Origin of the sequence: Proteus faecis, from assembly GCF_003144395.1 — a bacterium.
Classification (GTDB): domain Bacteria; phylum Pseudomonadota; class Gammaproteobacteria; order Enterobacterales; family Enterobacteriaceae; genus Proteus; species Proteus faecis.
This window is the reverse complement of record NZ_PENZ01000028.1, coordinates 1-57,671: the sequence shown is the minus strand read 5'-3', so window position 1 is coordinate 57,671 and position 57,671 is coordinate 1. Positions and strand designations below refer to the sequence as shown.

The window sequence follows — 57,671 nt, the reverse complement described above, 5'->3', positions numbered from 1 at the left end:
CATCATTATAGCCAGCTCCGTTAGGGCCTTCTAATTTAGCAATTTCTTGGTCGAGTCGATGATGTTTATCGTAGAGAGCTTCAAAGCGGGGATCACTATTTCTTAATTGAGAAACAAGGGATTGCTGATCTGAGAACATATAACCTCCTATGAAAAGAAATTGGGTCTCTATTTCAGTATAATCATAGATAGCTTATCTGCACGGCGATGTATCACAAATTTACATTTCATGAAAAAACGTGATTTTTCTTTTTAAAACATTCAGAATTATCCGCTCATAGTACTATTTACTAAGATGTTAGCATTCAAGCACTAAAAATATTAGTATTCAGATAACGAGCAATAAAAACATCTGACTAATTTTATTAACGGCGAAGAGTTCGCTGTAAAAATGGAGAGAGTGATGAACAAAGTAATATTATCTTTAGTAGCAGCAATGTCTTTATCTGCGTGTGCACAAGCTACTGACAGTTTAGATAAAGTTGCGCCTTATCCTAAGGCTCAAGAAAATCAAGTTCGTCATGTCATTGAGTTAGAGAAAAAAGATAATGAAAGCAATTATCAGGTTGAATTAATTATCGGTAAAGAACTTAAAGTAGATTGCAATCATCAGTGGTTTGGTGCGGATTTAGATGAAAAGAATTTAGAAGGTTGGGGTTATAGCTATTATGTTGTTGGTGATTTAAATGGCCCAATGTCTACAATGATGGGATGCGCTGACAATACGAAAAAAGATGCCTTTGTACAGGCAAATATAGGATCAGATGCTTTCATCCGTTATAACAGCAAATTACCTATTGTTGTTTATGCGCCAAAAGATGTTGATGTAAAATATCGTATTTGGTCAGCAGCTGAGACTACTCAAGATTCAGTTAAAAAATAACAGTCAACCCTATTTAGGATAGATGATAGTTTACTAAAAAGCCCTTTGTTGGTGAGACAAAGGGCTTTGTTACGATTTAAACGCGAAATATTAACGTATAACTAAAACTGACATTTTGGCATGGCGTACAATTGATGATGCTGTTGAGCCTAATAGATAAGAGGAAACATTAGGTCTATGTGAGGCAATCGCAATTAAATCAGCATCAATGTGGCGAGCATATTCTAAAATTTCATCTTTTGCATTACCAACACCAACATTACATATAATCTGCTCATCAGGGATTTTTGCATCTTTGATCATTTCTTGTAGTGCAACAAAAGCAAGACGAGTACGTTCTGACGAATCTTTGAATTTTTCAGGAATAGCGGCAAATTCGATACCAAAGAAAAGTTCAGCATTAGGTATAACGGTGAGGAAGTGGATCTCAGGTTTACCCACCTTTGCTATTTGTTCAATGTGAGTGATTAGTTCCTGAGAAAGTTCATCTTCTAAAATATCAATGGGAACTAGGATTTTCTTATACATTACAAACCTCACTTAGCGTTAGTTTAAAATAATTACTATTATCTCCTAATAGTAAAAAATAGCTGTGATCTGTGTTTTAAATAAGAGTGAGAATGATTATTTACTACTTTATATTATTAAGCATTAAAAAATTAAAAACAGTCTAAAATAATATTAGAAATATAATGGAAATAAGTTATACACCTTAACTTGTTGACAGGGAAGCAATAAATAATGTTGTATTAAAAACTAAATTTTCTTTTTTTCATTAAAAATAGAAAATGCATAAAAGAATGATTATCAATTATATTATTGTTTTGTATCTATAAGATTTTATTGATAAAAATAAGAGACAGAAAGATTTAAATATGGCATATTAATAGGTAATGACATCTCAATATGATGTCTGGACAGCAATCTTAGTCCCTAAACTGGATTGTTATTCAGAGTCGTCCTTTATTCTCACCAATGAGTTATGGAACCTGAAATAACCTGTGGAACTCTATTTATCTATGGCAATAGAGTAGGCTATTTAAAACCAAATAAGATTATTATTATGACACATAATCACATTGATGATATTGAGTTGGATCGGGCTGATAATAAGCAGTCTGAAAAATTTAAGGCAGCTAAAAAAAGCACCTTAGTGAGTGTTTTTGTCAATATCATTTTATCCATTTGGCAAATTACAGTGGGCTTTTTCTCACATTCTCAAGGTTTAATTGCTGATGGTATTCACTCACTTTCTGATCTTATTGCTGACTTTGTTGTTTTAATTGCCAATAAAGGGAGTCAGAAAAAACCTGATGCAGACCACCCTTATGGGCATTTTCGTTATGAAAATGTGGCGTCACTTATTCTTGGGGTTATTTTATTAGTTGTGGGTTTAGGGATGGTGTTTTCAGCCATTCATAAAATTTTAGATCCATCTACTATTCCTGAAGTTCATAGTGTTGCTTTATATGTGGCTTTACTAGCATTAGCGGCTAAAGAAGGTTTATTCCGCTATATGCTTGCTGTCGCAAAAAAAGTCGACTCAAATATGTTAGTCGCAAATGCTTGGCATGCACGCTCTGATGCCGCTTCTTCATTAGTTGTTGCAATTGGTATTATCGGAAGTTTGGCTGGATTTAAATTTTTTGACCCATTAGCCGCATTAATTGTCGGATTATTTGTTGGGCGAATGGGATGGCGTTTTACTTATCAAGCTCTACAAGATTTAATGGACAGAGGTGCTGATGAAGAAACGCTGGAAGAGATCAAACAGGTACTGGTTTCAACACCGGGTGTACAAGGTGTTCATGATTTAAAGACGCGTCGTTCTGGTGATTATTTACTTGTAGATGTACATCTTGAAATCAAAGGTGATCTCACCGTCAATGAAAGTCACGAGATTGTTGTTAATGCACGTAATAATGTTTTGCAAAATAAACAGATCTTGAGTGTCATGGCTCACGTTGATCCTGCTTAAATTTAATTGAACAGCTAATAAAAAAGGTAATGATAGATTTTCATTACCTTTTTTATATTTTAAATTAGGGCTTTAGAAATTGACGCAGTTTTCTTTTACGTGATTACTTAGCGCCGCAATCAGATTATCTACAGCACATTCCGCCATTGCATAGCGAGTCTCTTTTGTTGCAGAGCCGATATGTGGAACAGCAACGACATTCTTCATCGTTAATAAAGGTGAAGATGAAGATAGAGGTTCTTTTTCAAAAACATCCAGTCCAGCGCCCGCGATCTCTTTTTGTTCTAATGCTCTGATTAATGCTAATTCGTCCACTACAGCTCCGCGTCCTGCATTAATTAAATAAGCATCAGGTTTCATCATTAAAAATTGTTTTTTCCCCATTAAATGATATGTTTCTGGTGTTAATGGCAACGTGATACAGACGAAATCAGATTGCTGTAATAAGGTATCTAAAGAGCAATGCTTTGCTGCAAATTTATTGTTTACTTCTGTATATTCTGTTCGTGAGTGATAAAGAATATTCATATTAAAACCAAAGTGTGCGCGCTGTGCTAAGGCTTTACCTATTCTCCCCATGCCAATAATACCCATGGTTTTATGATGAACATCAGTACCGTACCAATCAGCTGTGATACCTTTAACCCATAAACCTTGTTTAACATTATCAGCAAGTTCAGGGATACGTCTTGCTACGGCAAGGACTAATCCCATCATGGTATCGGCGACAGTATCTGTTAATACCGTTGGAGTATGCATTAGTTTAATATTACGTTTGGTGAGTGCATTAACGTCAATATTGTCATAGCCTACAGATACCGTTGAAACGGCTTTTAAATGAGGTGCTTGGTTAATAAAGTTTTCATCGATATTGCCACCAGCACCTAGTAATCCAGAGGCATTAGCAAGCGCTAAACGGAAGTCATTAGAGTCTAAAGAGAGTGTTTTAAATTGTTTGATATCAGCAAAGTCAGATAGTTTGTTGTACAGTTTTTCGGGAAGATCTTGATATAGCACGACAATCGGTTTCATTACATTTTCCTTATATATTCAACGTGCTTATTGGGTACTTATTGGTGGTGCTTATTGTATATAGTTGTTGATTGTTTTTTCCTCGAATTATTTAGAGGGGAGTGTTCTTACTCCGCTTAAACATATTAGCGGGGAAGTTAATAAGGTATGATAAAACGTATTGAATGTCAGTTTTATCATGTAATTAACGGATTAATTCAGATGTAACCGTTTACTTTAAATGGGTGTCATTTTTTATAGATAAAGAGGTGGATGTGTTACGTATTGCATTAACTTACTGTAATACAATTTTAAACTCATACTTTTATTAAATGTTATATGTGCGAAAAGTGTGTAAACGTTTACACTAAATGTCGGTTTGATCACGAAATGATTTTGTTGATCTTGTTAAACTCTGTGTCAGTGAACAGAAACCGTCTTGCGCTTTTCCTTTGAATTGAATCAAAAGAGGTGAATGTGGAAATATTAGTAACAGGTGGTATGGGATATATCGGTAGTCATACTTGCGTACAAATGATCGAAGCGGGAATGACACCGATTATTTTAGATAACCTTAGCAATGCGAATGAAGAAGTACTTAATCGTGTTGAAGCTTTAACAGGTAAACGCCCTCTGTTTTATAACGGTGATATTCGTGATGACCAGCTATTAGCATCAATTTTTGCTAAGCATTCTATTCAGTCTGTTATTCATTTCGCAGGATTGAAAGCGGTCGGTGAATCTGTTCAGAAGCCAATTGAGTATTACGATAACAATGTTAATGGCACATTGGTGCTAGTGCGTTGTATGCGTGATGCGGGTGTAAAAAGCATTATTTTTAGCTCATCTGCAACTGTTTATGGTGATCCTCAAACGGTTCCTATTACTGAAGATTCGCCAGTAGGGGGGACAACTAACCCTTATGGCACCAGTAAATATATGGTTGAGCGTATTTTATCTGACTTATTTATTGCTGATGAAAGTTGGTCTATTAGTTTGTTACGTTATTTTAATCCAGTAGGGGCGCATCCATCAGGTACGATGGGCGAAGATCCTAAAGGTATTCCAAATAACTTAACTCCTTATATTTCTCAAGTGGCAATTGGTCGTCGTGAACAAGTAGCTGTTTTTGGTAATGATTATCCAACAAAAGACGGTACAGGTGTTCGTGATTATATTCACGTTATGGATCTGGCTGATGGTCATATCGCAGCATTAAATGTACTAGGTAAAAAAGCGGGCTTACATATTTATAATTTGGGAACAGGTAATGGTACTAGCGTGATTGAAATGATTGAAGCATTTCGTAAAGCTAGCGGTAAGCCTATTCCTTATCAATTACAAGCTCGCCGACCTGGTGATATTGCAGAATGTTGGTCAAGCCCTGCAAAAGCAGAGAAAGATTTACACTGGAAAGCCATTCGTTCAATTGATGATATGGCTGCGGATGCTTGGCGTTGGCAGTTACAAAACCCAAATGGTTATCTGAAATAAGATTTAAAGTTTTTAGATAATCTTAAATAAATAAGAGAGAAGGTTATGTCGAAACTGATTTTTGATCCTGTTGAACATCCTCATCGTCGTTACAATCCGTTAACTGGTCAGTGGATTTTAGTTTCACCACATAGAGCGAAACGACCTTGGAATGGCAAAGATGAAAAGCCTCAGATTGCGACACTTCCCTCTTATGATCCCCACTGCTATTTGTGTCCCAATAATACCCGTGTTTCCGGCGATAAAAACCCCGATTACACAGGAACGTATGTCTTTAATAATGATCATTCTGCATTGTTGCAAGATGAATATCATGTTGAGCCTTCATCAAACCCGTTATTTCAGACTCAAACAGTAAGAGGAATTAGTCGAGTTGTCTGTTTCTCGCCTGATCATGGAAAAACGATCCCAGAATTGCCCGTCAGTAGCTTACGTAAAATTGTTGATACTTGGGATAACCAAATAGAATCACTCAGCAAAGAATATCTTTGGGTTCAAGTCTTCGAGAATAAAGGCGAAACGATGGGATGCTCTCAACCTCATCCTCATGGGCAAATTTGGGCAAGTGATTTCTTGCCTAATGAATTAGCGCGAAAAGATACGCAATTAAAAGCTTACTTTGAAAAATACGGGCGCAATCTATTAATCGATTATGTTGATGCTGAATGTAAAGATGCAACTCGTACTGTAGTTGAAACAGAACATTGGCTGGCAGTAGTTCCTTATTGGGCTTCTTGGCCTTATGAAACGATGTTGTTACCTAAAGTGCATATTCGAAGAATGAGTGAATTAAATAGTGCTCAGCGAGATGATCTCGCTATTGCAATGAAAAAATTAACAAGCCGTTATGATAATTTATTCCATTGTTCTTTCCCTTATTCAATGGGATGGCATTTTGCACCTTCTTTTAAAGATGAGAGAAATATCGATCACTGGCAATTACATGCACTTTACTATCCGCCATTATTACGTTCAGCCACTGTGCGTAAATTTATGGTGGGATATGAAATGTTGGCAGAATCGCAAAGAGATCTAACGCCAGAACAAGCCGCGAATAATTTACGTCAAGTAAGTGATATTCATTATAAAGAGCAACGTTAACGACCTGCGATATGGCTAGGTATTTTAATTAATCTGCTTTTTATTGAGCACGAAATAAATTAAATCAAACATCTCATTATTTACATAATGATGTGATGGGGTTTCTGTTACTTAATTTTAAGCTAAGGATTTATTATGCAGGCACTTATTAATAATGTGACTCGTTCATTTTCAACTATATTTGGTTACGCACCTACACATTTTATTCAAGCGCCAGGTAGGGTAAACCTTATTGGTGAACATACTGATTATAATGATGGTTTTGTTTTACCTTGTGCAATTAATTATCAAATGGTCGTTGCAGCAGCAAAACGAGATGATAATACTATTCGTGTCATTGCGGTTGATTACCAAAATGATGTTGATGAATTTAGCCTCGATAATACCATTGAATTTTTACCTAATAAAATGTGGGCTAATTACGTTCGTGGTGTTATTCATTTTCTACAAAAAGATAACTACTCTTTTCATGGTATGGATATTGCGATATCCGGAAATGTTCCTCAAGGTGCAGGGTTAAGTTCTTCTGCTGCGTTAGAAGTTGCCATTGGTCAAACGCTTAAAACACTTTATCAATTACCTATTAGCCAAAAAGAGATTGCATTAAATGGCCAAAAAGCAGAAAACCAATTTGTCGGTTGTAATTGTGGCATTATGGATCAACTTATTTCGGCTTGTGGTGAAGAAAATCATGCACTATTAATCGATTGTCGTTCATTAGAAACGTCGGCGGTAACCATGCCCGAAAATATGATCGTGATGATTATCAATACCAATAAAAAGCGTGGTTTAGTGGATAGTGAGTACAATACCCGTCGTCAACAGTGTGAAGAAGCTGCTCGTATTCTAAATGTGACTGCATTAAGAGATGCCACATTAGAGGATTTAGTGGCAAAAAAAGCATTAATGAGCGAAGTGGTTTATCGTCGGGCACGTCATGTTATCACTGAAAATGGTCGTACATTAGATGCAGCAGAAGCTTTACGCCATGGTGATTTAACCACATTGAGCCAGTTAATGATGCAATCACATCACTCAATGCGCGATGATTTTGAAATCACAGTCAAAGAGGTTGATTCATTGGTTGAAATCGTGAAATCGGTGATTGGTGATCGTGGTGGTGTAAGAATGACTGGTGGTGGATTTGGCGGTTGTGTCGTAGCATTAGTGACACCAGATTTAGTTGATAAAGTCGTTGACTCTGTTAAGGCGCAATACGAAGCTAAAACGGGATTAAAAGAAACTATCTATGTCTGCTCTGCAAGCCAAGGAGCGGGCTATTCGGAGGCAAAATAATGGCGACTAATGAGCTTCGCTTTCTTGAACCTGAACAAATGACAGCACAACCTGCATCAGATGGAAAACCTGCGCAAATAGTGGTGCTTAAAAATCGTTTTGGTATGTCCATTTCTTTAATGGATATTGGTGCAACTTGGTTAACCTGTATTGTACCCGTTAATGGATATCGTCGAGATGTGTTATTAGGCTCTGCGGATATGAATGCCCATAAACAACAAACAGCGTATTTAGGTGCAACGGTTGGTCGTTTTGCTAATCGTATTGCTGGGGCTAAGTTTGTATTAGCCGGGCAAGAATATAAAATTAGTGCGAATGAAGGTAAAAATACCTTACATGGTGGTAAGCAAAACTTCAGTCATCTTCGCTGGGAGATCACCGCACAATCTTCTCAATCTGTTACTTTTTCACTGATATCAAAAGATGGTGATCAAGGTTTTCCTGGTACTGTGAAAGTTAATGTGACCTATACTCTGACAGATAATAATGAAGTATGTATTGATTATCAGGCGATAAGTGATAAAGCCACACCACTAAGTTTAACTAATCATGCTTATTTCAATCTTGCAGGTGAACATACTGAGCGTACTGCACTTGAGCATGATTTAAAAATTTGTGCGTCTCATTATTTAAAAAATGGTCAAGGTAATATTCCTACGGGTGAATTTGTAAGTGTAATAGGAACGGGGTTTGATTTTCGTAAATTAAAACGTGTTGGTCTCGATTTTATGGTAGATGAATGCCAAAAAGCCGCGAATGGTTATGATCATGCGTTTATTTTAGATAAGAAAGCAAACGAGGATAAAACGCCCGTTGCGACTGTTGTTGCCCCCGAAGGTGAACTTAAAATGGATGTTTTTACAACCATGCCTTCTGTCCAGTTCTATACAGGTAACTTTCTGGCAGGAACAAAAGGAAAGAGCCGTCATTACGGCAATTACTCAGGATTGGCATTAGAAACACAATATTTTCCAGATGGCCCTAATCATCCTGAATGGCATGAAAATCAAGGTATTTTACCTGCAAATACAGCGTGGAATAGCCAAACAATCTATAAGTTTTACTCGTAATAATAAAAGGAAAGTGTAAACGCTTTCCTTTTCACTATTTATTTGATCTTTTTACTTTTTAAATTTCACTTCTTCGCTGATAATCAAGCCACTTAAATTCTATTACTCTCTTTTTTCTTTGTTTGTAGATTAACGGTTCGTTATTTCTTAACCATGAATAAAGGTGATCCATAAGGAGTGGATATGGCGACTATCAAAGATGTAGCGAAAGAAGCGGGTGTTTCTGTCGCGACTGTATCTAGAGTCATAAATAACTCGCCGAAAGCAAGTCAAACATCTATCGAAACCGTTAATGCAGCGATGCAAAAGCTGGGCTATCGACCTAATGCGGCAGCAAGGGCTTTGGTTAGTCAAAGTACGCAAACTTTGGGGGTTTTAGTGCATGATGTTTCTGATCCCTTTTTTGGCACACTCGTTAAAGCGGTTGATAACGTTGCAAGACAATCAGGGAAACACATCTTGGTCTGTAATGGTTATCATGATGCTCAAGATGAGCGACAATCTATTGAGTTATTGATTAATAGCCGCTGTGATGGCCTTGTGATCCATTCAAAAGCACTTTCTGATGAAGAGTTGCTGGCTTATGCGCATGAAGTTAAAAGCATGGTATTGATTAACCGTTTTATTCCTGAAATTGCTGAACGTTGTGTTGCTTTAGATAATTATAAAGGGGCATGGATGGCAACAGAGCATCTTATCCGCCAAGGCCATACTAAAATTGCGTATATTTCATCAACTCATCATATTGAAGATACAACTCAGCGCCTTGCTGGTTATAAAGCTGCATTAGAAGCTAATAATATCTCATTGTCCGAAAGCTATATTGAATATGGTGAGCCGGAAGGTGAAGGCGGGGAAAAAGCCATGATGCATTTGCTAACAAAATCAATTGATTTTACAGCCGTAGTGACTTACAACGACTTTATGGCCGCAGGGGCTTTATCTGTTCTTGATGAAAATGAAATCCCTGTACCTGAAAAAATCTCAGTTATTGGTTTTGATGATGTCTTAATTGCACGTTATATTCACCCTCGTTTAACTACGGTACGTTATCCTGTACAAATGATGGCAGAGCAAGCTGCAACACTTGCTATCAAGCTTTCTAAAGGTGAAATACTTGAACAGAAACAACGTATTTTCTCGCCAACATTAGTTCAACGTAATTCCGTTTTTAATCTTAGCCACCTCGCTTAATTACCTTATTTACTTTTTATTTAGCTGATCCTCTTAATGGTTTTCAACATTAAGAGGTCATATTTAATCAGTTAGTGTAATCGTTATCATTTTTAGATCTTTTTTCAACGGTTATTTAACTATCTGAGATTTTTTAAATAAAATTATTATCGTATTTTAAGCTTAGATCTTACTTTACTCATCATGCTAATCGTTTGTTTTCCTATTTTATGATCCATTTACGTAACATGAGCGATAAATTTGTGAACAGAGTAACGGAAAAAGATTGTGAAAACGTTTACATTGAAACCCTATTCTCTCTATGGGTCTGAAAGGAAAATATTATGCATACAGAAGGTGTTGGGTTAAGCACAATAGACTATGCAATTTTTGCCCTCTATGTTGTTATCATTATTAGTCTAGGATTATGGGTTTCTCGTTCAAAGGATGGTGAGAAAAAAGGAACAAAGGACTATTTTTTAGCAGGTAAAACCCTTCCTTGGTGGGCAATTGGTTCTTCGCTTATTGCTGCTAATATTTCAGCAGAACAATTTATTGGTATGTCAGGATCTGGTTTCTCCATTGGTCTTGCTATCGCCTCTTATGAATGGATGGCCGCACTGACATTAATTATTGTTGCTAAATACTTTTTACCTGTCTTTATCGAAAAAGGTATTTATACCATTCCAGAATTTGTTGAGAATCGTTTTAAAAGCCGTAATTTAAAAACCATTCTTGCCGTATTCTGGTTGGCATTATTTATCTTTGTTAACTTAACCTCGGTTCTTTATTTAGGTTCATTGGCACTAGAAACCATACTAGGTGTACCGATGATGTATGCCATCATTGGTTTAGCATTATTTGCTGTTATCTATTCACTTTATGGTGGACTTTCTGCTGTTGCATGGACAGACGTAGTACAAGTGTTCTTCCTTATCCTTGGTGGCTTATTTACCACTGTATTAGCAGTCAGCTATATCGGTGGAGATGGTGGGATCATGGAAGGTTTGAGCAAAATGACACAAGCTGCACCTGATCACTTTAAAATGATCTTAGAGAAAGATAATCCGCAATTTATGAATTTACCTGGTATAGCGGTACTGATTGGTGGTTTATGGGTTGCTAATCTCTATTATTGGGGCTTTAACCAATATATTATTCAGCGCGCTTTAGCCGCTAAATCTATTAACGAAGCACAAAAAGGGCTAGTGTTTGCTGCATTCTTGAAACTTATCGTGCCTGTCCTTGTTGTTGTGCCTGGTATTGCTGCATTTGTTATTACAACTAACCCTGAATTAATGGCGGGGTTAGGGACAATGGCACAAGCGCATATTCCAACGTTGTCACAAGCAGATAAAGCTTATCCTTGGTTAACTCAGTTCTTACCAGTAGGTGCAAAAGGCGTTGTTTTTGCTGCACTTGCCGCTGCAATAGTTTCATCCTTGGCCTCTATGCTTAACTCTATCGCGACTATTTTCACGATGGATATTTATAAAGAATATATTGGACCAAAAGCTTCTGAAACACGTTTAGTGAATGTAGGGCGTATTAGTGCCGTTGTTGCTTTAATTATTGCTTGCTTTATTGCGCCATTATTAGGTGGTATCGATCAGGCATTCCAATATATTCAGGAATATACAGGCTTAGTGAGCCCAGGAATTTTAGCAGTATTCCTATTAGGTTTATTCTGGAAAAAAACGAATGCAAAAGGTGCAATCATTGGTGTGGTTTTATCTATACCGTTTGCGTTGTTCCTAAAATTAATGCCATTAGGTATGCCATTCCTTGATCAAATGATGTACACCTTTATATTTACTACTGTTGTGATTGCTTTAGTTAGTTTAAGTTCGACTAAAACTGATGACAGCATAGGGGCGATAGCATTAACAGATAAAACCTTTAAAACACAAAGTGGATTCAATATTGCTTCTTATACCATTATGATCATCTTATGTGTGCTTTATGCCGTATTCTGGTAATAACAAGATTGTAATTTGCTAATTCTCTAAATCTAAAAATATTCTACAAAACGATACAAAGCAGATGGTTATGCCATCTGCTTTTTTTTGTTGTGTTCAAAAATCCGTTCTTTTTGTACCTAATAGGAAAGGCACTAATTTTCTTTGATATAGATTAAAAAAAAATAATAAATACGAAAAGAAAATCATTCTCATAACCATTTGGTTAAGATAATATCAATCATTCTCATTATTATAATTGTTATATATTCAGGGGATCTCTAATGAACTTTAAAATGGGCGTTTTAACAGCCTGTATTCTATCTGCCTCTTACCCGCTGTATGCACAAGAAAATAAAGAAGAAAAACTTGTTGTATCAGCATCTGGATTTGCTCAACAAATTACAAATGCACCAGCAAGTATTACTGTCATCAGCAAAGAACAACTCGCCAAGAAACCCGTTCATGATTTAGCTGACGCTGTAAAAGGCGTTGAAGGCGTTAGCATTAATGGAAATGCTAATAAACAAGAAATTACGATGCGTGGTTTACCGGGCGAATACACTCTTATTCTTGTTGATGGTCGCCGCCAAAATAGCCGTGAGTCACGTCCTAATGGAAGTGGGGGGTATGAAGGTGGTTTTATTCCACCAGCAGATGCGATTGAACGAATAGAAGTGATCCGTGGACCAATGTCATCTCTGTATGGCTCTGATGCGATGGGGGGGGTTATCAATATCATCACTAAACCAGTAACAAAAGAGTGGCATGGCTCTGTTGCACTTGGTGGTACATTGCAACATAACCGTGATGCTGGTGATTCCATTAATGGTGATTTTTATCTTTCAGGACCTCTAATTGAAGATAAATTAGGCTTACAACTTTACGGCAATACCTATTTACGTGCTGAAGATAAAATTACTTATGGTCAAGGTCGTAATGACAACAAAAATATTACGGCAAAATTGGCATTCACACCAACTGATAACCAAACTATTTTATTAGAAGCGGGTCGCAATACGTTACAGCGTACAACGACACCAGGTAAATCCATGAGTCAGTTTACCAATCGAGGTGGGCGTCTTGATGAAAATAAAATGTTAGAAACCAATAATGACCGTAACCACTGGGCATTAACCTATAAAAATCAGTTTGATATTCTGCATTCAGAATTAAGTGTGTATCAAGAACAAACTAAGCGTATTACCAAAACAGAAATGATTGATAAAACGACGAAGGAGCGTGAAGAGTATTACGAAGATCGTCGCCCTGAAATTACCAATACTGTTTTTGATGCGAAATTTACCGCATTCTTACCGGATAACGTGATGACTTTTGGTGGTCAATATCAATATTCGCGTTTAAAAGATGAATCATCCACGGGTTCTGGTATTCAGCAATCCACGATTACCGCTGATCAAAAAGCGTTATTCCTTGAAGATGAATATAGTGTAACAGACAACTTGGCGTTAACGGGTGGTGTGCGCCTTGATGATCACGAATATTACGGTAATCACTGGAGCCCAAGAGCGTATGCCGTTTATCATTTAACTGATGAATTGACTTTAAAAGGTGGTGTAGCGAAAGCCTTTAAAGCGCCAAGTTTACGTGAAATCAGTCCTCAATACGGTACTTCAACTGAAAAAGGCCGTGCGATTATGTACGGTAATCGTGATTTAAAACCTGAAACATCAGTTAGCCAAGAAATTGGTATTGGCTATGATAATGGGGATGGTATTACCGCAAGTGTGACTTTCTTTAATACTGATTTTAAAGATAAGCTAACAAACTATGATACGGGTGAAAAAGATCCCATTACAGGTTTAAAACTGTATCAATTCGATAATGTGGGTAAAGCAAATATTAAAGGGATCGAAACAGCAGTGGGATTCCCTATTGCTGAAAGTTGGCACGTGAATGCAAACTACACCTATATTGATTCAGAACGTAGAAGTGATGATGAGAAATTAGCATCTGGTGAATCTTTAAAAGGCTATCCACTTGATATGACACCAAAGCATAGCGCTAATGCACGAGTTGATTGGCAGTTTGATGAAGCAACCAGTTTTTATGCCAATACCGCCTATACAGGGAAACAAATCTGGGCTGCACAACGGAATGGTTACACTGGTGCACGTTATCGTAGTGGGTATACAACTTTTGATTTAGGGATGACCTATAACTTTAATAAAAACACAATGTTTAATTTTGCGGTATTAAATATTACAGATGAAACAGGCCCCGCTGTAAATGATAAAGGCGGTAACTGGGTTGTCGATGAAGGTCGTCGTTATTGGGCGAATATTAAATATAGCTTCTAATCTAGCCTAAATTAGAATAAACCCCGTATTAAATATGGGGTTTATTTTTTATGTCCCTTTATTATTTTAAGGTTTCATTTTTAAATTACCGACAGAGTATCTGATTTATGCGAATACTAATGTTATGTGGAATGATTATGTTATCTGCGATTGCTCAAGCTAGACCTAACCAAGAGGTTCCTGATATTGAGTCTCAGGCTCACTCTTTTTATCAAATTACAGATAAAGAAGTGGCATATGAAGGAAAACAATATCGCCTTTTTCTGGCGATCCCTAAAAACACCACAAAGACAGCATTAATTTATAGTGTTGATGGAAATGCTCAGTTCCCGTTGATGATAAACGAAGCTATAAAGCAGAAAAATAAACCGTTACCCGCAATTATCAGTGTAGGCTATGTGGGGGATAAAGCTTATTTTATTACAGAGAGAACGCATGACTATACGCCGAGTGTAAAAGGCGATGCATTTAGTCGAGGCGGAAATGCAGAGAATTTTTATCAATTCTTTTTAACGCAAGTAAGACCTTATGTGTTAGAGCAACTTGCTGAAGAAAAAATATCGATTACTCAGCAATCTCTGTTTGGTCACTCTTTTGGTGGTGTATTTACTCTCTATGTTTTATTCAATCATCCAGAAACATTTCAACATTATATTGCAGCAAGTCCATCATTATGGTGGGGGAAAGGTGAATGGGTAACAAAAGAGCAATGGCAAGCTATTCCTAATGATATTTCTATTACAATAACCTTAGGTGAAAAAGAAGAAAAACCAGACTTAAGCCGATTAAGTGAAGAGCAACAGAAAAATTATCAAGAGCGTAGTAGTTGGTTAACGCAACGTCAGTTATGTGAATATTTGTCAGAAGCAGGAAAAAAGTGTGAATTTTATCTGTTTGAAGGCAAAGGTCATGGTGGTTCAATTCCTGATGCGATTAATATTGCTTTAGAAAAGAGTGTTGAATAAACAACAGTATCTTCTTATTATTTCTATTTAATTGGGTACGTATTTACTTGCCACCATGTATGTAAAAATACTTATCTTTTAATAAAAATAAAGATCAGATTAGCGCTATTTATTTTGGCTAGAAAAGGCGATAATTACGATTGATATAAATAAAATTGTCTTCTGACATTAGATTTTATAATTTTATTTATCATCATTTAAACGTTATATTCGCGTCTCCTAATTTTAGGGACGCCATCCACTGTTTTCACCTTTGTTTCTTTTATCTTTCCTAGATAAAAGAACCGCCTCTATCTGGCATCGAGAAAACAGCGCATCATCAACCGTTTTGATTGTGGAGACGAGGGTAGTGAAACAGCACACTACTTTGGTACGCAAAGGCGACAGTACATTAGTACCTGTGGCTGGGTTAACGGTATTTGCTATTGCATCGGGCTATTTAATGAGTTTAATTCCGCTGTCTATGAGCAGTTTTGGAATGGATACACTCTATGCCAGTTGGTTAGCAAGTATTTATTTTATTGGATTGTTAATAGGTTCCGTCATGATAGAACCTATTATTGCAAGAATAGGGCATCGTCTTTCTTTCGTTGTATTTTTATTATTACTGGCAGTGACTGTCGGTGTGTTGCCTTTCATGCCTTATTTATCAGCATGGATAGTTTTCCGTTTTATTGGTGGTATGGCGGTCGCAGGTATATTTGTTGTTGTCGAGTCATGGCTATTAATTGGTGATAATCCTAAAGAGCGAGCTAAACGCTTAGGTTTTTATATGACCTCGCTTTATGGTGGCACGACATTAGGACAATTGGCAATTGGTGCAATTGGTACACAAGGCGCTATCCCGTTTATGGCGATATTAGTTTTGTTATTAATCGCCGTGTTACCGCCTCTGCTTTTTAAACAAGGGCAACCACAAGGACATGATCATAAAAGTTTGTCACTCAAGCAGATGAGTCGATTAAATAAAGCTGCTTTAGTGGGCTGTATGGTGTCTGGTGTTGTCATGGGCAGTATTTATGGCATGATGCCATTAGCTTTAAATCAAGGGCAATTTACAACAGACCAAATAGGTGTGTTGATGGCAGCAATTATTTTAGGTGGAATGGTGGTTCAGCCTATTATTAGCAAATTGTCTGTGATGATAAGCAAAACACTGTTATTAGCGATGATGTGTTTAGTGGGCGTTTTTGCCATGGGGCTGACTTATCTTTCTAGCGATTATATGGTGCTTATTATTGCACTAGCGCTATTGGGAATGTCTTCTTTTGCACTTTATCCTATCGCTATTACATTGGCGTGTGATCATGTGAATGCGAATTACATTGTCGCTATCACACAAGTGATGCTATTAAGTTATAGCATTGGCTCTGCTATTGGGCCTTTAGGGGCGGGGATGTTTATGGCTCAAGCCAATAATGGCATTATGAATTTTTTCTTTGTGGTGTTATTAGTGACGGCAATTTATATGCTTTTTGCAAGTTTACGCCGTAAAAGTCATATTGTGCTGAACTAAACTACTTTCTTTTACTTGTTCTCTTTCTTATTTTTTCTCTTATTTATCAGCCGAGCTTACCGTAAAGGTGGCTCGGCTTTTTATATCTATTATCAAAACGAATTAAGACTTCCCTTATGTTTTTATGTTGTGCTTTATCAGTATAAACAGATAACGCAACTTCTTTCTTAAATAATGGATTTAATGTTTTCATGGAGAACATACAGTGAAAATTAGCGTATTACTCTTACTCATTATTCCTCTTTCAAGTGCACAAGCGATAACTTCAGAACAAAATAAAAAGCTGGTGGAGTATGCAGCTAACTTACCAAGAGCCGTATTTTATGATTCTGATTATCGTAAAATAGATTACCCAATGGGGGACGTACCTGATTATAAAGGAGTATGTAGTGATGTGATCATTCGTAGTTATCGTGGGATTGATATTGATTTACAAAAACTATTGCATGAAGACATTAAAGCACATTTTTCGGCTTACCCAAGTAAACGAATGTGGGGATTGAATAAGCCTGATACGAACATTGATCATCGTAGAGTTCCCAATTTAGAAGTCTTTTTTACACGAAAAGGAAAAGTAAAGCCGATTACAAAAAATGCAGAAGATTATGTACCAGGCGATATTATTAGTTGGCGCCTAGATAATGTGCGGCCTCATATTGGTATTGTAGTAAATAAGAAAAGCTGGGATAACCAACGCTATCTAGTTATGCATAATATTGGATTTGGGCAAGTTGCCGAGGATGTCTTATTTTCATGGAGAATAACCGGACACTTTACCTACTAAATAGGTAAGCAAGGAAAATTTGAGATGTTTAGTTTTTTATAAAAAATAGAATAAAAATAACAACAGTAAAAACAAATATAAAAATTAAACAATAAGAAAAATAATGCCCATACTAATTTTATGTAAAGTATGGGCATTATTTCTGGGAAAGAATATTCTCATCAGAAATATTCATAATTATTCCTCTAAGCCACCGAGTAACATACTAACGACAGCAGTAGAACAGATAAAAGAAAGGAAAAGGATAAAAAAAGAGCTACTGATCATAATACCCCCCAATTTTGTTACTTTTTTTAAATAAAAAACCTCACTAAATAAGAGTTATTAGTTAATTACCTTATATACTAGGTTATTTAAAAATAAAGTCAAACTAACGTGTTATTTAATAATGCTTTTTTGTTCTATTATTTTATTTTTTATAAAAATGCATATTGGATGGTATTGAATGATCAGGAGGGGATTAACCCCTCTGATGTCTTACGCGGTGTGAGGCAATGTGATATGAGTTAATGGTGGTAAACCATAAGCAGCTCTCGCACGATCGCAAGCTTCATTATGGATGCCATTTACCCAAGATTGTTGGAACTCACGGCAAGGAGAAGGGCGTTGTTCGTAGATAGAACAGCTGACACACTCTCCCACCTCACCAATCAGTTTGTCACAGCGTGGTTTTTTAGAGTTTGTTCCTTTCATGCAAGAGAGAAAAGGTGTTAACGGCTCTGTTAATTCATCAGGAACCACACCTCCACCACTTACCATTTCAGCCCAATAGAATGAAACTCTAAAATAGGCGCAACAAGCACCACAATGCATACAGGGATTATCCTGCATATAAATAAAATCGTTAGAATGTTTGCTCATACCAGATACCATTTTATCTGACGTTAAAGTGACAAAACGCACCTTTTAAGTGTGCGGTAGTTTAAGAGAGGCAAAAAAAGACAGAGAAACGATGCTTCTCTTAGAGCAATCATTATGCGCTGAATGAAAAATATTTTTCAAGAGAAATGTTTCTATATATAGAAGATATTTATTACAAAACAGACTATTGTTTTGGAAAAACCATCTAAATAGACTATATAACTTAATGGTAAGTGATGGTGTTATTTTATCCTCCATAAAAGCCACACTATAAATAGTATTAAAAGTAATCAAAAAGTTAAGTTTCGAATAAAAAAGCCTTATCAGTTTTTGATAAGGCGATAATAAAATAAGCGTAGAAAATGTGCTGAAAAAATGAGCTAACAATATCTATTACTCGGTTTTTCTAAAAAGGTCCTTTAAAGATAAATAAAGCGCCTGCACCAATTAAAAGAAAACCAATAAAGTGATTTAATGTAAAATTTTCTCCTAAATAAGTGACAGAAAAAATAGCGAAAATAGTTAAAGTAATCACTTCTTGTATGGTTTTTAATTCTGCCGCACTGTAGTAATTATGACCAATGCGATTTGCAGGTACAGCAAAACAGTATTCAACAAAGGCAATCAACCAGCTTAAAACAATGACAACAATAAGGGGTTTATTGCCATATTTTAGGTGTCCATACCAAGCAAATGTCATAAAAACGTTGGAAATTATGAGAAGAATAATGGGGGTGAATTTATAAAGCATATTGGTGATACCACTGGTCGTTTTTAGGTAAAAATTGCCAATAAGAGTGGTATGAGATTACTGCAAAAAAAGTGGATTTTCTATTGCTATACTAAGAAAAAAATAGTGAAAATTGAAATAGCAGATTTTTTCAGTATAAGAAAATTTGTTATTTTTTCAGTGAAAAGCAAAGTTAAAGCAGTAAATGGCTATTTTTTAAATTATTGATTGGTTTTTAATCTATCAATTGTATGTTAAATAATATTTATTTAATAAAGAATAAAAAACAGGTTTAAATTTAAAAGACATTAATAATGTTTTTTTATTATTACTTGATTGGCGTTTAAAGTTATCGGGTAATATGCGATATATCTTAAAATCAAGCTGTTCGCACGAATAGATGTGATACTGGCTATTTTATACATTATGTTGAGCATAAATTTTATTATAAATATCTATAAGGAGTTCGTGTGAAGATAAGTTTATTTATGATCTTTTGTAGCTTACTGACAGTTAGTTTTTTTTCTTCGGCACAAAACAAATACGATCCTTTAGCAAAATGTTATGAAGTGACTGCGAACGAGCCGAGAACAGCAGTGCAAGCTTGTTTATTGGATGAGTTAAAACTGGCAGAACAGCAAATGAATGTCATTTATGACAAAAGTAAGAGTGATCTTGAAGATAGTGATTCTGTTGCAGCGAAAAGTGCTATCGATGCATTAGCGAGTTCTCAACAGCATTTTATTCAATTTAGAAGCGCTGAGTGCCAACGACAATCCGCATTATTAATGGGGGGAACGGGGGCAGGAGATGTTTTACTCGCATGTGAAATAAAATTGAATCAATGGAGAGCAAAAACTTTATTGAATAATTAATTGGTAAATTATAGAGAAAACCCAAAAGCCATTAACTTATCTTTTGGGTTTGATTTAGGAGTCAATGATTGACTCAGACTGTTAGTTATTTTGTTATCGTTTTAACGTTATTTTATCTTGAATTAGCAATCTTCAATAATTAAATAAGCCGCATGAACAGGGCCATGAACCCCCCACACTTTAATCAACTCAATATCAGCAGTAGAACTTGCACCACCAATTAAATTGATACAAGACGGCATTCTCACACCTTCTTGAGCCATTTTATGCAAACGCTCAGCAATTTGAGCCACACGAGGCAAAATATCGCTTTTACGTAGGATAACAATTGAGGTTTCGGGTAGTAAGCTAACGGCACGTCCTTTTTCTGGAGACGAAAATAAAACAATCCCACCAGATTCAGTTAAGCCCGCTTCAGCAAAAACAATCCCGATTTGAGAGCGTTCAGCATAAACGATATTTTCACGTCCAAGTGCAGGATCCCAAATATAAGTTTCGTATTTTTCGCTAACCGCTTTTGTGATACCAAGTGCATCTAAACGCTCATCACCACTTATTACCACTGAGCCTTTACAATCATAACTTTCACAGAGCTCAATTAGGCTATTAATAACTTCATCAGGTTTGCTAACAACACATTTCACCATTTGAGTCTGTGCAAAGTCAGTAAACTCTTTGCACAGTTCATCTTGAGTCAAATTAGTTAACCGTGTTTTCGCTAAATCGTTTACCGGTGTAGGTTGTGGCTGTGGTTTATGAGCGATAGGACGCCCTAATTTTTCAGCAATAGTTTGCAGAAATTCATTACGGTTTTGTTCGTTTAACATATTATTTTTTTCCTTCTGCTTTATGGCGTTTAAACCAACTACGGAAGCTATAACCATCCGGTTTAGGGAGATCACGCGATTCCATCCAATCGTTAAGAACACTGATTTTGATTGGTGTAGAACCATTTTTGATCATTAACCCTGCCATTTTCGCACCAACATTCATACCCACTTTCCAAAGAGCAGGGTGTGAATTGAGGTAGTTAAACATACCGGTGACTCGACGTTCAGCTTTTGGTGTAAGGCCTGTTTCTGCCATCACACGGCGATGTTTTAAAATGAGTTGTGCTAAAGGAATTTTAACTGGGCAAACCACATTACAAGCGTTACATAATGAACATGCATAAGGGAGATCGTGGAAATCTTTATAACCCCCTAATAGCGGGGAAATTACAGCACCAATTGGACCCGGATAAATTGAGCCATAGGCATGACCACCAATATTACGATAGGCTGGACATGTATTGAGACAAGCACCACAACGAATACAACGTAAAATATCTTTAAATTGTGAGCCTAAAATTTCAGAACGACCATTGTCCACAATCACTAAATGGAATTCTTCAGGACCATCAACATTGCCTGCTTCACGAGGACCTGTTACCCAAGTGTTATAACTGGTTAAACGTGAGCCAACAGCACTACGACATAACATGGTTATCAACGGATCAACTTCTTCAAAGGTGGGAGCCACACGTTCCATACCCATAACTGCTATATGGGTTTTAGGTAATGTAGTGGTCATCCTTGCATTACCTTCATTGGTGACTAAACAGACAGTACCTGTTTCAGCCACGGCAAAGTTACAGCCGGTGACACCAATATCAGCAGAAAGGAAATCTTGTCTTATACGTTGTCTAATGAAAAGCGTCATATCTTCTGGCGTTTCACTGCCTTCATAATTGAGTTTTTCATTTAAGACTTTGCGAATTTGATAGCGATCTTTGTGGATCGCTGGAACCACGATATGAGACGGTGGATCGTTATCTAATTGAAGAATATATTCACCAAGGTCAGTTTCGATGATCTCAATGCCTTCATTTTGTAAGGCTTTATTCATCCCAATTTCTTCGGTGACCATTGATTTAGATTTTACAATCTTCTTCGCGTTTTTCTTTTTGGCAACTTCACAAATATAACGAGAGGCATCTTCTGCTGTTTTAGCAAAATAAACATGGCCTCCGTTTTCAGTCACTTTTTCGGATAATTGATAGAGATAAGCATCTAAATTTTCAAGCACATGGTTACGGATTTGTTCTGCGCGATCACGCCACTCTTCCCAATTACCGAGCTCCTTCACCATGATTTGACGGTTAGCCCCAATACGTTCTTGCGCCATAACAACCGCATTACGCATGATTGTGTCTTTCATTTCATGTTCGAGGCGAGGTCTGAAATCTATATCACTGGTTTTGATAGACATAAGCAAGCTCCCTTATTGACTCATTAAAACTTGTGCAATATGCAACACTTTTACCGGACGTTTTTCACGACTTAAACGACCTTGAATGTTGATTAAGCAACTTGTATCGGCACCAATGACATAATCAGGGCTCACATCCATGATATGTTTTACTTTTTCGGTCACCATCTCACCTGAAATTTCAGACATCTTCACGGAGAATGTTCCACCAAAGCCACAGCAGGTTTCTGAGTTTGCAAATGGCAACATTTCAAGACCTTCAACATGTTTTAACAACGTTAAAGGCTCACTTACGACACCTAATTTTCGAGTTAAACTGCAAGATGGGTGATAAACCGCTTTACCTGGCAGACGAGCGCCAACATCAACAACACCAAGCGTATTAACAATAAAGCTGGTTAAATCAATCAGGCGATCGGCAACACCTTGCGCCCGTAATGCCCATTGAGGCTCATCAGCAAGATAAGTTGGATAGCCTTTAATGGCATAAGTACAGGAGCCTGCGGGTGAAATAATGGGATAGTCGTTCACTTCCAATGTTTCAATTAACGATTTCATGGCAGGTTTTGCGTTATTTACATAACCGCTATTAAGCGCTGGCTGACCACAGCAACCTTGGCGTTCTTGAAATAAGACTTCGCAGCCTAATTTTTCAAGTAACAGGACGGTGTCTCGAGCTGAATCTGCTTTCAGCACATCACCAAGACAGGTCGCATAAAAATTAACTTTCATTAATCGAACTCCAAAAACATCGCTCAGATGTTGTCATTTTTACTAAAGATAAAATTCTTTTATTGCTTCGTTATAAGAGGAGAAGGGAGCGGGGTGAACACACTCCCTTTTCCTTATTAATTAGTTCATTAGATGATAAATAATGCCGATCTTCGCCCCAAGAATAATGATATAGGCGATACAGTATTTTAAGGTTTCACGCATGATGGCACTGCTTTGACCATCCATTTTGGTCGCTGAAACAGCAATGGCGATACTTTGTGGTGAAATCATTTTACCGCCCGTTGCACCAGAGGTATTGGCTGCTGCCAGAATAAATGGATCGATATTGAGTTTGGCTGCTGCACTGGTTTGTAACTTACCAAACAGTACGTTAGAGTTGGTGTCACTACCGGTTACGAAGGTTCCCAACGCACCGATTACTGGCGCAATAAAGATAAATCCTGCACCTGTGAAATCGACTAAGGTTTCGGCGATACTGCCAATCATGCCACTGAAATCCATGACCGTTGCCATCGCTACAATTGCTGTGATGGCAATAATCGAGTTTTTCAGTTGGATCGTTGTCTTAACCAGAACAGAGATAAGTGTTGAAACACTTGCACCTTGAATGGTGCCCCCTACAAAGCTGGCGAGAATAATTAATACACCCGGAGTACTTAACCAAGCAATGGTTTGATATTCCGTTTGTGTTTCACTTAATACAAATGGGATCTTTGTGGATATTGAACCTGCCATGCTTTGAAGCGTAGGGAATAAAGGTGAGCACGCTAAAATAAAAATAAAGGTAAACAGATAAATAGAACTTGCTACTAACAACTCTTTACCCGTGTGCTTTTTGATATTTTTTTGTTTATCACCGCCGTTTTTCATGCGTTTAGCAAGGAAAATAACCACAATTAAGCTGACTAAGCTACCTGCAAACGCCGGTAATTCAGCACCTAAATTAGCAGCAACGATATATTGAGGGATCAGTGTACTGATACCACACATTAAGGTAATAAATCCGACACCTTTAATCGCTTTAATTCCGCCACCAGCAATAGCAACGATGACAAAAGGCAAGACGATATTAAATAATCCCAACTGAATAATAATTGTTTTACTCAGCACTAATACATCAAGCCCAGTGTTTTGTGCCAAAATTGAAACTGGGATACCGACCGCACCAAAAGCTGTAGGAACAGTATTAGCAACTAAAGAGGCAACAGCTGCTTTAAAAGGATCAAATCCAAGTGCAATTAAAATACCGATAGGAATGGCAACCGCAGTACCATAACCCGCAACTGCTTCAAGGAAGCCACCAAAACACCATGAGATAAGCAGAACTTGAACGCGTTTATCATCACTTATACCCGCAAGTACATCCTTAAGTACATCCATGCCACCTGTTTTTAGCATTAAGTTATAACTATAAATAGCCGCAAGAATGACTATGATAATTGGCCATAATCCTTTCACTGCACCATAAAGGACAGAGACTGACGCAAATTGAATGGTGTTGTTCCAATGGAAAATAGCCAGCGCAACAGTTATCACTAAAGACACGAGCACGGCATGGTGAACGGCTGATTTCATTTTTAAGATCATAAAAATCAAAACCGCTAAAGGCACAATGCCTAATAAGAATGATAGATAGTCGGACATGATTATTTTTATCCTTAAGTTTGCAATTTTTATCGTTTATAACTGCGTTGGCAAACCTATAAATTGGTCATCATATAATTGTGTAGGGTACTAGGTTTTATTAATGCTCTACTTTGCTGAAACGATAAATCATAAATAAAAAAAGATAGTTACTAACCTAAACAATGAAAAACATTATCACTTAGGAAATTGTTAGGTTAGATTGGTTGGCTATTGTAGGGAATATTTATTGAGATGTAATAGAATAAAATCAATTGTGTGACAAATATAAAAAAATTCCTTTTTTCTCATTATTTGCTTGTTAGTTGTCTTGTTTTTTGATGTTCATCAATGTAATTGGATTGCTAATGTTGTTATCAAATTGGTTTTTGATGAAAAAAAGAACGATATTGATGGTTTTAGCTATGTAATAAAAAGATGAATTTAAGTCTAAAATGCTCTTTTTTAGGATAGGAATGGCTATCTATGTTGCAAATAATCATAAATTAAATTAATGTATTGTTTGTGAGGACTATTTTATTAACAAATAGCTTTAATGTTATATATTTTAATTTTTTATTATTATAAGTTTTTATTTTTTTATTATTTAAATTTTCGTTAATTTTATTTTTCAATGGTTGCTTTTATTGTTGTATTTATTTTTTTTTGGGGGGGGGCTTATTTTTTTTATTTTTATTTTTATTTTTATTTTGTTTTTTTATATTGATTATTTTCTTTACATTGTTTTTATTTCTTTTTTGTTGTTTTTTGTTTTTAAATTACGATGTTTTTTTATTCTAATTATAGAAATTTTTGTTTTATTGTAAGAATATAATTTATTATGGTTTGTTTTTTCTTTTTTTTAAATTTAACAATGTTAATTATACAAAAATAATATTTTTATATTAACTGTTTAAGTCGATGTTAATATGATTTCCTCATCAATGATTGACTTCTTTTTGTCTCTTAACGCGCACAACCACTGGTTTTGATGTTGGGTTTAATTGTAATACAAATCATGAAGATAATGGAGGGTTGAAGAGTGAAATAAATATAAAATGAGAATGGTTCTTCCTAATTGTTTTCAGTTAAAGATATGTTTAAAGTGATCTTGATCGTATTGGCAAAAGTAAAAAGTTTATTTTTCTTATTTTTTATGACTGAAAAAGCATAAAAAAAATCCTATATAATAAGAGAAAAATATTTATTTAATCGTTTTTCTATACATTATTTGAAGTGTTTAAGTTAACTGTTATAGAGCAAAGATAAGATATGAAATATTTTTGATGTAATATCTCATTTTTAGATGAGATATTCATTTTACCCAGAAAATTGTCATACAAATATTGAAAGTAAAAAAATGATTGAAAAGTAAGTTTGCAGATAATTATTCTTGTTTTAACTACGTAATAATTTCTCGCGAAATGTTTTCTTTAGCGTGAGAGAGGGGGGAAAGGATATTTTTTAGCGCTATAAGCTTCTCTTACAATAAGTGACATTATCTTGAGATTATTATGGAAGTATTAATAGTGAAAAGATTATTCTCATCATTAAATAGCCCTATTTTGATAACAGAGACCAGTGATTATGTTAGCGATGTTTTAGGATTTAACATTTGACGCTATCCATCACCGTCAAAATAACTTTGCAAATACAAACAGTTTGTCTGATATTGGTAAAATTGTTTACATTTCATTGGCGATGTTGTTACACATAAAAAAAAAGAACAAAAGTGTGAACTAGGTTGTTTTTTTCATTGGGGTGAATGCGCATTAATGTATAAATCGAATGCCATTATAGAAGCTATGGCAATCACACCCGTGACAGAGTAGGGATTATTTGTTTACCACTTTGATTGAAAAATTTTACTTAGAGATAACGGTTAATCACCATTTCCTTGAGGCAAATCCAGTTGCTCCACTGCAAAATACTTTTGCTTAAATGTGAAGAATTGGAATGAAGAATGAGATAAGAATTGTGTTAGAGTAATTTGAGTTTATGAAGCAATGTACTTAACAATCTCATAGCCGAGCGATAGGATTTTTATATGAACAATATCAGATTAATAGCCACTATTGTGGCAAAAGAAAATCATGAGAGTGATGTATTGTCTGCTTGTCGGGCGATGATAAAGCCAAGTCATCAAGACGAAGGTTGTATCCAGTATGAACTTCATAAGGATACGACTCAACCAAGAACCTTTATTTTCTTTGAAATATGGGAAAACCAAAGTGCCATTGATAAACATAATGAAACGGCACATATGAAAGCATTTATCGAAAATTTAAAGGATAAAACTGATTCACTAGAGATTAAATTTATTGAGAAATTAGCTTAATGCTATTTTTTCCACAGTGAGTTAAGCAGGTATCTCATTAAGGGTTATCTGCTTATTTTTTGGGATATATACATTGCTTATAGTGGGTTATGGCTAATAACTTATTATACCTCTCTATTATTAACTTAATTGCAATAATAAAAAGATACTCGTATTCTTAAATTTCAGTACGTTACTTAATACTACCGAGGTTTATGATATGAAAGCAACATCAGAAGAAGCGAGAGTATTTGTTGAAGTTGTTGAGCATAAAAGTTTTACAAAAGCTGCAGATAAACTGAATCTCGCTAATTCAGCGGTAAGTCGTACTGTAAAAAAATTAGAAGATAAATTAGGCGTTAATTTGCTGAATAGAACAACTCGCCAAATTGATCTTACTGCAGAAGGTGAACTTTATTTTCAGCGGATGAAAGTGATATTGCAAGAGATGCAAGCTGCTGAAAATGAGTTATATGGTACACAACGTTCCCCTAAAGGCTTATTGCGTATTGACGCTGCTACACCTGTGGTATTGCATCTTTTGATCCCTTTTATTTCTGTTTTTCGCCAACAATATCCTGATATTACTTTGTCATTAGTCTCTTCTGAAACCTTTGTTAATTTAATTGAGCGTAAAGTGGATGTGGCTATACGAGTCGGTCATTTAACCGATTCAAGTTTACGTGCTCGTCCTTTATTTAATAGCCATCGTAAAATTATTGCTTCGCCAAAATATATTGAGCGAAAAGGATTTCCGACAACAGCGCAAATGTTGAGTGAGCATACTTGTTTAACATTTACTGAGCCAGTTTCATTAAATACATGGCCTTTAGAAATCGAAAAAAATGTATTCATTACGGTAACGGAAGGGATATCTGCAAACAGTGGCGAAACATTAAGGCAGCTATGTATGAGTGGTGAAGGAATTGCTTGTTTATCTGATTTTATGGTGAATAAAGATATTCAAGAAGGCAAACTAGTTGAGCTATTTAGCGATAAAATACAATCTATACCATTACCTTTTCATGCTGTTTATTATAGTGATCGCGTAGTGAGCCAGCGCATTCGCGTTTTTATTGATAGTTTAACTCAATATCTATCAGACACATTAAAGCTGTAACTTTTAGCACATTGATGTGCTTAATTTCTTACAACTTATCTTAAGGTAATAAATAGTAATACAATCCTATCTGGCTAGAAGGTCGTCCTATTAATGTTATAACAGCCAGTCATTTAAAAAAATAGTCTGAGAAACAATAGACTTTTGCCTAAAAAGCAATAATCGTTATAATTAATACACCTAATCGTAAAAGTGATTATTTGTGGTTTTTTATATTTTATATAGCTTATTTTGAGTTTAAATAAAGATTATAACTCTGCTTTTTATTTGTTTTTGGTTTTTATTGTCGTGTGCGAACTTATTTGTTTCCTGTTAGATTAACTCCATTAGACGTATCGCAAGAAAAAATTTAGGAGTTAACATGAACATTTTACTGATTAATGGTGGTCAAAACTTTGGTCATTCTGCCGGTCAATTAAACCGCACATTGCATGATGTTGCTACTGAACATTTAGTCACATTAGGTCATCGTGTTAAAGAGACTCAAATAGAAGAAGGCTATGATATTGATGATGAAATAGATAAATTTCTATGGGCTGACACTATTATTTATCAAATGCCTGGCTGGTGGATGATGATGCCATGGAAAGTAAAAAAATATATGGATGATGTGTATACATTTGGTCATGGCAAGTTATATGAGAATGATGGTCGTACTCGTCGTGATCCTAAAAAGCAATACGGCACAGGTGGGCTATTACAAGGTAAAAAATACATGCTCTCCGTAACGTGGAACGCTCCTGTTGAAGCCTTTAATGAATTTGGCAATTTCTTTGATGGTAGAGGTGTTGATGGTGTTTATTTTGCTTTTCACAAATCACAACAATTTTTAGGGTTATCTCAATTACCAACTTTTATGGTTAATGACGTTATTAAAGAGCCAAAAGTTGATAATGATATTGCTGAATATAAAGCACATTTAACTCACGTTTTTGGTTGATATAAGCGGTTATTCTTTCATCTAAATATGTTTTCAAGGTCACGACAATTTTCACTGAGTGACCTTGAACAACACTATCAAATACAATAACGAATTAGATGCACTTAATCTGAAAGTAATTAACAAGTTTAGTTAGATTTAAGGCTTGGTCGTTAAGAGAATTTGCGGCAGCGACAGATTCTTCAACTAATCCTGCATTCTGTTGCGTTGTCGAATCAAGCTGACTTATAGCATTATTGATTTGTGATATACCATCGCTTTGCTCGTTACTTGCCTGCCCAATTTCTCGTAATAATGCGCTGATTTCTTCAACATCGGTGATCATTTTTTGGATTTGTGAGTCGGCTTGCTCAACTAATTCCATTCCTTCTTGTGTTTGAGTTGATGAGTTATCAATAAGAGCACGTATATCATTAGCGGAATCTGCGCTCTTTTGTGCCAGTAGTCTGACCTCTCCAGCAACAACTGCAAAACCCTTACCATGTTCACCTGCTCTAGCAGCTTCAACAGCAGCATTTAGTGCAAGAATATTAGTTTGGAATGCAATGGCATCAATTAAGTTAATAATATCGGTCATTTGAGATGATGAGCTATTAATTGCTCTCATTTTTTCAGTTAGCTGAAGCATCATTTTGCCATTATGGTGTACAGCGACTTCAGTTTTTTCAGCAACATTAATTGCATTATGAGTATGATCTGTTGTGTTTTTAACGGTTGACGTCATTTGCTCCATTGAGCTTGCGGTTTCTTCTACTGATGTTGCTTGTTCTTCTGTCCTTGCCGCTAAATTTTGGCTACCCGCAGTAATTTGCTCTGCTGCCGAGGAAATATTTTCAGCACCGTTTTGTACATTTTGCACAACCTCTAATAGGCGCATTTTCATTTCAGCAAGGGCTTGTAATAGTATCCCTACTTCATCATGATAATCAGTATTCACTTCTTGTGTTAAATCACCATTTGCGATGGCTTTTGCAAAATTTATTGCCTTTTCTAATGGGAGAGTAATGCCTCTAGTAATAAACCATCCTAAAATGCTACCCACAATAATACTGACAAGAGTTAATAATATTAAAAATATTCTTTTCTCAATAAAATCACGTTCAACAGCGTCACCTGCCTCCTCCATTTTTTGATTTTGTAATTCGATAAACTCTAATATTTTATCGCGATATTTTAATTGGATAGCAGAGGTTTTTGTGATCAGTTCATTGACTGCAGCGTGTCTGTTATTTTCATTAAATGCCTTTACTACAAAGTTTTGAGAAGTTATATATTGCTGACGAATGTCATAAACCTCAGCTAAGATTTTTTTTGACTCAGCATCGTGTGTGGATTCGTCTAACTCTTTCAGCAATTGCGCAACTTTAGCGGTGATCTCTGCTTTCTTGCTCTCTTGTTCACTCGCTAAACTTCCTTGCTCATCAAGCATAGTGAGTTGCTGAAATATAATAAACTCATTGAAATTATTAATCAGTAAATTGGCTTTGACTGTGGTTGGATAGATATCATCAACGACATCATGAATATCTTGATTCGCACTATTTAAACCCATTAGTGCGAAACTGGAACCCAACATAATTAACATCACAAAAATTGTAAATGCGATGGTTAATTTTGTACGAATTTTAAAGTTTTTAAAGAACATGCTTAACCCTGGATAAATAATAATTAATAAGTATTGATAACTTATTGAAGAACAAACAGTATCGGTAACTAGTGGCAGAACTTTAGCCATTAAACTAAGTAAAGGGAGATAAAGAGGTTTGCATTGATTTTTAACACATTATTTTTATTGAAAAAAAGAGATTTCCTCTCTTTTTTTATCTAAGAGTGCTGAGTATTTAACTTTAATCCAACTTTATAAATCTGGACGTAACGTAATAAAAAATCAAAGATATTCTTTATTTTCCGTTAACAATTGTTTGTTCGATTTTAATATTTGTTAATTAATCTTGGGGTATTTGGAAAGTAAAATAAAGGCCAATAAATTATAAGAGTGGCTAAATGTACATTATCTAAGATGCACTCACCGCTAAAATACTTTGGTCTATGATAGACTGAGTGACACCAAACAGGCGAGTTTATGGTTAATATTAGATGTGTTTTAATTTTTATATATTTCTTATACTTAATTGACTTAAAGGCAACGCTGTATGCGCAGTGTATTTATATTTTTGGGCATATTTATTTTAGGATTCAGTCATATGGCGTATTCCAATCAAACACTTGTCTTTATAAGACATGGTGAAAAACCTGATAATGATAGTGGGCAATTGACCTGTAAGGGATTAAATAGAGCATTAGCCCTACCAGATGTACTTATAAATCAATTTGGCAAACCTGATGCATTATTTGCCGCTGCGCCCAAACAGAGTAAGTTAGGCAATTCATTGCGTTCACTCCAAACAATTTCTCCTATCGCGATTAAAACCTCATTACCTATTCATCTTCAATACCATGCTAAAGAGGTAAAAGAATTGCGAGAAGCCCTGTTAAGTAAGAAATATGAAAATGCAGTTATTTTTATTGCATGGGAGCATGACAATTTAGTTAAAGTGGCACGAGATATTATGAAGCAAGAGGGGGGAGATCCTAAATTAATCCCTAAATGGAAAAGTAGTGATTTTGATAGTATTTATATCTTAAAAATTATCCGAGATGGCGATAATAAAAGTGTCACATTTGAACAAAGACAGCAAGGATTAGATAGCGTGTCGGAAGTTTGCCCTAATTAGTGAGTATTTTATCTACTACTTAAAAAGAAGATATTTAAAGTAGAGCAATATAAGATAGATCGAGAAAACTCTATTTTTATACACAGACTTAATGCGTTTGAAGTAATGCGGAAAATATATGCAAAATGAAGCTATACACTCAGTAGAGCACGAGATCAAAGTATATCTTGTAAACTCATTTACTCGAAATAATACAGGGGGGAATCCTGCTGGTGTAGTACTAAATCCTCCTCAATTAAGTGATGAACAGAAAATAGCTATCGCTAAAGAAGTCGGCTTTTCTGAAACTGCTTTTGTTTATCAAGGTGAAGAGACTGATTTTGAAGTTGATTTTTTCACGCCTGAAGGAGAAGTCGATTTTTGTGGTCATGCTACATTAGCGGTATTTTTCACTTTATCTTCACTCAATTTATTGGCTTCTGGTCATTACACACAAAAAACCAAAGCAGGCGTTTTAAGCGTTGCTATTGATACTGAAAATGTCGTTATGGAGCAAACACTGCCTATTTCACGACAAGCTCCAAAAATAGATGCTGTGGCCGCTGCATTAGGAGTAAATTGCGAAGTTATTTCAGAAACAGGCTTACCTATTGAGATATTTTCAACAGGATTACCTGATATTTTGATCCCCGTACAATTTGGGCAATTAGATACGCTAAAACCGAATTTTGATGCGATTGCAGAGTTAAGTCGCGAATTTAATACTATTGGCTTTCATGTTTTTGAGCTTAGCCAAGATAAAGAGATTACTGCTCATTGCCGTAACTTTGCACCTTTATATGGCATCAATGAAGAGTCTGCTACAGGGAGTTCTAGTGGCGCTTTAGGCTGTTATCTTGTTAAGCATGTTTTCCCTCATAAAACGCATTTTCTATTAGAGCAGGGGCGTGCCATGCAATGTTCTTCTCTTATTCACGTTATTATTGATTCAACGGAAAATACAATTAGTCGAGTGAGAGTGGGAGGAAAAGCAACCATGATAGGCTCGAAGATTATTACTTTCTATACAACCTTTTAAATGGGTTTCTTCCTTATCTTATGATAATGCGGATAAAAAATATGGTGCAGGGATATTTATGACTTATTCAACACGAAAAGAAGGTAATCAAGCAATACGGAATGGTTGTGAATAGCCATATCTTATTGATTCTTAAACTGTATTTAATACGACAGCTTACTATAATGTAAATAAAAATATTGTATTGCGTGCTGGGGTTTTTAATTTATTTAATAGAAAATATAGTACTTGGGATGCATTAAGAAGTTTGCCAGAATTTGGTACAACAAATCAAATAGATCGTGTTCGTCTTGGTTTACAACGTTTTACTGCTCCTAGGCGTAATTTTTCTATGGATATATCATTGTATTTCTAATGCTGAATTGATAGGCAACTATTTAGTTTATTACAATTTGTTAAAGCCTCTTAAATGAGGCTTTAATAATATCATTTATATAATATTATAATTAAATTGGTGGAGAGGTTATTTTATATATTAGTTGATTTATTTTTTTTCTGTTGCCAAAATCGAAAAAGGTATGTTAATCCAATAATAATTAGATAAATAATAGGCTCTGGTGTTGGCGATTTTAATGATAAAAAATAATGAATACAGACTAATAATAAGAGTGGATAAAATAGGCTATGTATTCTTTTCCATTCTTGATTAAATTTATTTTTTAACCAATCAAATGAACTTATAGCCATCAATAATAAAATTATCCAACATAAAGCGCCTATAATAAGATAAATACGGGAAAAAACTTCGCTAAAAAAGAAAGTAATATTTTCCCAACCTATTTCAAGTAGAAGATAACTTGCTAAATGTAAGTTAGCCCAAAAAAAACACCATAATCCTAATGGTTTTCTTACTTGAAATAGTGTGTTTAATTTTAAGTAAAATGCAACCATAGGGATCAGAGCTAATATAATTAATAAACGTAAAGTTGTAATTCCAGTAAAATGCTGAATATCTTTTGAAGGATCTGAGCTGAATTTTTGCGTATAAATTGCATAAATAAGCCAAATGAAAGCCAATAAACCAATAAGATGGAATATGGTTTTTAATAACTTAACTTTTATTCCATATATCGATTGCATTAAAAATTTCTCCGTAAATCTAAATTTTTATATAAATGTGCTACTTGCTCACCATAGCCATTGAACAATAATGTTGGTTGTCTTGTTATTTGGCCTAAGCCACCCGCACCAATAAAACGTTCGGTTGCTTGTGACCAACGAGGATGGCTGACATCTGGGTTAACATTTGCATAAAAACCATATTCATGTGGTGCGGATAAATTCCATGTTGTTGGCGGAATTGACTCAGTTAAACGAATTCTTACAATGGATTTGATCCCTTTAAAGCCATATTTCCATGGAACAACAAGGCGAATTGGTGCCCCATTCTGATTAGGCAACGATTTTCCATATACCCCAGTTGCTAATAATGTGAGTGGATTTATTGCTTCATCTAGTCTTAACCCTTCGACATATGGGTATTGCAAACCTCCCCCAATAAAGCGACTATCTTGTCCGCGCATTTCCTGTGGCGAGTAAAGCGTTTCGAAGGCAACATATTTTGCACGGCTATTGGGTTCAACCAAAGAAAGTAAGCTCGCTAATGGAAAACCGACCCAAGGAATGACCATCGACCATGCTTCAACACAACGCATACGATAGATACGTTCTTCTAATTGAAATTTACGGTTAATATCGTCTAGGTTTAAGATGAGTGGACGATTAACTTCACCATCAATAGTTAATGTCCACTCATCTGTTTTCATGGAGTGTGCATATTTAGCTGGATCAGATTTATTAAGACCAAATTCATAAAAATTATTATAGCCCGTTACCTTATCTTCAGGCGTTAATTTTAATGAAGATTGGTATTCTTCAGGTTGAATAAATTGTAATTTTTTATAGGGTGATTTGGGTATTGTCGGTTTGTCATCTTCACTAAACCATGAAAATAAATCTGCTTTTACAGCAGATGAGGTGGCTATCCCAGCCGCACCAACTCCCAGTAATTTTAGTAAATTACGTCGTTTCATCATAAAAACAGATTCAGGTGTAATGTCTGATAGGCTATTTTTCCTATTTTTTTTCATGATGTTACCTCTACATAATTAAGAAACTTATAGGCTATTAATAAGTTAATTATGCCGAGATATTTTATAAAAAAGCTGACAAGATGATGACAATTTTGTCATATAGCGTAATTAGCATGGAAAGGTTAAACAAAATACATTGCGTTTTCCAATACGCTCGTAACTTACTTTACCCTCATGTAATGTCATAATAGCTTGTACAATTGATAAACCTAAACCATTTCCATCTGTTGTTCTTGCATTATCACCACGCCAAAAACGAGTAAATATTTTTTCATGTTGATCCAATTCTTCTCCAATATTACTGATACAAATCACTAACTGATTTTTTTCTTTTTTACATTGAGTGATGACTTGCGTATTAGCGGGAGAATATTTAATTGCATTTGATATGAGGTTCATTAATATGCGCGTAAAAAGTAAGTGATCTGCACTAACTGTTAATGCTGTAGGCTTTTTTAATAAGGTAATCTGTTTTTCTTCTGCATAAAATGAAAATAGATTATAAACTTCATCAATTAAATCTGATAAATTCAAGGTTTCTCTATTTAAAATAATATTTTTATTTTCAGCACGAGCGATAAATAAAACATTTTCAATTATTTTTGCAAGTTTATCCAATTCTTCAATATTACTAATAATAATTGATTCATATTCTTCTACGCTACGAGAGCGTTGTAACATAATTTCATTTTGAACTTTTACGGCGTTAATTGGTGTTCTGAGTTCATGAGCCAAGTCATCTGCTAATTGAGTTAGTTTTACAAAATCATTCTTTAATCTTTTTCTCATTATGTTTAATGAGTCACCTAAACTTTTAAGTTCACTGGGAAGTTGTGAAATATTTATTGTTTGGTTGAGAGTGTGTATGTCTGTTTTAGCAGTCATTTGGCTAAGAAAACGGATATCTCTTAGCCCATGTTTAATTAGCCAAAAGCTTAATATTCCCATAAATAAAATAGAAGCTAATGAGATAATTAGTATTTTACTTAAATATTCACTTAACATACTGATACGCACAAAAGACGCTTTGGCGATTACCACATTTAACATGCCTATTGGTGATTCAATTGTAAAGTTAATTGCCGAAACGGGTACACCCGATCTTGTTTCCCAAGAGGTTATAGTGTTTAAATCTATATTATTTGCATTAACAGTTTTTAGATGATCTGCAAATAAAATATCTGAATTAGTATCAACTAGAATTTTATTATTAATATCAGTAATATAAATAATATCTTGTTGCATATCCATCATGCGCTGGAAATAGATTGGCAATGTTTTGATATCAATTCCGCTATTAATTAACTTAGCTAATTGGTCTGCCCGGTTTACAAGTAAGGTGTTATCGCGGGATATTAATTCATTTTTAAGTGATTGATAAAGCGTTAAAGACATAAATCCTGCATTTGCAATCATCAATACGATAAATAAAGAAATAAGTTTAAATCTTAATGATTTTGTTTTCATTATTGACTCCATTTAGCCTATATCCCATTCCTCTAACCGTTTCTATTAATTTGATTTCATATCCATCATCAATTTTTTTTCGTAAACGACGGATAGCGACATCTACGATATTAGTATCACTATCAAAATTAATTCCCCATACCTCACTTGCAATCAATGCTCTAGGTAATATTTCATTAATATGCAAAGCAAAAAAGAGCAATAATGAATATTCTTGGCGTGTCATTGGGAACTGTATACCGTTACGTTCAACTTCATGACGGGATAAGTTAATTTTTAAATCAGCAATTTCAATAACGGTTGAAATATTTTGTTGAACTCTTAATTGATTTTTAACCCTTGCCAACAATTCTGAAAATGAGAAAGGTTTTACTAAATAATCATTTGCTCCTAATTCTAGTCCTTTAACGCGATCATCTACGGCATCCCTTGCTGTCAAACAAATCACAGGAACTGATTTCGATGTACGCAATATTTTTAAAACATTCCAGCCATCCATTCCAGGAAGCATAATGTCAAGAATAATTAATTTGTAGTTATTCTCTAATGCTAAATAGAGACCATCACGACCATCACCTGTAATATCAATAGTATAGCCAGCTTCCTCTAGCCCTTTTTTAACCCAATTGGCTGTTTTTTTGTGATCTTCAATTAAGAGTATTTTCATTATGATTACCTTAAACTCTTTAGATTAGAATAGGTATTTAGCGTTATTTAGACCAGTCATTTGTAGGATAAACAGAGTTAATTTAACATGACAATTTCTACTAAAATTGGTCTTGTAACAACAAGTTTTAGAGGTTTTCTATGTTGTTATTAAATAGCTTTTATGTAAAACAATAATTTATTGTTAGGATTTTTTATGATGACGTATTTGTCAGTTTTTTGTATTTTTACTTTTGAGATAAGATTGTAAGGCTATATGGATTTTTCATATGGAATATGACTAGAGTCTAGCAATGAGCAGTAGTGAACATGCTATGACATATTGGAATGGCTGAATATATTTTATTTTAATAAAAAAGGCTCACCGAAGTGAGCCTTTCTAAACTTTAAATGATCCGCGTGTCATTTGCGTGTCATTTATAGTTCTTTTGTTGTCAGTGTGTAGTCTTGCCGATTTCGCTAACTTCTTGATTTTGAAACCGTTATCCTATCACTGACCCACCAAATTTGGTGGAGCTGGCGGGAGTTGAACCCGCGTCCGAAATTTCTACATCCGCGGCACTACATGCTTAGTCTAGTCTTTGATTTCACTTACCCACTGCGGACAGACACGCCATGAATAAGCTAGCTTGATTAAATTTAACGCTTCAACCCCAAGCTAGGCATCCACGCGATCTCTTTTGGGTTTGACCTCTCTTGATCCCCGTCTTAAGAGCGGAAGCTAGGGAGAGAGGGCTCTGAGCAGGTTATTAAGCTGCTAGTGCTAGTTTGTTTTCGTCGTTTGCGACTATTTTTTTGCGGCTTTTTACGAGGCCAACCGCCCCTCGGCATGCACCTTGGGTTTCGCAAATCCCGTCGAATCCAGAATCAGCCCCAAGTTGTTAAAAGCGAGTATATCAGAAAAATACTTGTAATTGCTAGTACTTAACGCAATTTAGCGGTTAGCATTTTTCATAATACGTGCTTTGTCTAATTTCCACTCACGATCTTTAATCGTTTCACGTTTATCGTGATCTTTCTTACCCTTTGCAACGCCAATTTTAATTTTACACCAAGCGTTTTTCCAATAAAGAGAAAGAGCAACAACGGTATAACCATCGCGGTTGATTTGACCATAAAGGTTATCAAGTTCACGCTGTTTTAATAATAATTTACGGGTACGTGTCGGATCACAAACCACATGAGTTGATGCAACATTTAAAGGTGTAATGGTTGCACCAAAAAGATAAGCTTCACCGTCACGCATGACAACGTAGCTATCACTGATGTTGGCTTTTCCTGCACGCAGTGATTTAACTTCCCAGCCTTGGAGCGCCAAGCCCGCTTCTATCTCATCTTCAATGAAATATTCATGGCGAGCACGTTTGTTTAACGCAATGGTCGCAGAACCAGGTTTGTGTGATTTTTTCTTTGTCATAATTTCCACATTATACTGTATGAGCAATAGAAAGAAATCATTTAACCGACTGTTTTCTTTTCAATTGCATAAAACTTAAGCTATATTCCATTAGATTTTTAATTAGTCACTGTTCAATGATATGATCACACACAGTGTTGTCGTACAGGAATAACTATGCCTCAGATTAGTCGATCTGCTCTCGTCCCTTTTAGCACAGAGCAAATGTTTAAACTGGTTAATGATGTTCTTACTTATCCTGATTTTCTACCAGGATGCGTTGGAAGTAAACTGATCAAAAGCACTCCAGAAGAAATGATTGCATCAATAAATGTCTCTAAAGCGGGAATTAGTAAAACATTTACTACTCATAACTTTTTAAAGACTAATGAACGTGTTGATATGCGTCTTGTTGATGGTCCCTTTCGTAAATTAACTGGAGGGTGGGTGTTTACCGCACTTGATGATAATGCGTGTAAGATAGAATTTCAGCTAGACTTTGAGTTCACTAATAAATTAATTGAGTTGGCTTTTGGGCGTATTTTTAAGGATTTAACGAACAATATGGTTCAGGCATTTACTCACAGAGCGAAAGAGATCTATCGTGACTAAAATATGGGTAGAGGTAACCTATGCGTTGCCCGACAAACAGTACCTTATCCCTGTTGAACTAACATTAGGGGATACTGTTGAGCAAGCCATTATTGCTTCAAATATCTTAACGATTTGTAATGATATTGATTTAACTAAGAATAAAGTGGGTATTTATAGTCGACCAGCAAAGTTAAGCGATAATGTGCGAGACGGTGATAGAGTTGAAATTTATCGACCTTTAATTGCCGATCCTAAAGAAATGCGCCGTAAGCGTGCTGAAAAAGCACGACAAAAAGCGGATTAATATTATGCTAGCCCAATAAAAAAAGGGAGCATCATATTCTGCGTTGATAGGCCGTTTGGTTACAGTCAGATACAATAAAAAGACAACACTGTTATAAAGCAATTCCTCTTTATAAAAACACACCCCAACGTCAAATTTAACGTATGGGGTGCAATTCGTTTTTGCCAATCTTATATAAAACTAAGCTTTCTTAGTATAGCAATCGCATTACGATTTTGTTTCAGGTGATGCGAAGTTAGGCATATTGCCTTGCTTATCAATCTTAGTCAGTATGCCATTGCTATCAAAAGTCAGGGTGAGGGTCTCTTGACGTACTTTCTGATGACCAGGTTCTTCACGGAAAACATAATACCAAGTTTGGCTTCCGAAAGGATCTTTAAGCATTGGCGTACCAAGGGCAAATTGAACTTGCTGCTGTGTCATTCCTTGCTGAACTTTTGCGACTTCGGCAGGCGTTAAATAATTTCCCTGATTGATATCTGGGTGGTAAACCAGTCTCTCGAACATAGAGCAACCTGAAGTCATTACGACTAAAGATAAGGCGGCAACTTTTAACAGTTTAAAACGCATGGTTATTACATTCCTTTTAGGGTCATAGTGACGATGATAATCGACAACGCAGCAATTGAAAACCTTTCACACTCTGCCTATGACCTTAAATATCAATAAAAGTTTGTTAATCGTTATGCTGCCAACAAATCTTTCGCATTTGCTAAGGTATTTTTGGTGACTTCACTACCAGCTAATAAACGTGCGAGCTCTTGTAGGCGTTCTTTTTTCGATAACAGTTTCATGGTTGTTTCAGTTTCTTCACCATTTGTCTCTTTATTAACGAAATAGTGTTGATGACCACAACCTGCAACTTGAGGTAAGTGAGTAACACACATAACTTGAGTTGATTCGCCTAACTCTCGTAGTAATTTACCAACAATAGCCGCTGTTGAGCCACTGATACCTACATCGACTTCATCAAAAATAAGTGCTGGTGTATCCATTTTTTTGGCTGTGATCACTTGGATTGCGAGTGCAATACGTGATAATTCACCTCCTGAAGCTACTTTAGAAAGTGCTTGATGAGGTTGCCCTGGGTTTGTGGTGACATTAAATTCAACTTTTGTGGCACCATCAATTTGCAGTGAACTGTCATCAAAATAGGTATCAACAGTAAAATAACCATGTGGCATTGATAACTGATGCATACTATTAGTTATAAGTTGACTTAATTCATTTGCATATTGTTGACGAACTTGATGCAGTTGTTTTGCGACATCTAATGCAATTAAATGGTCAGCTTTGACTTGTTCTATTAAAGCGTCACAATCGTCATTTTGGCGAAGTAAGGCATTCTTCTCTTCAATTAATTGCTGATGAAGATCATAGAGTTCTTCAGGGGCAACGCGATGTTTTCGTGACAAACTAATGTACTTAGACATGCGTTTCTCTACTTCAAATAAGCGATTAGGATCCATCTCTAAGCGATCGCTATAATGACGAAGTTCATCACTCACTTCACTAATTTGAATAGTCGCTTCTTCTAGCATCTCTAATAGTGAATTGAACTGACCTTCCATAGAGGCTAGTTCAGTAATTTCATGTTTAGCCACATTGAGCATACTTAAAATATTTTGCTCTTCGTTGTCGCTTAAAATTTGTAAACTATTTTGACTTAGCGTTAAAAACTGACCGCAGTTAGAAAGACGTTTATATTCTTGATCTAATTCAGGGTATTCGCCTTGTACTGGCTGAAATTCATTGAGCTCTTTTAAGTGGTAATCAACCAGTTGTTGCCTTGCTTCTCGTTCTAATGAGAGTTGTTGAAATGCGGCTAAAGTTTGGCAACTTTGATGCCATGTTTGATAAGCCGACTTCATGCTTTTTAATAAAGCAGGTTCATGGGCATAGATATCAAGCAGTTGTTTTTGATAGCGAGGCTCTAAAAGTTGTTGGTGAGCATGTTGTCCATGAATTTGGATAAGTAAGGAACCCAGTTCTCTTAATTGTGAAAGTGGTACGGAAGTGCCATTGATAAAACCACGAGAACGCCCATCAGCAGAAACAGTTCTTCTTAATAGGCATTCGTTATGATCATCAAGATGATGTTCTTCAAGCCAACGTTGTGCTGATGGCGTATCAGAGAGTGAGAATCGTGCACATAAATCGGCTCTAGTTGCACCTGGGCGCACCATATTGGCATCACCACGGTTACCCAAGCATAAACCCAGAGCATCAATTGCAATAGATTTACCTGCGCCAGTTTCGCCTGTAATGGTGGTCATGCCACCTGAAAAATCGATTTCAAGTTCACGGACTATGGCAAAATGACTAATGGTTAATTGAGTCAGCATAGTGCCTCTCCTGTGTATAAAAACATATCTGTAATTACATACAGTATAAACTGGTTTTTTATACAGTAAAGTAGTGAGGCACAAAAATTAGAACATTTTTTTCGACCAACCCAATTTTGAGCTGAGTGTATTAAAATAATTATAATCAGTCGGGTGAACTAAATTGAGCTTTTGACGACTTCTCTTAATAATAACTTCATCACCTTCTTTAATTGGTAACACTAATTGGCTGTCGCAACTGACTTCATAATCGATATTTGTTTGTGAGAATTTTAAGCAAATTTGGCTATCACTGCTGATAACCAAAGGTCGTGCTGATAGGGTATGTGGAAACATTGGTACAAGTGCAATAGCATCAAGATTTGGGGTTAAGATAGGTCCTCCAGCAGAAAGTGAATAGGCCGTTGATCCTGTTGGTGTTGCAATAATTAAGCCATCAGAACGTTGAGAGAAAGCAAAACGATCATCAATGTAAACTTCAAACTCAATCATATGAGCAACCTTACCGGGATGAAGCACGACTTCATTGATTGCTGTACCAATGCGATTTCTTTGACCTTCTGCATAGACGCGTGCTTCAAGTAAAAAACGTTTTTCTTCACGATAGTGCCCAGCCAACACATTGGTTAATTGCTGTAAGGCATTATCAGGATCAAGGTCAGTAAGAAAGCCTAGATTCCCCCGGTTAACACCAATCACTTTGATGTTATAACGAGATAACACTCGTGCAGCCCCAAGCATATTGCCATCGCCACCAACAACAATGACTAGATCGGCAGCTTTACCAACTTGTGTTAGATCACCTGTTTGTGCATTTTCTAGCTTTAGTTCTTGAGCAACTTGTGTATCAATAATAACGTCATAGCCTTGAGCCAATAGCCAATGATAGAGCATTTCATGAGTTGAAATTGCTTCGGGGTGGCGTGGATGACCAACAATGCCAATACATTTAAAGTGTTTTTCTTCCGTTACGGTATTATCTGGCATTTTTTTACCCTCGTTTTGCGCCAATTCCTTGAAACCCGTTTATTGATCCCCATAATAAACTAAATATGAAGATGAATACTAAAACTACGCGGAGATGTTCATGAGTAGTAAAGAACAAAATGTACATGAAGAGCAAGTCTCAAAAGAAAAAGAAGGAATGGGATCTGTAATGGATGAGTCTCAAGAGCAAGTAACAACTGAAGAAGCACAAGCGGACTTTAATGCTCAAGCTGAGTTAGTGGAAGCACTAGCGCGTATTGATTCTCTTGAAAAACAACTGGAACAATCACAAAAAACAGAGCGTGAAGCTATGGCTCGTGCTTTGGCCGAAGTTGAAAATGTGCGTCGCCGTACTCAACAAGATATTGAGAAAGCACATAAATTTGCACTTGAAAAATTTTCTAATGAGTTATTGCCTGTACTTGATAATTTAGAGCGTGCTTTATCTGCGGCTGATCATGAAAATGAATCATTAAAGCCAATGATTGAAGGTTTAGAATTAACACTGAAATCATTTTTAGATGCTGTTCGTAAATTTGGTATCGAAGTGGTTGAAGAAAAAAATGTAGTATTTAACCCTGACGTTCACCAAGCGATGACTTTAATTGATAGCCCAGAGCATGAATCTAACCATGTGGTCGATGTTATGCAAAAAGGATACACCTTAAATGGTCGCTTATTGCGCCCAGCTATGGTTATTGTTTCTAAATAATATCGATAAAATATTCGTTATCACATGAGTTATTACATGTAGATAAAGTAAACCGCACAATACGCAGATTATTTAATATTCATGTTATTGTGCGGTTTTATGTTTTATAGGGTGATTTTATTCAATAGGATCAAGATGCCAATTGATTGGTGTGCGGCCTTGTTGCTGTAAAATATTATTGGCTTGTTTGAAATGACCACAACCTAAAAAGCCTCTATGAGCAGAAAGTGGTGAAGGATGAGGTGCTTTTAAAATAACATGTCTATTTGTATCAATAAAACGTCCTTTTTTCTGAGCATGAGCGCCCCAAAGTAAGAAAATAACCCCATCTCTACGCTGATTGATCTGTTCTATTACTGCGTCAGTAAAGATTTCCCAACCATAGTTAGCGTGAGAATGTGCTTGGCCTTTCTCTACTGTTAATACGGTATTAAGTAATAGAACACCTTGTTTTGCCCAACTTTCTAAATAGCCGTGGTTAGGGCGTTTAAAATCAGGATATTCTTTTTCTAGTTCTTTATACATATTGACTAATGAAGGTGGTGCTGGTACGCCTGGCCGGACTGAAAAAGAGAGACCATGAGCTTGATTAGGTCCGTGATAAGGATCTTGTCCTAAAATAACGACATTCACATTATCAAAAGGCGTAAAACGAAAAGCATTAAAAATATCTTCTTGAGGAGGATAAATAATTTTACCTGTGGCTCTTTGTTGTGCGACTTGAGACATAATTTGATGGAAGTAAGGCTTTTCTTTTTCAGCGCCTATCACATCATGCCAAGTTAATGGTGCAGTCATAACCTAAAATCCTTGTTGATATCTTATCGTGTCTAAGCTTACCGATTTCATCAGGGGAATGAAAATATTACGGACTAAAAATAAAAAATTAATTGATTTCTCAACTTTTATTTGAAAATTTACAAAAAAAATTGCAAGTTGGTATTCGATAATAATTGATTTAAAACAACACTTTGCACCCTGATGGGTAAAACGCTTATGAATTTTATTGATATTTATCAAAGAATGACGCCATTTATACTGGTATATAAGTAGATAGAAACATTGGTTAGACCAAATACCCAAGTTCTGATATGAGATTGGAATTTGATTTTGCGCCCAAATTGGAGGTCGAAATGATTACTGGTATCCAAATTACTAAAGCTGATAACGACGATTTATTACACTCTTTCTGGTTATTAGATGATGAAAACGGGGAAGCTCGTTGCATCTGTGCTAAAAAAGGCTTTGAAGAAGGTCAAGTGGTTAACCGTAAAGAGTTAGGTAATATCGAATACCGTGAAGTGCCTGTAGAATCTAAACCGGTTGTTCGTGTAGAAGGTGGTCAACACCTTAACGTTAACGTATTAAGCCGCGAAACACTGGAAGATGCTGTTAACAATCCTGAGAAATATCCTCAGTTAACTATTCGTGTTTCTGGTTATGCAGTGCGTTTTAACTCACTGACTCCAGAACAACAACGTGATGTTATTACTCGTACTTTCACTGAAAGCCTGTAATTTTCACTAAAGTAATAAATTAATAAAAAGCTCGATATGAAAATATCGGGCTTTTTTCTATATAAACTAAGATAAAATAACAGAAAACCGTAACTATCTTATATAGCTACGGTTTTTTTATAACATTATAAAGAATACAGATTATTCGTTATCAGTATTTCTTTTTTTTGTTGGTGTAGTAGGCGCCACATTTTTTTCTGTATGCTCAGCAACTGCTTTGCGACGTTTACCAATATTTTTACGATCACGTGTCCGCACTTTTTCTTTAACTGCTTTTTTCTCTTCTTCTTTTTTCGCTTTGCGTTTAGCAAGCACTTTTTTAGAAGGTTTGAATGTTGATTTCATGCTTGGAGCTTTGGTTTCTGGACGTAGTTCAGCAACAACACGATATTTAATTGGCTCTTGAACGTAACGGCCAATCTTTCCTAATAATGGGTGATCGTGAGCTTCAACTAATGAGATTGCGATACCTTTGCGGCCCGCGCGTCCTGTCCGACCAATACGATGTAAGTAAACATCTGCAGTACGAGGTAAGTCAAAGTTGAAAACGTGTGTGATGTCATCGAGATCAAGACCTCGAGAAGCAACGTCTGTAGCAACAAGCACATTCATTTTGCCTGATTCTAAACGTTTGATCGCATCGTTACGTTGTGTTTGTGCCATTTCACCTTCAAGGTAACTACACTTAATACCTTGTTTTTCTAATGCAGTGACAAGTTCTCTTACCCGTTCTCTTTTACGAACAAATACAATCGACTTTTTAACATCATCTTGCTTCAGTAATGCAGCAAGTAATGCTGTTTTATGTTCGAGATTATCAGCATGATAATAGAACTGTTGAATTTTTTTACGCTCACGGCGAGATGGATCCGCATTAAGCTCAACGGGTTCGTTGAGGATACGCTGTGCAAAATCAATAACCGCATTACCTTCTAATGTTGCAGAGAACAGTAATGTCTGTTTGCGCCAGCGAGTTTCGCCTGCAATAGTTTCGATATCATTAGCAAAACCCATATCTAACATACGGTCTGCTTCATCTAAAATCAGCATTTCCACTGCACGGCAGTCAAAGTTTTCTTCTTTGATGTACTGTAATAAACGACCTGTTGTTGCAACAACGATATCTTGGTTCTCACTGAAGACTTCAGCATGATTCATATAAGCGACACCGCCTGTGATTGTGGCGATATCTAAATGTGTGTGCGCACATAATTCTTTTGCCTGCTCAGCAACTTGCATAGCAAGTTCTCGTGTTGGCGTCAGGATAAGAATACGTGGCGGGCCTGATTTTTTACGTGGATAATCAAGCAAGTGTTGAATTGCTGGAAGCAAAAAGGCCGCCGTTTTCCCTGTGCCTGTTGGCGCAGAGCCTAAAATATCGCGTCCATCCATTGCGGCAGGAATTGCATCTGCTTGAATAGCAGTAGGACGTTGATATCCTTTTTCTTCTAATGCGGTCAATAAACTTTCATCAAGTTCAAGACTGGAAAATGTCGTGGCTGTCATTATATACCTCTGTTTAGGGCGCGGATTTTGACATTATCCCCCGCTAAAAGCCAGAGGATTTACCGCTATCACATTATATATTACCGATAGACGAAGGTATTTGTTGTTTTTAGACTTAATCTAAATAAGCGTGCATCGTATACAAATAGTTTAATGTTAAGATAGGGGGTGTAGAAGCGTTATCTTACCATATATCTCTTTTTTCGTGACATGATTGATAAGCAATAAAAAAGAGATTGCTGTACAAATCAATAGAGCCAATAGATGAATCAAAAGAAAGTGAAAAAATCAGGATTACGTAAAGGTGGTTTTACATTTAAACAATTTTTTGTTGCTCATGATAAGTGTGAAATGAAAGTGGGTACTGATGGGGTTTTATTAGGGGCTTGGGCACCTATCGATAATGTAAAAAAAGCGCTTGATATTGGTACAGGGAGTGGATTAATTGCATTAATGCTTGCCCAAAGAGCGAATAAATTAGAGTGTATTGATGGCATTGAACTTGATGAGAAAGCGGCATTACAAGCTACGGAAAATGCCCAAGAGTCACCATGGCATTCAATTATTCATATTCATCATAGTGATATCTATAACTATGCAGAGAATACGCAAACTCAATACGATTTAATTGTCAGTAATCCCCCTTATTTTGAACCATCTATTGCATGTCGAAATGATATGCGCGAGCAAGCGCGTTATACCAAAACCTTAACGCATGAGGGATTGTTGGAAAGTGCACAATCTCTTATTACTGAAAGTGGCTTATTCTGTGTTGTGTTGCCTTATTTAATTGGTGAACAATTTATTGAACTTGCAGAAAAAAAAGAGTGGATACTTGTTAAGCGCGTTAATATTAAAGACAGTGCGGATAAACCTTATCATCGGATTTTATTAGCCTTTCAAAGGCAAAGTAAGGTAAACATTGAATGTAGTATAGATGAGCTTATTATTCGTCATAATGAAGGGTATTACACTGAACAGTTCCGATCATGGGTGACTGATTTTTATTTATATTATTAAATCTATATTTAATAATATCTTGTTTAAGATAATATATATTGTTGTAAGTAATCGTATATATTTAAATAATATCATTGTGTTATCGTTTTTTTATTGGCAAATTGCATTTTGGTTGGGTGATCACCATGATGATTTTTTGTGATTCATCTCTTAAAATAATGATTGAATTGAACTTCATACTATTTTTGCGCTCTAAGTCTTGTAGCTCATAAAAACGAGAAGGAATAACGAGAGTAAATATGACGGAGTCATTTAAAAATAGTGCGAAGCTTGACTTCGGGAGAGTCCATCTCTAATGAGCGAGCAGTTAACTGACCAAATGTTGGTTGAAAAGGTACAAAATGGTGACCAGAAAGCCTTTAATTTGCTGGTTATCCGTTATCAACACAAGGTAGCAAGCCTGATTTCCCGTTATGTACCACAGGGCGATGTGCCAGATGTTTCGCAAGAAGCCTTTATTAAAGCTTATCGTGCTATTGGGTCTTTCCGGGGAGATAGTGCTTTTTATACGTGGCTTTATCGCATTGCTGTGAATACAGCAAAAAATTATTTGGTCGCACAGGGGCGACGTCCGCCTTCGAATGATTTAGATGCGAGTGATGTTGAAAATTTCGAATCACCAAATGCACTAAAAGAAATTTCGAACCCTGAGAATTTAATGTTGTCTGAAGAGTTACGGAGAGTGGTTTTTCACACCATAGAGTCATTACCTGAAGATTTAAGGGTTGCTATTACACTTCGGGAACTTGACGGACTAAGCTATGAAGAGATAGCAGTCATTATGGATTGCCCTGTCGGAACAGTTCGTTCACGTATTTTTAGGGCGCGAGAAGCTATTGATAATAAGGTTCAACCATTAATACAAGAGTTTTAATTGTGGGTGAACCATCATTGACTGAAGGGTACTTTTACATGCAAAAAGAAAAACTTTCTGCATTTATGGATGGCGAAGTTCTTGATAAAGAATTAATGGGTGCAATTGCTCGTGATGACTCCATGAAAGAGACATGGCAACGCTACCATTTAATTCGTGACACAATGCGTGGTGATGTAGGTGAAGTAGTCCACTTCGATATCGCAAGTCGCGTTGCGCTCGCTTTAGAGAATGAACCTGTTCGCATAAGTCCTGAACAACAACAAGAGCAGCAACCTGCGCCATCACAATGGCGTCAGCACTCTTTCTTACAAACGTTACGTCCTTGGGCAAGTCAGTTAACTCAAATCGGTGTTGCGGCTTGTGTTTCATTAGCTGTTATTGTTGGTGTTCAACAATATAATGGAAAAAGTGGTTCTGAAGATTTCCAAGTAGATACGCCTGTATTTAATACACAACCTATTATGGGGGCAGGTTCACCAGTAAGCCTAAATCTTCAAAACGATACTTTAGGTAAAGACCAACAAACACGTTTACAAGAGCGTAATCAGCGCCTTGGATTAATGTTGCAACAGTATGAGTTAGATCGTCGTATCTATAATGCACCACAAAATGAAGCACCAATTAGTGCTCAAGGTGAAACTCAATCCGTAGTAACACAGTAATAATAGATGTGAATGTATAAATAACGTGTGGGAATGAAACAGTCGTAATGAAAAAGTTATGGTTATCCGCCTTATTGCTGGTGGGCAGCCTGTCAATGCCGATACAAGCCTTGGCACAACCTCAAATAGGTAGTGTCAAGGCTTTGTTGCAAAAGATGGGACAGACAAGTCAAAGCTCTACCTATGAATTATCTTTTATCAATATCAATTCTCAAGGTATTGTTCCTATTCGCTATCGTCACACGCTTATTGATGGCAAACCGCTTGCACAATTAATGCAAATGGATAGTACTCGCCGTGAAATCGTTCAACGTGGTGATGAAATTAGTTATTTTGAGCCTGGCTTAGATGCTTTTAGCTTAAGAAATGATCATATCGTTGATTATATCCCTTCTATTATTTACCAAGATTTCAATCAATTATCAGTTTATTATAATTTTATTGATGCAGGTAGAACGCATATTGGTGATATTCCAAGCCGCGTTGTTCGTGTGCTATCAAAAAATAATGACCGTTATGATTATGTCTTATTTATTGATGAAGAAAGATATCTGCCGTTAAGAGTCGATCTATTAGATAAGAATAATGACATCATTGAACAATTTCGAGTGATCACCGTTAATGAAGGGAGTGAAGTCGAAACTGAACTTAATTCGTTACGTACCGTCAATATGCCACCTTTATTACTTGTACCAAAAGCTAAACCCCTAGTTTATAACTGGTCGGTTAGTCAATTACCTGAGGGTTTTAAAGAGGTAAAACGCAGTAACCATCAGATTTCTGAAACCGAGTTTAGTCAGTCTATTTTATTTAGCGACGGTTTATTTGACTTCTCTATTTATGTTAATAAAAGTGGTCAACAAGTGAATTCGCCCGAACGCGATAAAATGTTGAGGTATGGTCGTAATACAATTTATACCTATCACAAAGAGGGTAATGAAATTACCTTTATTGGTCAGTTACCATTTTCTACGGCACAAACAATAGTTAATAGTGTTGTATTTACGAAAAAGTAAAAGGGTATAAGTTATGGTTAAAGAGTGGGCAACAGTGATACATTGGCATGAAGGACGAGCGTTATTACGCTACGGATCGTCTTCTGGCTGTGGTAGTTGCCAAGCTCGGGCTGCATGTGGCTCTTATTTATTAAATAAAATAGGGCCCGAGACAGTTCATCAACTTGAACTCCCCGTTGCGCAACCTTTAGTCGAAGGGCAAAAAGTGGAAGTGGGGATTCCTGAAAATAATCTACTTCTCTCCGCAATGTTAGTGTATTTAACGCCACTTATTGGCTTATTTATTGTTGCAGGCATTGCGAGTCTTTGGTTGTCGAGTGAATTTGCTATTTTTTGCAGTGGACTTATGGGCGGTGCCCTTGGTTTCTTATTGGCTAAAAAAGTGGCGACTTGGTGGAGTAAAGATGAAGGCTTTGAACCTATTGTATTGCAAATAGGGCTTCCACCGAATGAACTTAATGTTCAATTTCAAGAATAATGAATTGATTAAAAAGATGGGGCATTTGCCCCATTATTTTTGTCATGCTGCTTTTGTAATAATATCTATCTTAAATTAACGCGTTTCTATATCTGGAAATTACCCGCAAAAAATTACAAATAAATGCAAGTCTTAGCATAAATGTTTGTGTTTGATGAACGTTTCTTTGAGTATAATGTCTCTAGTGTGTAGAATGCGTCATCAATAATAACTCCTGCAATATAGAGTTTTCGCTTTGTGTCCATGAATGACTCCAAAGCCAGATTTATAGAGCAAAGCAATAGAGAAAAATAATTTCAGAATGAAAAACATACGTAACTTTTCCATTATCGCACATATTGACCACGGTAAATCGACGTTATCAGATCGAATTATTCAAATTTGTGGTGGCTTATCAGATCGTGAAATGGCTGCGCAGGTTCTTGATTCTATGGATCTTGAGCGTGAACGTGGTATTACAATCAAAGCGCAAAGCGTAACCTTGAATTACACCGCTGATGACGGTGAAGTTTATCAGCTTAACTTTATCGATACCCCAGGACACGTTGACTTCTCTTATGAAGTATCTCGTTCACTCGCTGCGTGTGAAGGTGCCTTATTGGTCGTAGATGCTGGGCAAGGGGTTGAAGCACAAACATTAGCAAACTGCTATACAGCGATGGATATGGATCTCACCGTCGTTCCAGTTTTAAATAAAATAGATTTACCAGCGGCAGAACCAGAGCGTGTTGCTGAAGAGATTGAAGACATTGTGGGGATTGATGCCACAGATGCAGTGCGTTGCTCTGCAAAAACAGGTATTGGTGTTAAAGAAGTTATCGAACGTCTTGTAAAAGAGATCCCTGCGCCTGAAGGTGATGCAGATGCTCCATTACAAGCACTGATTATTGACTCTTGGTTTGATAACTACCTTGGGGTTGTTTCACTGATCCGTGTTAAAAACGGTAAAGTTAGCAAGGGCGATAAAATTAAGGTAATGAGTACGGGACAAGTTTATAACATTGACCGTATTGGTATTTTTACGCCAAAACAAATTGATACTACATCATTAAATTGTGGTGAAGTCGGCTGGGTTGTTTGCGGTATTAAAGATATTTTAGGTGCGCCGGTCGGGGATACCTTAACTGCGGCACAAAAACCAGCAGATAAACCTTTACCAGGTTTTAAGAAAGTTAAGCCACAGGTTTATGCGGGGTTATTCCCAATTAGCTCTGATGACTATGAATCATTCCGCGATGCATTAGGTAAATTAAGCTTAAACGATGCTTCATTATTCTATGAGCCAGAAAGCTCATCTGCATTAGGTTTCGGTTTCCGTTGTGGTTTCTTGGGTCTTCTTCATATGGAGATTATTCAAGAACGTTTAGAACGTGAATATGACCTTGATCTGATTACAACGGCACCAACCGTAGTTTATGAAGTTGAAATGACTAACGGCGATATTATATCAGTGGATAGTCCATCTAAATTGCCTCCACTAAATAATATTGAAGAAATCAGAGAGCCTATTGCTGAATGTCATATGTTATTACCGCAAGAATATTTAGGTAACGTCATTACTTTATGTATCGAAAAACGCGGTGTTCAAACCAATATGGTCTATCATGGTAATCAGGTTTCATTGACTTATGAAATTCCGATGGCTGAAGTGGTATTAGATTTCTTTGACCGCTTAAAATCAACATCACGCGGTTATGCTTCTTTAGACTATAACTTTATTCGTTTCCAAGGCTCTAACATGGTACGTGTAGATGTCTTGATTAATGGTGATCGCGTTGATGCTTTAGCATTGATTACACATAACGATAATGCACCTTATCGTGGGCGTGAGCTGGTGGAAAAGATGAAAGAATTTATTCCACGCCAACAGTTTGATATCGCCATCCAAGCGGCAATTGGCAACCATATTATTGCTCGTTCAACTGTTAAACAGTTACGTAAAAACGTATTAGCCAAATGTTATGGTGGTGACGTTAGCCGTAAGAAGAAACTGTTACAGAAACAGAAAGATGGTAAAAAACGTATGAAGCAAATTGGTAACGTAGAGCTACCACAAGAAGCGTTTTTAGCCATCCTTCATGTTGGTAAAGATAAATAATTTAAGGAGAAAACATGGCTAACACGTTTGCCTTGATCCTAACGCTGGCAACGCTAATAACGGGAGTTTTTTGGGGAATTGAACGCTTTAAGCTTAAGCCAGCCCGAAAAGCAAAACTAAAGCGTCTTCAAGAGATGACGCAAGGGTCCGAGGATCAGCAAGAGTTAGCAAAATCAATTAATAAACCAAGCTGGGCAGAGACACTAGGCTCTTTATTCCCAGTTTTGATTATTGTTTTGGTTCTGCGTTCATTTGTGTATGAGCCGTTTCAAATACCTTCTCGCTCCATGATGCCAACCTTGTTGGTTGGCGATTTTATCTTGGTTGAAAAGTTTGCTTATGGATTAAAAGATCCAATTACGCAAACCACATTAATTAATACAGGGAAGCCAAAACGAGGTGATATCGCAGTATTTAAGTATCCTCGAGATCCTTCTACTGACTTTATTAAACGGGTTATTGGATTACCCGGTGATAAAATTGTTTATGATATGATGTCGAAAAAACTTCATATCTATCCAAATTGTGATAAAGCCGTTTGTAATGAAGAAATATCAGTAACTTATGGTACTGCGTACCCAAGTGAATGGACGCTATTATTACAAAATGTGCCAGGTGGTCAGCGTATTAATGGTATGAAATCCATTCCAATTGAGGAGCCTATTTCAACAGCAACTCAATTACGTGAAGAGGAAAGGGTAGAAACTATTGATAAAGTTTCTCATCGTATTATGACAATACCCGGTGATATGACAATGCCCGAGTTTATCCAACCCGGATTGCCTGTCGGTACGTGGATTGTTCCTGAAGGTCATTACTTTATGATGGGGGATAATCGAGACGGTAGTTCAGATAGTCGCTTCTGGGGCTTTGTTCCAGAGAAAAACTTAGTTGGTAAAGCGACAACAATCTGGATGAGCTTTGAAAAAGTAGAGAATGAATGGCCAACAGGCGTTCGTTTTAGCCGTATCGGTAGCATTAAGTAATTATTAACAAAATAGCGACAGCATTCCTCCTTATCTAAGTGTAGAATATGTCGCTTCTTTAAATATGATTGGCTCCTTTTTATTGACAGGAGCCAGTGCAAACGCAACAGTTCTGTTATCCAGCCCGATAAATTCTTGTTGTCTTAAACAGATTTGTTGCGTGTGCTTCAAATTAAGTTATGGAAATTGATCGCACATGAATACTTTATTAGTAAACCAGTTACAAAAAAAACTGGGCTATACTTTTACGCAAAATGAATTATTACTACAGGCTTTAACGCATCGTAGTGCCAGCAGTAAACATAATGAACGTTTAGAATTTTTAGGTGATTCAATTCTAAGCTATGTGATTGCTAACGCACTTTATCATCGCTTTCCTCGTGTTGATGAAGGTGATATGAGTCGAATGAGAGCAACGCTTGTTCGTGGAAATACGCTCGCTGAATTAGCGCGTGAATTTGAATTGGGCGAATGTCTACGTTTAGGCCCTGGGGAATTAAAAAGCGGCGGTTTTCGTCGTGAATCAATTTTAGCGGATACGGTGGAAGCTTTAATTGGTGCAATTTTCCTTGATAGTGATATTCAAAATATCGAAAAAATTATTTTAAACTGGTATGAAAATCGTTTGGCTGAAATCAGCCCAGGCGATAAGCAAAAAGATCCTAAAACTCGTTTGCAAGAATATCTGCAAGGCCGTCACTTACCATTACCTTCTTATAATGTGGTACAGGTTCGTGGTGAAGCCCATGATCAAGAGTTTACGATCCATTGTCAGATAAGCGGTATCGAACAACCTGTCAAAGGGATGGGAACGAGTCGTCGTAAAGCTGAACAGGCCGCTGCTGAACAGGCATTAATACAACTGGAGCTTGAATGAGCGAAGAACAAACCTATTGCGGATTTATTGCGATAGTCGGTCGCCCAAATGTGGGAAAATCAACACTACTGAACCAATTACTGGGGCAGAAAGTTTCTATTACATCACGTAAACCGCAAACTACGCGTCATCGTATCATGGGTATTGATACAGATGGTGCTTACCAAGCGATTTATGTGGATACACCAGGCTTGCATATTGAAGAAAAGCGAGCCATCAACAGGCTGATGAACCGCGCAGCAAGTAGTTCTATTGGTGATGTTGAATTAGTTATTTTCGTTGTTGAAGGTACCAATTGGACGCCTGATGATGAAATGGTGTTAAATAAATTAAAATCATTACGTTGCCCTGTTTTATTAGCAATTAATAAAGTGGATAACGTGACTGATAAAACCAAGTTACTTCCACACATTGGTTTTTTAAGCCAACAAATGGATTTTCTTGATGTCGTACCAATCAGTGCTGAAAAAGACATGAATGTCGATACAATAGCGAAAATCGTACGTAATTGTTTACCAGAAGCTACACATCATTTCCCCGAAGATTATATTACTGATCGCTCTCAGCGTTTTATGGCATCAGAAATTATTCGTGAGAAATTGATGCGCTTTTTAGGTGAAGAATTACCTTATTCTGTCACTGTTGAAATTGAACAATTCGTTACCAATGAACGTGGTGGTTATGATATCCACGGATTAATTCTGGTTGAGCGTGAAGGCCAGAAGAAAATGGTTATTGGTAATAACGGTGCGAAAATCAAGAAAATTGGTACTGAAGCCCGTATGGATATGGAAGACTTATTTGAAAACAAAGTTCACTTAGAACTTTGGGTGAAAGTCAAAGCAGGCTGGGCTGATGATGAACGTGCTTTACGTAGCCTTGGCTATGTGGACGATTTAAAGTAGGTAACTAAAGTGGATGGCTGGCAACGTGCATTCGTTATCCATGCTCGACCTTACAGTGAAACAAGTTTATTACTCGATTTTTTCACTGAAAATGAAGGGCGAGTTCGCATATTGTCAAAAGGTGCGCGAGGCCGTCGTTCACCCTTAAAAGGGGCACTGCAACCTTTTACTCCTTTGCTCATTCGTTGGAGTGGGCGAGGAGAAATTAAAACACTTCGTGATGCTGAACCTATCTCTTTAGCATTACCACTGACAGGCTCTGTACTATACAGTGGCTTGTATCTTAATGAGTTATTGTCTCGCGTTTTAGAAAATGGTACGTCTTATAGTGTACTTTTTTTTGAATACCTCTCCTGTTTGCAAATTCTTGCTGCTAGCGATACCACACCAGAAGCCGCACTAAGACGCTTTGAACTTGCGTTATTAACCCAACTTGGTTATGGCTTGGATTTTCTTCATTGTGCCGGAAGTGGAGAGCCTGTTTCCGATTCAATGACCTATCGTTATCGGGAAGAAAAAGGTTTTATTGCGAGTTTAGTGGTTGATCATAATAGTTTTACTGGATTTGAATTAAAATCCTTGGCTAGTCGAGAATTTCCTACTGTTGAAACATTAAAAGCGGCAAAAAGGTTTACTCGAATGGCTTTGAAGCCTTATTTAGGCGGAAAACCATTAAAAAGTAGAGAGCTTTTTAGACAATTTGCCATTAAAAAATCTCCAAAGAAAAGAGCATTGATGGCAGAATAGTAATATTGTCTTTTTCTTCTCAATGGAATGTGTAAACTAAGGTAATGCAACGTTATTTTTCAGGAGAAGAGCATGTCTGATATTCTACTTGGTGTTAATATTGACCATATCGCCACCCTTCGTAATGCCCGAGGCACAACGTATCCCGATCCTGTTCAAGCGGCTTTTATTGCAGAGCAAGCTGGTGCTGATGGTATTACTATTCATTTACGTGAAGATAGACGTCATATCACTGATCGTGACTTAATGCTGATAAGCCAAACAGTGCAGACAAGATTAAATCTGGAAATGGCAGTCACTGAAGAGATGATTGAAATAGCTTGTCAAACTCAGCCTGATTTTTGCTGTTTAGTGCCTGAAAAACGCCAAGAAGTGACAACAGAAGGTGGTTTAGATGTTGTTGGCAATGAAGCAAAAGTTGCTGATGCTATTAAACGCTTATCTTTAGCAGGTATCAAAGTTTCTCTGTTTATTGATCCTGACCATGAACAAATTAATGCAGCCGACCGCGTTGGCGCGCCTTTTATTGAGATCCACACTGGCGCTTATGCTGATGCTGAAGATGAAATGGCTCAAGAAAAAGAGTTTATGCGTATACGTGATGCAGTGACTTATGCCGCCTCTAAAGGCTTAAAAGTGAATGCAGGACATGGTTTGCATTATCATAACGTACAACGTATTGCTGCATTACCTGAACTTTATGAACTAAATATTGGCCATGCAATTATTGGTAGAGCTGTATTTAGTGGATTAGCACCCGCGGTTGAAGAAATGAAACGCTTAATGCGAGAAGCGCGTCGTTAATGGCTATTGTCGGCTTAGGTATGGATATCGTCGAGATATCACGTATTGAAGATATTATAGGGCGTTCTGGTGAACGCCTTGCTCGTCGTATCCTTACTGAAATGGAATGGGATATCTATCAAACCCATAAACAGCCAATCCGCTTTTTAGCTAAGCGGTTTGCAGTAAAAGAGGCTGCGGCAAAAGCATTAGGAACAGGCATCCGTTTAGGGTTGGCTTTTAATCATTTTGAAGTGCGTAATGATGAGTTAGGTAAACCGACACTGCATTTCTTAGCAGTTGCAAAAGAGATGGCAGAGAAAGCGGGGATAAACTCTATTCACGTAACACTTGCTGATGAACAGCGTTATGCTTGCGCGACAGTTATTTTAGAAAAATAGCTCTCTTAGATTTATCACCCACAAAATCATCGATTAAGATTTAGATCTTATCTGCGTGGTGGATCAACACAAATTTTTCCCAGAGCTCATCTTGAGATTCAATATGAGTAGGATCAGTGATGATCGTATTAGTAATCGGACAAACAGATTGGCAAGTCGGTTTATCGTAATGTCCTACACATTCAGTGCAAAGATCAGGATTAATTTCATAAATTTCATCCCCCATTGAAATAGCATCATTTGGACACTCTGGTTCACACATATCACAGTTGATGCATTTCTTTGTAATTAGTAAAGCCATATCAGTCACTTAATATATAAATTATTAAATTTCAGTAACTTATATCTTGCACTTATATGTTACTCTTAGTCTATTGCCTGTGTTATCTATATTGTATAGGTGACTGCTCCCCGCCCTGTCGGGCGAGGCTTCCCACTTCTTAGACCGCAACCGTCTGTGTGACGGATTTACGCTGGCCT

Annotated in this window: 55 protein-coding genes and 1 other RNA gene (1 of these 56 running past the window's edge); 34 read left to right on the top strand and 22 right to left on the bottom strand. The window is 36.5% G+C overall.

The annotated features are described in order from the left end of the window. A protein-coding gene (locus tag DK858_RS07410) for a DUF465 domain-containing protein (RefSeq protein ID WP_006533649.1) crosses the window boundary here: on the bottom strand, positions 1-139 show its 5' portion. It extends 77 nt beyond the left edge of the window; the window shows 139 of its 216 coding nt (coding positions 1-139); its start codon is at positions 137-139; the stop codon falls past the left edge of the window. Positions 140-391: 252 nt separating this feature from the next. On the opposite strand from DK858_RS07410, the gene eco reads away from it, so the two are divergent. Continuing rightward, a complete protein-coding gene (gene eco, locus DK858_RS07405) occupies positions 392-883 on the top strand; it encodes a serine protease inhibitor ecotin (protein ID WP_255311068.1) in 492 nt (163 codons plus the stop codon). A gap of 90 nt (positions 884-973) precedes the next feature. Here eco and DK858_RS07400 read toward each other — a convergent pair whose 3' ends face one another. After that, positions 974-1,411: a universal stress protein gene (locus DK858_RS07400; protein ID WP_006533647.1), complete on the bottom strand. Its 438-nt coding sequence runs from the start codon at positions 1,409-1,411 to the stop codon at positions 974-976. A 535-nt stretch (positions 1,412-1,946) separates the two neighbouring features. Here DK858_RS07400 and DK858_RS07395 point away from each other — a divergent pair. Further along, a complete protein-coding gene (locus tag DK858_RS07395) occupies positions 1,947-2,861 on the top strand; it encodes a cation diffusion facilitator family transporter (protein WP_109396981.1) in 915 nt (304 codons plus the stop codon). Between the two features lie 72 nt (positions 2,862-2,933). Here DK858_RS07395 and ghrB read toward each other — a convergent pair whose 3' ends face one another. Then, on the bottom strand, positions 2,934-3,893 hold the full coding sequence (gene ghrB, locus DK858_RS07390; RefSeq protein WP_109396851.1) for a glyoxylate/hydroxypyruvate reductase GhrB: 960 nt from the start codon (positions 3,891-3,893) through the stop codon (positions 2,934-2,936). A gap of 456 nt (positions 3,894-4,349) precedes the next feature. Between ghrB and galE the strand changes: the two genes are divergently transcribed. The 10 genes from galE to DK858_RS07340 all read left to right on the top strand — a co-directional run bounded on the left by galE (position 4,350) and on the right by DK858_RS07340 (position 17,550). Continuing rightward, a complete protein-coding gene (galE, locus tag DK858_RS07385) occupies positions 4,350-5,366 on the top strand; it encodes a UDP-glucose 4-epimerase GalE (protein WP_109396850.1) in 1,017 nt (338 codons plus the stop codon). A 45-nt stretch (positions 5,367-5,411) separates the two neighbouring features. After that, on the top strand, positions 5,412-6,467 hold the full coding sequence (locus DK858_RS07380; protein WP_109396849.1) for a UDP-glucose--hexose-1-phosphate uridylyltransferase: 1,056 nt from the start codon (positions 5,412-5,414) through the stop codon (positions 6,465-6,467). Between the two features lie 135 nt (positions 6,468-6,602). After that, complete coding sequence (gene galK / locus DK858_RS07375) at positions 6,603-7,763, top strand: galactokinase (RefSeq protein ID WP_109396848.1); 1,161 nt, start codon at positions 6,603-6,605, stop codon at positions 7,761-7,763. Beyond that, positions 7,763-8,833: a galactose-1-epimerase gene (gene galM / locus DK858_RS07370; RefSeq protein ID WP_109396847.1), complete on the top strand. Its 1,071-nt coding sequence runs from the start codon at positions 7,763-7,765 to the stop codon at positions 8,831-8,833. The genes galK and galM overlap by 1 nt, the downstream gene beginning before the upstream one ends. Before the next feature lie 183 nt (positions 8,834-9,016). Beyond that, positions 9,017-10,027 (top strand): substrate-binding domain-containing protein, encoded by a 1,011-nt coding sequence (locus tag DK858_RS07365; RefSeq protein ID WP_109396846.1) that lies wholly within the window; start codon positions 9,017-9,019, stop codon positions 10,025-10,027. A gap of 323 nt (positions 10,028-10,350) precedes the next feature. Then, complete coding sequence (locus tag DK858_RS07360) at positions 10,351-11,985, top strand: sodium/sugar symporter (RefSeq protein WP_109396845.1); 1,635 nt, start codon at positions 10,351-10,353, stop codon at positions 11,983-11,985. Positions 11,986-12,248: 263 nt separating this feature from the next. Further along, a complete protein-coding gene (locus DK858_RS07355; RefSeq protein ID WP_109396844.1) occupies positions 12,249-14,285 on the top strand; it encodes an IreA family TonB-dependent siderophore receptor in 2,037 nt (678 codons plus the stop codon). A gap of 107 nt (positions 14,286-14,392) precedes the next feature. Then, a complete protein-coding gene (locus DK858_RS07350) occupies positions 14,393-15,250 on the top strand; it encodes an alpha/beta hydrolase (RefSeq protein ID WP_228407226.1) in 858 nt (285 codons plus the stop codon). 349 nt (positions 15,251-15,599) lie between these two features. After that, positions 15,600-16,766, top strand: a complete 1,167-nt coding sequence (locus tag DK858_RS07345) for an MFS transporter (protein ID WP_109396842.1) — start codon at positions 15,600-15,602, stop codon at positions 16,764-16,766. A gap of 205 nt (positions 16,767-16,971) precedes the next feature. After that, positions 16,972-17,550 carry a DUF1287 domain-containing protein gene (locus tag DK858_RS07340; protein WP_109396841.1) on the top strand — a complete coding sequence of 193 codons (579 nt, stop codon included), beginning with the start codon at positions 16,972-16,974 and terminating at the stop codon, positions 17,548-17,550. A 477-nt stretch (positions 17,551-18,027) separates the two neighbouring features. On the opposite strand, the gene DK858_RS07330 is transcribed toward DK858_RS07340, so the two are convergent. Together DK858_RS07330 and DK858_RS07325 are read right to left on the bottom strand one after the other, a co-directional pair. Next, positions 18,028-18,411, bottom strand: a complete 384-nt coding sequence (locus tag DK858_RS07330) for a YkgJ family cysteine cluster protein (RefSeq protein ID WP_109396980.1) — start codon at positions 18,409-18,411, stop codon at positions 18,028-18,030. A 406-nt stretch (positions 18,412-18,817) separates the two neighbouring features. Then, entirely contained in the window at positions 18,818-19,162 is a 345-nt protein-coding gene (locus tag DK858_RS07325; RefSeq protein ID WP_109396839.1) for a DMT family protein, read from the bottom strand. A gap of 449 nt (positions 19,163-19,611) precedes the next feature. Here DK858_RS07325 and umoC point away from each other — a divergent pair, with 449 nt between their 5' ends. Next, complete coding sequence (gene umoC / locus DK858_RS07320) at positions 19,612-20,016, top strand: lysozyme inhibitor LprI family protein (RefSeq protein WP_109396838.1); 405 nt, start codon at positions 19,612-19,614, stop codon at positions 20,014-20,016. Positions 20,017-20,138: 122 nt separating this feature from the next. Here umoC and DK858_RS07315 read toward each other — a convergent pair whose 3' ends face one another. The 4 genes from DK858_RS07315 to DK858_RS07300 form a co-directional block, all read right to left on the bottom strand. After that, positions 20,139-20,843, bottom strand: coding sequence for a LutC/YkgG family protein (locus tag DK858_RS07315; RefSeq protein WP_109396837.1), 705 nt, complete (start codon positions 20,841-20,843; stop codon positions 20,139-20,141). A 1-nt stretch (position 20,844) separates the two neighbouring features. Next, complete coding sequence (locus tag DK858_RS07310; RefSeq protein ID WP_075670932.1) at positions 20,845-22,266, bottom strand: LutB/LldF family L-lactate oxidation iron-sulfur protein; 1,422 nt, start codon at positions 22,264-22,266, stop codon at positions 20,845-20,847. A 12-nt stretch (positions 22,267-22,278) separates the two neighbouring features. Further along, positions 22,279-22,998 (bottom strand): (Fe-S)-binding protein, encoded by a 720-nt coding sequence (locus tag DK858_RS07305; protein WP_099659343.1) that lies wholly within the window; start codon positions 22,996-22,998, stop codon positions 22,279-22,281. A 120-nt stretch (positions 22,999-23,118) separates the two neighbouring features. Continuing rightward, positions 23,119-24,645, bottom strand: a complete 1,527-nt coding sequence (locus DK858_RS07300) for an L-lactate permease (RefSeq protein WP_109396836.1) — start codon at positions 24,643-24,645, stop codon at positions 23,119-23,121. A 2,026-nt stretch (positions 24,646-26,671) separates the two neighbouring features. Here DK858_RS07300 and DK858_RS07295 point away from each other — a divergent pair. The 3 genes from DK858_RS07295 (at position 26,672) to DK858_RS07285 (ending at position 29,001) form a co-directional block, all read left to right on the top strand. Beyond that, positions 26,672-26,962: a putative quinol monooxygenase gene (locus DK858_RS07295; protein WP_109396835.1), complete on the top strand. Its 291-nt coding sequence runs from the start codon at positions 26,672-26,674 to the stop codon at positions 26,960-26,962. A 199-nt stretch (positions 26,963-27,161) separates the two neighbouring features. After that, positions 27,162-28,061 carry a DNA-binding transcriptional regulator YafC gene (yafC, locus tag DK858_RS07290; protein ID WP_109396834.1) on the top strand — a complete coding sequence of 300 codons (900 nt, stop codon included), beginning with the start codon at positions 27,162-27,164 and terminating at the stop codon, positions 28,059-28,061. Between the two features lie 361 nt (positions 28,062-28,422). Continuing rightward, the gene (locus DK858_RS07285; RefSeq protein WP_109396833.1) at positions 28,423-29,001 is read left to right on the top strand and encodes an NAD(P)H-dependent oxidoreductase; all 579 of its coding nucleotides are present in this window, start codon (positions 28,423-28,425) and stop codon (positions 28,999-29,001) included. A gap of 94 nt (positions 29,002-29,095) precedes the next feature. Here the strand turns inward: DK858_RS07285 and DK858_RS07280 are convergent, their stop codons facing one another. Continuing rightward, positions 29,096-30,646 carry a methyl-accepting chemotaxis protein gene (locus tag DK858_RS07280; protein WP_109396832.1) on the bottom strand — a complete coding sequence of 517 codons (1,551 nt, stop codon included), beginning with the start codon at positions 30,644-30,646 and terminating at the stop codon, positions 29,096-29,098. Between the two features lie 508 nt (positions 30,647-31,154). Here DK858_RS07280 and DK858_RS07275 point away from each other — a divergent pair. Next, a complete protein-coding gene (locus DK858_RS07275) occupies positions 31,155-31,736 on the top strand; it encodes a histidine phosphatase family protein (protein WP_109396831.1) in 582 nt (193 codons plus the stop codon). 118 nt (positions 31,737-31,854) lie between these two features. Beyond that, positions 31,855-32,754: a PhzF family phenazine biosynthesis protein gene (locus DK858_RS07270; RefSeq protein ID WP_109396830.1), complete on the top strand. Its 900-nt coding sequence runs from the start codon at positions 31,855-31,857 to the stop codon at positions 32,752-32,754. A 468-nt stretch (positions 32,755-33,222) separates the two neighbouring features. Here DK858_RS07270 and DK858_RS07265 read toward each other — a convergent pair whose 3' ends face one another. The 6 genes from DK858_RS07265 to smpB form a co-directional block, all read right to left on the bottom strand. Further along, positions 33,223-33,834, bottom strand: a complete 612-nt coding sequence (locus DK858_RS07265) for a protein-methionine-sulfoxide reductase heme-binding subunit MsrQ (protein WP_109396829.1) — start codon at positions 33,832-33,834, stop codon at positions 33,223-33,225. After that, entirely contained in the window at positions 33,834-34,844 is a 1,011-nt protein-coding gene (msrP, locus tag DK858_RS07260) for a protein-methionine-sulfoxide reductase catalytic subunit MsrP (protein ID WP_109396828.1), read from the bottom strand. The genes DK858_RS07265 and msrP overlap by 1 nt, the downstream gene beginning before the upstream one ends. Positions 34,845-34,955: 111 nt before the next feature. Further along, on the bottom strand, positions 34,956-36,314 hold the full coding sequence (locus DK858_RS07255; protein WP_109396827.1) for a heavy metal sensor histidine kinase: 1,359 nt from the start codon (positions 36,312-36,314) through the stop codon (positions 34,956-34,958). After that, positions 36,289-36,981, bottom strand: a complete 693-nt coding sequence (gene hprR, locus DK858_RS07250; RefSeq protein ID WP_109396826.1) for a response regulator transcription factor HprR — start codon at positions 36,979-36,981, stop codon at positions 36,289-36,291. The genes DK858_RS07255 and hprR overlap by 26 nt, the downstream gene beginning before the upstream one ends. Positions 36,982-37,488: 507 nt before the next feature. Beyond that, positions 37,489-37,855, bottom strand: a transfer-messenger RNA (tmRNA) gene (gene ssrA / locus DK858_RS07245). Positions 37,856-37,914: 59 nt separating this feature from the next. Next, positions 37,915-38,397 (bottom strand): SsrA-binding protein SmpB, encoded by a 483-nt coding sequence (gene smpB, locus DK858_RS07240; RefSeq protein ID WP_069367807.1) that lies wholly within the window; start codon positions 38,395-38,397, stop codon positions 37,915-37,917. 156 nt (positions 38,398-38,553) lie between these two features. On the opposite strand from smpB, the gene DK858_RS07235 reads away from it, so the two are divergent. Further along, positions 38,554-38,988, top strand: coding sequence for an SRPBCC family protein (locus DK858_RS07235; RefSeq protein WP_006533588.1), 435 nt, complete (start codon positions 38,554-38,556; stop codon positions 38,986-38,988). Next, on the top strand, positions 38,978-39,274 hold the full coding sequence (locus DK858_RS07230) for an RnfH family protein (protein WP_369961909.1): 297 nt from the start codon (positions 38,978-38,980) through the stop codon (positions 39,272-39,274). Before DK858_RS07235 ends, DK858_RS07230 begins: the two co-directional genes overlap by 11 nt. A gap of 207 nt (positions 39,275-39,481) precedes the next feature. On the opposite strand, the gene bamE is transcribed toward DK858_RS07230, so the two are convergent. From bamE to nadK, 3 genes are all read right to left on the bottom strand, one after another. Beyond that, positions 39,482-39,844 (bottom strand): outer membrane protein assembly factor BamE, encoded by a 363-nt coding sequence (gene bamE, locus DK858_RS07225; RefSeq protein ID WP_109396825.1) that lies wholly within the window; start codon positions 39,842-39,844, stop codon positions 39,482-39,484. Positions 39,845-39,957: 113 nt separating this feature from the next. Beyond that, positions 39,958-41,619 (bottom strand): DNA repair protein RecN, encoded by a 1,662-nt coding sequence (recN, locus tag DK858_RS07220; RefSeq protein ID WP_109396824.1) that lies wholly within the window; start codon positions 41,617-41,619, stop codon positions 39,958-39,960. A gap of 87 nt (positions 41,620-41,706) precedes the next feature. Continuing rightward, positions 41,707-42,606: an NAD(+) kinase gene (gene nadK, locus DK858_RS07215; RefSeq protein WP_109396823.1), complete on the bottom strand. Its 900-nt coding sequence runs from the start codon at positions 42,604-42,606 to the stop codon at positions 41,707-41,709. A gap of 100 nt (positions 42,607-42,706) precedes the next feature. Here nadK and grpE point away from each other — a divergent pair, with 100 nt between their 5' ends. Then, on the top strand, positions 42,707-43,318 hold the full coding sequence (grpE, locus tag DK858_RS07210) for a nucleotide exchange factor GrpE (protein ID WP_109396822.1): 612 nt from the start codon (positions 42,707-42,709) through the stop codon (positions 43,316-43,318). A 117-nt stretch (positions 43,319-43,435) separates the two neighbouring features. Here the strand turns inward: grpE and ung are convergent, their stop codons facing one another. Further along, positions 43,436-44,116 (bottom strand): uracil-DNA glycosylase, encoded by a 681-nt coding sequence (gene ung, locus DK858_RS07205; protein ID WP_109396821.1) that lies wholly within the window; start codon positions 44,114-44,116, stop codon positions 43,436-43,438. Between the two features lie 335 nt (positions 44,117-44,451). Between ung and grcA the strand changes: the two genes are divergently transcribed. Further along, complete coding sequence (gene grcA, locus DK858_RS07195; RefSeq protein WP_109396820.1) at positions 44,452-44,835, top strand: autonomous glycyl radical cofactor GrcA; 384 nt, start codon at positions 44,452-44,454, stop codon at positions 44,833-44,835. A gap of 141 nt (positions 44,836-44,976) precedes the next feature. Here the strand turns inward: grcA and srmB are convergent, their stop codons facing one another. After that, on the bottom strand, positions 44,977-46,341 hold the full coding sequence (gene srmB, locus DK858_RS07190) for an ATP-dependent RNA helicase SrmB (protein ID WP_228407224.1): 1,365 nt from the start codon (positions 46,339-46,341) through the stop codon (positions 44,977-44,979). 264 nt (positions 46,342-46,605) lie between these two features. Between srmB and trmN the strand changes: the two genes are divergently transcribed. The 12 genes from trmN to acpS all read left to right on the top strand — a co-directional run bounded on the left by trmN (position 46,606) and on the right by acpS (position 57,191). Further along, positions 46,606-47,361: a tRNA(1)(Val) (adenine(37)-N(6))-methyltransferase TrmN gene (gene trmN, locus DK858_RS07185; RefSeq protein WP_109396819.1), complete on the top strand. Its 756-nt coding sequence runs from the start codon at positions 46,606-46,608 to the stop codon at positions 47,359-47,361. 295 nt (positions 47,362-47,656) lie between these two features. Beyond that, complete coding sequence (gene rpoE / locus DK858_RS07180; protein ID WP_006533574.1) at positions 47,657-48,235, top strand: RNA polymerase sigma factor RpoE; 579 nt, start codon at positions 47,657-47,659, stop codon at positions 48,233-48,235. 38 nt (positions 48,236-48,273) lie between these two features. Beyond that, positions 48,274-48,900 carry an anti-sigma-E factor RseA gene (rseA, locus tag DK858_RS07175; protein ID WP_267128367.1) on the top strand — a complete coding sequence of 209 codons (627 nt, stop codon included), beginning with the start codon at positions 48,274-48,276 and terminating at the stop codon, positions 48,898-48,900. Between the two features lie 47 nt (positions 48,901-48,947). Further along, positions 48,948-49,916 (top strand): sigma-E factor regulatory protein RseB, encoded by a 969-nt coding sequence (gene rseB / locus DK858_RS07170; RefSeq protein WP_109396817.1) that lies wholly within the window; start codon positions 48,948-48,950, stop codon positions 49,914-49,916. Between the two features lie 13 nt (positions 49,917-49,929). Next, positions 49,930-50,394, top strand: coding sequence for a SoxR-reducing system protein RseC (gene rseC / locus DK858_RS07165; protein ID WP_109396816.1), 465 nt, complete (start codon positions 49,930-49,932; stop codon positions 50,392-50,394). Between the two features lie 301 nt (positions 50,395-50,695). Next, positions 50,696-52,492, top strand: coding sequence for a translation elongation factor 4 (lepA, locus tag DK858_RS07160; protein ID WP_109396815.1), 1,797 nt, complete (start codon positions 50,696-50,698; stop codon positions 52,490-52,492). A gap of 14 nt (positions 52,493-52,506) precedes the next feature. After that, a complete protein-coding gene (lepB, locus tag DK858_RS07155; protein WP_109396814.1) occupies positions 52,507-53,478 on the top strand; it encodes a signal peptidase I in 972 nt (323 codons plus the stop codon). Positions 53,479-53,674: 196 nt separating this feature from the next. Then, positions 53,675-54,355, top strand: a complete 681-nt coding sequence (gene rnc / locus DK858_RS07150; protein ID WP_072063260.1) for a ribonuclease III — start codon at positions 53,675-53,677, stop codon at positions 54,353-54,355. Then, a complete protein-coding gene (gene era, locus DK858_RS07145; RefSeq protein WP_109396813.1) occupies positions 54,352-55,260 on the top strand; it encodes a GTPase Era in 909 nt (302 codons plus the stop codon). The genes rnc and era overlap by 4 nt, the downstream gene beginning before the upstream one ends. Positions 55,261-55,269: 9 nt before the next feature. Further along, on the top strand, positions 55,270-56,007 hold the full coding sequence (recO, locus tag DK858_RS07140) for a DNA repair protein RecO (protein WP_109396812.1): 738 nt from the start codon (positions 55,270-55,272) through the stop codon (positions 56,005-56,007). 72 nt (positions 56,008-56,079) lie between these two features. Then, on the top strand, positions 56,080-56,811 hold the full coding sequence (pdxJ, locus tag DK858_RS07135) for a pyridoxine 5'-phosphate synthase (protein WP_006533563.1): 732 nt from the start codon (positions 56,080-56,082) through the stop codon (positions 56,809-56,811). Further along, positions 56,811-57,191, top strand: a complete 381-nt coding sequence (acpS, locus tag DK858_RS07130) for a holo-ACP synthase (RefSeq protein ID WP_109396811.1) — start codon at positions 56,811-56,813, stop codon at positions 57,189-57,191. The genes pdxJ and acpS overlap by 1 nt, the downstream gene beginning before the upstream one ends. Positions 57,192-57,231: 40 nt before the next feature. On the opposite strand, the gene DK858_RS07125 is transcribed toward acpS, so the two are convergent. Further along, complete coding sequence (locus tag DK858_RS07125; RefSeq protein ID WP_109396810.1) at positions 57,232-57,492, bottom strand: YfhL family 4Fe-4S dicluster ferredoxin; 261 nt, start codon at positions 57,490-57,492, stop codon at positions 57,232-57,234. Positions 57,493-57,671: the final 179 nt, after the last annotated feature.

Coding starts and splice junctions, on each gene's coding strand:
- DK858_RS07350 (WP_228407226.1), top strand. CDS start 14,393: ATGCGAATACTAATGTTATGTGGAATGATTATGTTATCTGCGATTGCT.
- rseA (WP_267128367.1), top strand. CDS start 48,274: ATGCAAAAAGAAAAACTTTCTGCATTTATGGATGGCGAAGTTCTTGAT.
- ghrB (WP_109396851.1), bottom strand. CDS start 3,893: ATGAAACCGATTGTCGTGCTATATCAAGATCTTCCCGAAAAACTGTAC.
- DK858_RS07360 (WP_109396845.1), top strand. CDS start 10,351: ATGCATACAGAAGGTGTTGGGTTAAGCACAATAGACTATGCAATTTTT.
- acpS (WP_109396811.1), top strand. CDS start 56,811: ATGGCTATTGTCGGCTTAGGTATGGATATCGTCGAGATATCACGTATT.
- pdxJ (WP_006533563.1), top strand. CDS start 56,080: ATGTCTGATATTCTACTTGGTGTTAATATTGACCATATCGCCACCCTT.
- DK858_RS07300 (WP_109396836.1), bottom strand. CDS start 24,645: ATGTCCGACTATCTATCATTCTTATTAGGCATTGTGCCTTTAGCGGTT.
- DK858_RS07125 (WP_109396810.1), bottom strand. CDS start 57,492: ATGGCTTTACTAATTACAAAGAAATGCATCAACTGTGATATGTGTGAA.
- eco (WP_255311068.1), top strand. CDS start 392: ATGGAGAGAGTGATGAACAAAGTAATATTATCTTTAGTAGCAGCAATG.
- rseC (WP_109396816.1), top strand. CDS start 49,930: ATGGTTAAAGAGTGGGCAACAGTGATACATTGGCATGAAGGACGAGCG.
- DK858_RS07305 (WP_099659343.1), bottom strand. CDS start 22,998: ATGAAAGTTAATTTTTATGCGACCTGTCTTGGTGATGTGCTGAAAGCA.
- smpB (WP_069367807.1), bottom strand. CDS start 38,397: ATGACAAAGAAAAAATCACACAAACCTGGTTCTGCGACCATTGCGTTA.
- grcA (WP_109396820.1), top strand. CDS start 44,452: ATGATTACTGGTATCCAAATTACTAAAGCTGATAACGACGATTTATTA.
- DK858_RS07330 (WP_109396980.1), bottom strand. CDS start 18,411: ATGAGCAAACATTCTAACGATTTTATTTATATGCAGGATAATCCCTGT.
- ung (WP_109396821.1), bottom strand. CDS start 44,116: ATGACTGCACCATTAACTTGGCATGATGTGATAGGCGCTGAAAAAGAA.
- DK858_RS07310 (WP_075670932.1), bottom strand. CDS start 22,266: ATGTCTATCAAAACCAGTGATATAGATTTCAGACCTCGCCTCGAACAT.
- DK858_RS07280 (WP_109396832.1), bottom strand. CDS start 30,646: ATGTTCTTTAAAAACTTTAAAATTCGTACAAAATTAACCATCGCATTT.
- DK858_RS07255 (WP_109396827.1), bottom strand. CDS start 36,314: ATGAAAACAAAATCATTAAGATTTAAACTTATTTCTTTATTTATCGTA.
- DK858_RS07365 (WP_109396846.1), top strand. CDS start 9,017: ATGGCGACTATCAAAGATGTAGCGAAAGAAGCGGGTGTTTCTGTCGCG.
- bamE (WP_109396825.1), bottom strand. CDS start 39,844: ATGCGTTTTAAACTGTTAAAAGTTGCCGCCTTATCTTTAGTCGTAATG.
- DK858_RS07355 (WP_109396844.1), top strand. CDS start 12,249: ATGAACTTTAAAATGGGCGTTTTAACAGCCTGTATTCTATCTGCCTCT.
- msrP (WP_109396828.1), bottom strand. CDS start 34,844: ATGAAAAAAAATAGGAAAAATAGCCTATCAGACATTACACCTGAATCT.
- DK858_RS07235 (WP_006533588.1), top strand. CDS start 38,554: ATGCCTCAGATTAGTCGATCTGCTCTCGTCCCTTTTAGCACAGAGCAA.
- trmN (WP_109396819.1), top strand. CDS start 46,606: ATGAATCAAAAGAAAGTGAAAAAATCAGGATTACGTAAAGGTGGTTTT.
- nadK (WP_109396823.1), bottom strand. CDS start 42,606: ATGCCAGATAATACCGTAACGGAAGAAAAACACTTTAAATGTATTGGC.
- hprR (WP_109396826.1), bottom strand. CDS start 36,981: ATGAAAATACTCTTAATTGAAGATCACAAAAAAACAGCCAATTGGGTT.
- DK858_RS07285 (WP_109396833.1), top strand. CDS start 28,423: ATGAACATTTTACTGATTAATGGTGGTCAAAACTTTGGTCATTCTGCC.
- era (WP_109396813.1), top strand. CDS start 54,352: ATGAGCGAAGAACAAACCTATTGCGGATTTATTGCGATAGTCGGTCGC.
- DK858_RS07400 (WP_006533647.1), bottom strand. CDS start 1,411: ATGTATAAGAAAATCCTAGTTCCCATTGATATTTTAGAAGATGAACTT.
- DK858_RS07275 (WP_109396831.1), top strand. CDS start 31,155: ATGCGCAGTGTATTTATATTTTTGGGCATATTTATTTTAGGATTCAGT.
- srmB (WP_228407224.1), bottom strand. CDS start 46,341: ATGACAGCCACGACATTTTCCAGTCTTGAACTTGATGAAAGTTTATTG.
- DK858_RS07270 (WP_109396830.1), top strand. CDS start 31,855: ATGCAAAATGAAGCTATACACTCAGTAGAGCACGAGATCAAAGTATAT.
- DK858_RS07265 (WP_109396829.1), bottom strand. CDS start 33,834: ATGCAATCGATATATGGAATAAAAGTTAAGTTATTAAAAACCATATTC.
- DK858_RS07395 (WP_109396981.1), top strand. CDS start 1,947: ATGACACATAATCACATTGATGATATTGAGTTGGATCGGGCTGATAAT.
- DK858_RS07315 (WP_109396837.1), bottom strand. CDS start 20,843: ATGTTAAACGAACAAAACCGTAATGAATTTCTGCAAACTATTGCTGAA.
- galK (WP_109396848.1), top strand. CDS start 6,603: ATGCAGGCACTTATTAATAATGTGACTCGTTCATTTTCAACTATATTT.
- rseB (WP_109396817.1), top strand. CDS start 48,948: ATGAAAAAGTTATGGTTATCCGCCTTATTGCTGGTGGGCAGCCTGTCA.
- rpoE (WP_006533574.1), top strand. CDS start 47,657: ATGAGCGAGCAGTTAACTGACCAAATGTTGGTTGAAAAGGTACAAAAT.
- DK858_RS07295 (WP_109396835.1), top strand. CDS start 26,672: ATGAACAATATCAGATTAATAGCCACTATTGTGGCAAAAGAAAATCAT.
- rnc (WP_072063260.1), top strand. CDS start 53,675: ATGAATACTTTATTAGTAAACCAGTTACAAAAAAAACTGGGCTATACT.
- yafC (WP_109396834.1), top strand. CDS start 27,162: ATGAAAGCAACATCAGAAGAAGCGAGAGTATTTGTTGAAGTTGTTGAG.
- lepA (WP_109396815.1), top strand. CDS start 50,696: ATGAAAAACATACGTAACTTTTCCATTATCGCACATATTGACCACGGT.
- lepB (WP_109396814.1), top strand. CDS start 52,507: ATGGCTAACACGTTTGCCTTGATCCTAACGCTGGCAACGCTAATAACG.
- recN (WP_109396824.1), bottom strand. CDS start 41,619: ATGCTGACTCAATTAACCATTAGTCATTTTGCCATAGTCCGTGAACTT.
- DK858_RS07380 (WP_109396849.1), top strand. CDS start 5,412: ATGTCGAAACTGATTTTTGATCCTGTTGAACATCCTCATCGTCGTTAC.
- grpE (WP_109396822.1), top strand. CDS start 42,707: ATGAGTAGTAAAGAACAAAATGTACATGAAGAGCAAGTCTCAAAAGAA.
- DK858_RS07325 (WP_109396839.1), bottom strand. CDS start 19,162: ATGCTTTATAAATTCACCCCCATTATTCTTCTCATAATTTCCAACGTT.
- galM (WP_109396847.1), top strand. CDS start 7,763: ATGGCGACTAATGAGCTTCGCTTTCTTGAACCTGAACAAATGACAGCA.